The organism is Novosphingobium sp. (assembly GCF_030696665.1).
Lineage (GTDB): Bacteria > Pseudomonadota > Alphaproteobacteria > Sphingomonadales > Sphingomonadaceae > Novosphingobium.
In genome coordinates this window covers 1-56,411 of record NZ_JAUYRV010000030.1, presented here as the reverse complement: position 1 = coordinate 56,411, position 56,411 = coordinate 1, and the positions used below count along the sequence as shown (strand labels likewise).

Below are 56,411 nucleotides of genomic sequence, written 5' to 3'. Positions count from 1 at the left end.
TGGGCACCTCCATTTACCGGTCAGATTTGACAGCGCAGGCGTGATGACGGCGCACTGACCTCATCGCGAGTGCTGAACTGCCCAATTTTCTCGGCATTTGGGTGTGCCAGCCTGGGTATGAGGACCGGGTTCCGGCCTTCGAGGCGCAATTATCCCGCCGCCGCCCGCGTCTCGTGGAAGACCAGGCGGTGCATGTTGAATACCAGATTGGCGAGCGTAATTTTGGCCTCCGCGCGCTTGATGCCGATGGTGCGTATGAACAGGCCCATTTTGGCCTTCTGATGCGCAAAGACATGCTCGACCCGGGCGCGCACGCTGGATTTGGTCGCATTGCCGCGTCTGACATTGGCGGGCATCGGCTTGCCCTTGGGCTTCCTGCGGTGAATGCGGCTGACCCGCCCCTGGGATTTCAGCCAACGCTCGTTGCTCTGGCTGCGATAGGCGGTGTCCGCCCAGACGTCCGAGGCGGTGTTGTCGTTGGTGACGACATCGCGCAGCATGCGCCCATCGTAGCGCGCACCGTCCGTCGTCCTGCCCTTGCGGATGAAACCAAAAGCCCTGCAGATCGCGATACTGCTTTTGTAGCCGAAGCTCGGGATGGCGATATCAGCCTGCGGCCTGCCATCGGAGGTCGGGCGGGCCTTGGCGAACTTCAGCGTCCAGCGTGCATCGGTGTCCTTTTGCCGCGCCTTGGTCGGGTTGTCCGGCCAGATCTCGGCGGCGTTCTTGCCCTCCTTCACCGCCATTCGCTCGGCTTCGGTGTTCCTCTGCTTGGGCGCCGCCACCAAGGTGGCATCGACAATCTGCCCGCCCATGGGCAAATAGCCTCGCTCCTTCAACTGGCGGTCGAAATCGGCAAACAGTGTGTCGAGCGCCCCAGCATTGGTCAGCCGCTCACGGAACGTTCTGATCGTGTTGGCATCGGGCGTGGCCGCGCCAAGGTCGAAGCCCAGAAACCGCAACCAACTCAACCGGTCGCGGATCAGCCATTCCATGCGCGCGTCCGCAACGTTGTTCTGCGCGGCGAGCACCAGCACTTTGAGCATAACCACCGGGTCATACGGTGGCCGGCCGCCCTTGCCGCCGTCAGAATAGGAAAGGGTCGCAACCAATGTCGGACGGAACGCTTCAAAGTCGATGACGTGCGCCAGAACCTCCAGCGGATCACCGTCGGCAGATAGCCGCTTCATATGATCCGATAGTCCGAAAAGTCCCGATTGACGCATCTGCTGCCCCCACTGTCTGGAAGCAGTGAATCATCCCAAGCCACGTTTTGCCAGCGGTAAATGGAGGTGCCCAATTCTTCAACTACCATAGGGCCTCGGCCCCAGCAACTTGAGAGGATTTTCAATGCAAAAAGCTGAACTGAACGAGGGGGATCCTGCGTTGGGTGCGGTTTCCGAATTGAAGGCGGAACTGGCTGGTATGGCACGCCAGCTGGCGGATCTGACCGGCACCATGCACACGATCGTCGACCTGCTCGGTTCGATCCGGGCTGATGGCTGGCAGGTCCGAGCCGTTGCAGAATCTATGCAGATTTCTGCGGCCTTGGCAGCCGATGGACGTTATGCTGATCCCAAATCCTTGGCGCGCTTCAATCGTCGCATGTACAGCCAGCAGGGCGAAGATGGCGTCATTGCCGAGATATTCAGCCGGATTGGTGTTCGCGATCGCACCTTTCTGGAATTCGGGATCGGTGACGGGCGGGAAAACACCACAAGATTTCTGCTTGAACGTGGCTGGCGCGGCTTTTGGCTGGAAGGTTCACCCGGGCATGTCGATCATGCACGGGAATTCTTCCGTCCCTACATCGAATCCGGACAGCTTTCGATTCTGCAAGCCTTCATTACTGCTGAAAACATCAATGACTTGCTTGATGAAGTAGGGGTCCCTCAGGAACTCGACTACATGTCGATCGATATCGACTACAATACATCTCACGTCTGGAAGGCGGTAAATCGCACGTCACGCGTGGCTTGTGTGGAATACAACTGCACATTGCCGCCTAACGAAGCGGTCTGCGTGCCCTACAATCCCGACGCCATCTGGGATGGAACCGCATGGTATGGTGCCAGCCTGAAGGTATTTGAACAGATCGGCGCCGCAAAAGGCTTGGCTCTGGTTGGATGCGATCTGGTCGGCGTGAATGCCTATTTCGTGAAGCACGATGAAGCCCTCGGCAAATTCCGCGAACCCTTCACCGCTGAAACGCATTACGAACCTCCGCGGTTTTATTCGTTCGGTGCTCAGCATGCTGCGCCTGTAACCCCGAAGCATTGGGTGTCGGAGTAGCGGACGCAGTTATCCGCTGCCGGCAAGGCCATTCGTGGCGGTAGAATGGGGCGGTTAGGACTGGTGTTGGTCGCAAGTCACAAAGATGTCTCGGGTGATGACGTCTTGTGTTTGCGGCCCGCCAGCGACCTTCTGATCAGTCGCTCATAGCGCAGTATAAGTGTCGACTGCGAAGTCCACGTCATCATAGGCCACGGCCTGCCCCTGATCGATGATCACAGCGCGGTTGCACAACTCACGCACCGTGCCGGTATCGTGCGATGCCAGTATCATCGTCCGGTCAGCACGCTTCTCAAAAAGTTCGGCGCGGCACTTGCGGTGAAAGTTCTGGTCACCGACCAGAATGATCTCGTCAATCAGGTAACAGTCGAATTCGATTGCCAGCGAGAGTGCAAAGGCAAGGCGAGCGCGCATGCCGGAAGAGTAGGTCTTGACCGGCATCCGCAATTGCGCGCCCAGTTCGGTAAAGTCTTCAACGAAGGCGCGAATATCCGCATACTGGCGCTGGTAGATGCGGGCGATGAAACGGGCGTTGTCATACCCGGTCAGGCTACCTTGAAACCCCCCGGCAAATCCCAGCGGCCAGGAAATCGACATACTGTGCTCGATCCGTCCCGAAGTCGGCATCTCGACTCCACCGATCAGTTTGATCAGCGTGCTCTTGCCCGCACCGTTGCGGCCAAGCAGCGCGATCCGGTCGCCACGGTTCACGGTCAGGTTCACGCCTTGCAGAACCTGCTTGCGTTGGCCCGCGTGGCGGTACTCCTTGCTGACATTGCGGCAGATAATCATTCGACCGCCAGCAACCGGCGTACGCGGCGGCACAGGGGAAGGCCAACGGCGATCAACAAGGCAGAGCAAATCACCGGGTTCCAGACATCGTAATAGGCGGTCACCTTTTCACCCCAGATGCCCTTGCGCATCATTTCCATGCCATTGACGAAGGGCGAATACAGCAGGAACTCGCGCATCGAGGGTGTCAGCCATGACAGCATGTTGAAGGCGCCAGAGAAAGGAAGAACGATATAGGTGGTGACGGGTATGAACTTTTCCATCACCTCCGACACTTCGGACAATGGCGACAGCACCAAGCAGATCGAGAGGCAGAATAGCGCGTAAAGTGCCCAACCGGCAAGGAACAGCCGGATATCGGATGGAATCGGCATGTATCCGGTGGCGATCAGGATAACGCCGATGAACAGATACGCCATCATGCAGCCCAGCAGTTCGATGATGAACCGCGCAAAGATGAAATCAATGATCTTGATCTGGCGATGGTAAAGCAGGCTGCTGTTGATCGTGAATACAAGCACGCTGCGCTGCACGCCGTGGCGGAAAAGGGTCAGCGGAATATAGCCTGTAGCCGCAAAAGCCACGACGCTGATACCGTGTTCTTCCGGGCCCTTGATTACGCTCCAGAGCAGGCCGACCAAGCTGGCAAACAGCAGCGGTTCGACCATGATCCACAGGAACCCGATGTTCTGGCGGCCAAACCTGGTGGACAGTTCACGGATAATCAACGCGTGGATCACGCGAGTCTGAATCTCCCATGCATTATGCAACTTGCGCCAGCTTGCCGATGCCATGATCAATCGTCCGAAGCGTGCTCGAGAATGCCGACAACAAACATCCAGATAATGAAGTACAGGCACATTGCCGCAGCAAAAACTGTCAAGATATTCAGCAGACGGTTGGGCAGCAGAGGGCTGTCGGGCAGGTTCGGATCGACCACGCGTTCAAGGTAGAATTGCTGACGCTGCGATTCAGCCCGGGCTTGCACCAGCCCCGCATTGGCAGCGTTCAGGCTCTCGGTTGCAAATTCCTGTTCGACCAGCAGGTTCTCATACCCTCCCAGCTTGGAGGCGATACCGGTACTTGTGCCGACCACGCGGCGATCTTGTGCCGCGATCTGCACCGAGATGGCATTGATGCGGTTCTGCACGGCCGGGATCGAAGGGTTGGCAGGTGTCAGGCGCTGCATCTGATCAAGCTGCGCCATCAGGGCGGCCCGCTGCGCGATGAGCGTGTTCGAAATTTCCATCACGCTCGTGGCCTGTTTGGCCGGATCGATCACTTCTTGCTGGTTGCGGAACGATGCCAGCGCAAGGCGGGCTTCGCGCGCGCGCGCGGTCGCCAGTTCCACCTGCTTTTGGGCCTCGGCAATGCCGCGGTTCTGCGCACGCGCATTGAGCCGGTTGACCAGCGCTTCGCTCTGTTCAAGCAGCTTCTGGTTGATCGAGAAGGCATCGCGCGCCGTGTAGGCCTTGACCTTGATCACGGCCAGACCAGTCTCGCTGTCCAGCCGGGCTTCCACCATGCGATTGTAGTATTTGTACAGGTCTTCGAAGGAATTGCTTTGCAGCGGCTGCGGAAAACGAGAGAGGAAATCGATTTCGTGAGCCGAAAACCGGTTACGGATATCGGCATCGCGCTCGAGTCCCTTCAGCGCATCGCGTGATTTCACAAAGCCCAGAATTTCGTTGGTCTGCTCCTGTCCGCCAGATAGGCCGGTGGTCTGGATCAGATTGGCGAGCGATGACACCTGCGAACGCTTCTGGTCCGGGCTCTTGATGACAAAGCGGGATTCGGAAACGTAGACGTCCGAAGCAATAAAACCGAAATAGAGCGTCGCAAGCAGTGTTGGCAGGATAACCGCCAACAGGAACCAGCGCTGCTTCTTCAGCCGCTCAAGCAAAGTCGGGCCGTTTTGGCGGCCTACCGGTAAACCCGGTTCTGTCAGTTCCCGAACCGGCTCCGCATCGTCCAGCCCGGGAAATGTCTGTTCAGCATTCATAGTAAGCCTTCGCCGAGCCTTCTGTGCGCGCATGCGCCGTTGAGCAATGCAGTTGCGCTAGGCGAAGTGCCTGCAACGTGCAAGTTTGACGCCTTCGATATGGGCTGAACGGAAAGCGTCCTATCCCTTGACTGAAGTCTCGCCGCCGAAACGGGCAATAGCGTGGAAGACAACCGTGCTCAGCGCCTCTTCCGAGAAGAAACCGCCCGGAATCAGGTACTGTTCGATCAGGACACGGCGAAACGCTTCGAACGTCGCCTGATCCGGAGCGCGATGCTCTCGCCAGAAGGCATCCAGCCCGTCCTGAAAGGTGATGCCCGGAATGTCGTAGATCGCGGTGCCGAGCACGACCGCCGGAATGCCCATCGACAGTCCCAACGTGCCGCTGGTGCTGTTTATGGTGACCATGCCGAGCGAGCGTTTGGCTACCGGCACGATATCGCCGCTGGGCAGGTAGTCGATGCGGTCGGCCACGCCAAACCGCTTTGCCAGATCGCAGGCGATCTGTTCCCAGTCGCGCACGCCGTTATCGAGCGGGTGCTCCTTGATCACCAGTCGGGTGTCTGCTGGAGCATTGGCGGCAAATGAGCCGAGCACAACTTTCATCGCCTCTGCTATGCCGGCAAACGGTGAATGCAGGCGGATCTGGGCGTCGGAATCGAGCTGCAGCGGGAACAGGTAATAGGGCTGACGCGATTGCTCGAGCCGATCGAGCAATCTTTCAGCCTGCGCATCGCGCTCCTTGCGCCGTCGCAGCTTGCGCCACCAGCCCATGCCTTCGACCAATGGGTGCCAAGGGCGGTGGTTGTTCCAGTTGGTATAGTACCAGCGGGTCAGCACATCGGCCAGATTGTAGGCCAGCCCCTCGGTCGCGCGGCGGCGGAAGGATGAGGGCACTTGCGTGTGTTCAGGCGCAGGCGGCAGCTTCGCGGCCTCGGCCCGGTACCATTCGGGATCGCGCGGGAGCGAGGAATGCCCGTTCACTCCGCCTTGTTCGAACGTGACCCAATCGGGCCGGATATAGCCTTCCTCGAACACATGGACCGGGATACCGCGTTCCCGGCATACCTTCGTGGCAACCATGTGGTGATCGCGGCAATCGCCGAACAGAATCACGTCGGTGATCTGCTTGTCTGCGAGAATCTGCGCGAGCGCATCGGGCCAGTCTTCCAGCGTGCCGCGATAATCGATCCCGCCGGGCAGACGCCAGAAGAGGCGGTCTCCGCCGTTGAAGTTGATTTTGTACACGCTGTGGCCCGCTTTTAGCAGGCCTTGGCCGATGCGGCGGAAGAGGGGGCCCATGAGGCCCTGCAGCATGAGGACGCGGCGCTGGGGCCGGTTTTGGGCAGGCATGGGGCGGCTCTAGCGTCATGGGCGGGCCGGGTCGATGGGGCTTTGGAGAATTCCAACAGCAATTACATCCGGTCAGGTGTTTCAAGGAGCGGTGACATCGGCCGGTGCGGTTGATAAGGCCCGCGCATTGATGCCCATGAAGGGCCATGCGGGAAGCGGCTGACCCAAGTGTTTGCGATTTTTGCACTGATGGCCGGATCCCTGATTCTCGATGCGCTGGCCCGCCCGCGCGCGCAGGCTTTCCCGTCCACGCGCTCGCTGACGGGCGCGTGGTTGCTGTGGCTGCATGCCTTGCTGCCGTTGGGCGTTTTCCTGACCATCAGCGGAAACCTTGAGGTCTCGGCAGGGCTTTCGCTGGCCCTGATCGGCCTGTTCACGATGGTATCGAACGCCAAGCGCGCAATGCTGGGTGAGGCGCTGGTGTTTTCCGATCTTGCCTTGCTGGGCGCGGTCTTCCGGCATCCGCAGTTCTACTTTTCGGCGCTGACCCGCGTGCAGAAAGCCGTGCTGGCGCTGGCCGCGCCGATCGTGCCGGCGCTGTTGTGGTGGGTGTTCGTACCCGATGCCACGGCCCATCTGAAGGGCCTTGCGCTCTTTGTCATCAGCGCAGGGCTGTTGCGGCTGACCATGAAGTTGCCGCCGTGGAACGGCCTCGGGCAAGTTCCCGACAGCGAGGCCGACGTGCAGCGGCACGGGTTGATCCCGACCCTATTCGTGCATTGGCTGCGCTGGCGAGAGACGCGCGACCCGGCCCTGCTACCGCCCACCGCTGGCCGACTGCCAGAGTCCGATGAACTGGCCATCGTGATCCAGTGCGAATCATTTGCCGATCCGGCAAGGCTGTTTGGCGATCCTGCGCTTATACTGCCCGGCCTTGATGCGGCGCGCGATTCAGCGTGGGCCAGCGGGGTGTTGGAAGTGCACGGTTTTGGCGCGTACACCATGCGCACAGAATATGGCGTTCTGTTTGGACGGAGCGAGCAGGCGCTGGGCTTTCGCCGGTTCGACCCGTTCCTGACCGCAACGCGTGAGGCCAGTTACGCGCTGCCGCAGCGGCTCAAGCCATCAGGCTGGCGCAGCCTGTTTGTCCATCCGCACGACATGCGGTTCTACAATCGCGAAGCGATCATGACGGCGGGGGGCTTTGCCGAACTGGTCGGGCAAGAGCGTTTTGCCCCGCCCGCGCCCGAAGAGGGCCGCTATGTGACCGATGCCGCGATGGCGAACGAAATCCTGTCATTGGCGAGATCAGCGACGCAGCCGACGCTGATCTATGCGGTGACTATCGAAAATCATGGTCCGTGGACATCCGGCCCGCAGGATCACGACCTGCGCAGCGGGTATCTGCGGCTGCTGCGCAAGGGCGATGCGATGCTGGCGGCATTGGCCAAAGGATTGGCGGCATTGCAGCGGCCCGCCACACTGGTGTTCTTTGGTGACCATCGGCCAAGCATTCCCGGCCATACAAGCCCTGATGGTGCGCGCGACACGCCCTTTGTCGTGCTGCGCTTCGACCGGACGGGACAGGCGATACCTCGTGGGGCCGAGGAGCGGGAATCATCCGTGACACCTGCAGGGTTGCATCAGCTGATCCTCGACGTGTTGTTGCGAGGGGAGTGAACTGCCGTTCAGCGATCAGGCGGAGCCAGCGACCTGAGCAACCGGTCGCGAAAGAATCGCGGCAGTACCGCGACCAGCAGACGCACGATGGCAAATGGCCAAGGTACGATCAGATGCGGCTTGCCCCGCAGCGTTGCCGCCAGCACCGCCTGTGCGGCCCGATCTGGCGAGAGCATGAAGGGCTTTGGCCCCGGCACACGGTGTGCGGCGGCGGTATCGATGAAACCCGGTGAGACCAGCGTGACCGTGACACCGTGCGGACGCATGGCAATGCGCAAGGCATCGGAAAAACGCGCAAGACCGGCTTTGGACGCCGAGTAGGCAGCAGCAAATGGCAAGGAATGAAAGCTCGCTGCCGAACCGATGAAGGTGATCCGCCCCTGTTTGCGAACGGCCATGCGCTGCGCCAAGGCGGAGGCCAGTGCGGAAGGTGCAAGGAAATTGACCGAACCGAGCCGGGCGACAAGCTGGGCGTCTTCGAACAGATCCCCTTTTGCACGGGCATCACCGAGGCCTGAAGCGAACAGCGCGATGTCGACGGGCTTTGCATCGTCTTCCGCTTCGATGGCACGCAGGGCTGCATCCAGATCGCGCAAGTCGAGCGAGCGCGTGGAAACCGCGCAGGCCCCGGCGGCAAGGCATTGCGCGCCAATTTCCTCCAGCTTTGCCGAATCGCGCCCCCACAGTGCAAGGCTGGTGCCGGCGCGCGCGCAGGCCAGGGCAATAGCGCTGCCCAATTCGCCCGATGCGCCGACAATCAGAACATGGCTGAGATGATTCATAGTTCCGAAATGGAGCATGTTTAAACCTCGGTGCAACCCAGTCCGTTCATTGTGCGCTAAACTTGAATGCGGCAATGCGGAACGAAACCGGTTGTTGCTGCGTTGCGACATTGCGAGATGCCTTGTTGTAACGGTACCTCGGTAGTGTGCGACTGACCAGATTTGCGGGCAAGTTGGCCTATTCGGATTGTTTAGTTATTGACAGGCAACGTTCAGTAATGTCCAGAAAAGCAACGATGGCCGAACCTTCTTCGCACACGCAGCAAATCCAGCTTTTCAGCCACCCTTGGCTGGAGAAGTTCACGGTGATCACACCGGTGGGCTTTGCTTTGACGTGGGCTGTGCTGATGCCCTTGCTGGTGTGGTTGGCTTGGGGTTCGGCAAGCGTTCCAGTAGCTTTGGCACTGGGTGTGGGCGGCCTGATGTTCTGGGGCCTGTTCGAATACGGCATGCATCGGTATCCCTTCCACTGGGAGCCGAAAAGCAAGCTGTTGCAGAGCTTTGTCTACATCATGCATGGCAACCATCACGATGTGCCGAACGATCCCCTGCGCAACCTGATGCCCCCGATTGCCAGCATTCCGATCACCGGTGCGGTGTGGCTGCTGTTTCTGGCCGTGTTCGGTTTTGTGGGCACATGGGCCTTTGTCGGCTTTCTGATCGGCTATATCATTTACGACATGTTGCACTACGCCTGCCACCAGTGGCCGATGAAGAGCCGCATCTGGCTGCCTTTCAAACGGCATCACATGCGCCACCACTTCGGCGCGCATAAAGGCAACTATGCGATCACCGCACTGTTTCTGGACAGGGTGATGGGATCGCGAGTCGAAGCGCTGAAGCAGACGCGCTGAGCGCTGCGGCGCTTGCGACTTTAATGTCTGGACTACCACCCCGTTTTCCCTGAGCCTGTCGAGGGATGCTTGCGCCGATATTGTGCGACATGCTTCGACAGACGCAGCAGGAGCGGGTGCGGCGCGGACGAAGTTGCTTGGCGACTACGTCGGTAGGAAAGCGCTCTGATTTTTGACACCGTCATGCTGAACTTGTTTCAGCATCCATCTCGCCCATCAAACGGCAGCTGGCGGGGAGAAATGGACCCCGGCCTTCGCCGGGGTGACGATCTTACGGTGCTGAACGATTCAGATGTCGTCTTGCGCTACGATCTTTTCAGCAGATCCTGAAGTGCCGGTGCCACCACGGCAAAGTGATCGTCCCACGTAGGCGCTTGCCAGTGCGGCAGGCGCGCCTTTTGCGCCTGCCAGCGCTGGCCCTTGGCGGCATGATCGAGGATCAGGGATTTCCAGACCGGCCCGTCCAGCGGATCGACATAATCAGGCGCGGCTTTGCCCACTTCGTGATGGGCGGGGATGTCGCTGCAGATCACTGGCACGCCGACGGACAGCGCTTCGGCCACGGGCATTCCGAAGCCTTCGGCGAACGAAGGCATCAGCAGCGCAGTTGCGCCGCGCAACAAGGTGGCGAGTTGCCGGTCTGGGCAGCCGGAAATTTCCTGCACGTGGGGTTTCAGCGCAGGACAACGTTCCAGCATGTCGAGCACCTGTTCGTTCTCCCAGCCGCGACGGCCGATCACGACAAGGCGCGGAATGTCCGCTGGCGGCAGGGTTTGCGCAAGGTCGCGCCAGAGGTTGAGCAGGAGCAGATGATTCTTGCGCGGCTCAATCGTGCCAAGGCAGACGAAGTAGGGCCGATCGGCCTGGTCTGCATCTGCGGCAGGGAGAATCGTCTCGGTCCCGAGCAGTGCGACGTGCGTGGTGATGCTGCGGCCGCTTTGCACGATCCACGGCTGGAACGATCGACCGGTCGCGGCAGAGTTCACGATCACCATATCGGCGCAGGCGGCGACTGTGTCCATGCGCTGGCGATGCTGGGCAGCACCGTTGGGGCGGGCATATTCGGGATATTCGATCGGGATAAGATCGTGGACCATGCACGCAAAGCGAGCGTTTTCCGCGCCGAGAATGCGGCTGACCTTCTGATGGTCGGTCAGGTGGTGGGGCGAGACTTGCACATAGACCGGCCTTGAAGCTTCTGCGCCTTGGCGGGGCAGCTTGCGCGGCAGCAGGCGCAGCATCCACGGCAGGACTTGCGCGATAGAGCGTTGTCCGTGGCCGCCGGTTTCCTGCGTCCACCGGCGTTCGAGTTCGTCGAGGTAGGCCAGCGCAGCGGTACTATCGATCCTGCCGTAGCGCCCGGTGGGGTGGACGGCGGCGAAGGCCAGATCATCGCCGTAGAGCCGCAGCAGGCCACGGGCATAGGCCATTTCGACGCGGTCGACACCCGATGGGGTGGAATGGCGCACGCGCGAGATCAGGCGCGAGATGTCGAGGATTACCGGGCTCATCGCAGCCGTGCCATGAACTTGCCCTGCCAATGGCGCAAGGGGGCGACCCAGCCGAGCCGATTGGTGGCCTGGGCGCTGGACATGCGGGAGACCAGCACCTCGGGCGGGCAGGGCAGACCGGTGACCGGATCGAGATAGCGCGGGTAGAGGATCAACACGCCTGCGACGAGTTCATCGAGCGAAAGCTGTCGGCCGCGCCTTTCGGGAATCGGGGGAAGATCTTGCGTGAGGCCCCATCCGGCATAGAACGGCGTGCCGTGGCAGGTGACGGTGCGGCCACGCATCAGGGCTTCGAAGCCGGTAAGCGAAGTCAGCACGTGGACCGCATCAACCACATCGAGCAGCGCGGCCATGCCGCCACCGCGCACGATCCGGTCGGCATGGCGCAGCGCCTCGGCATCGGGGACCGCGCCCTTGCGGTGGCCGGCATCGACATCGGGGTGGGGGCGGAACCAGATTTCGGCGTCCGGTTCGATTGCGCGGACGCGGCGGAGCAGTTCGAGATTGGAAGTGAGGCCACCGCCGCCAGCGAGCACCGACATATCGTCTTCGACCTGGGCGGGCACGAGTACCAGCTTGCGGCCTGGTGCGCGCGGCGGGATCGGGGCAGCGGGACCGGCGGCGTATTTGCTGATTCCGGCGGCAACGATGGTTTTGCGCAGGGTGTGGGCGCGTTGGGTGAGCGCCGGGGCGAAGTGGGTGCTGCTCAGGATATGTTCGAGGTCGCTCGGACCCGAAGGATCGAAATGGATGCCGCGCGAATCGACGACGACCGATGAGGGTGGCACAAGATTGCTGCCCAGCCCGACCGAGCGGACGAAGCCATCCTCCACGCGCACGATACCGGTCTGCTGTGCAGCGGCGGCGGCGAGCAGTTGCGGCGATACGCGTGAGGGCCAGACGGCGACGTCGCCTTTCATACGGCGTGCGATCTTCAAGGCGCGGGCGGCGCTGCGCACGATGTGCAGGCGGCGGCCGGGCACCCAGAGGAAGCGGCGGATTTCGGTGCGCTTCCACCATGCCATGCCGCAGGCAGCGACGATGGCGCGATTGGCCGCAATCTCGCGCCGCCATTGTGCGAGCAGTTCGACCGTGGCGGCAAAGGTGGTGGTCTGGCCCGTGAAGGGATCGATGTAGTGGAGGGCGGCAAGGGATTCGATGGCGCGCGCGCGCAGGGCTTCGGGCGAATCGCCGGGGGCGCCGTAGGGGCCGGGGGACAGGACGGTGACCGGCACGCCGAGGATGGCGGCGATGGCCACTCGCTCATCATTGCCGTGGGCGGTGAGGTGGCCTGCGCTTTCGATGGTGGTCCACGGGTCGGATTCGTCCCAGAACGCACCGCCGACGCGCGCGGCTTGCAGTTGCTCGATTGCGGTGGCGGGCAGGTCCGCGGGCTGGCTGGCGGGAGCGGCGATGACGGCTTTGGCTTGCGGGAAGGGCGGCGCGCGCAGGAAGGGGGGCTGGCTCATGGGCGTTGATCCCAGACCGGCAGGGTCAGCGTTCCGTCGGCATCGCGCTGGATCACGCCGTAGCTGCCGGTGCGCAGTTTCAGGGTGCGCGGGGCGAGCGTGGGCAGGGCCATCAGCGCAAAGCGCGCTGCGCCATTGCTGGTGACGAGCAGGGTTGGCGGCTGATCGGGAGTCAGCGCTTCGATCAGGGCGTGCCATGCGGCAATGCGCTGGTCGGCATCGACGGTCCAGTCTGGCGGGGCAATGGCGTGTTCGTCCCACGCGGTGAGCGCGGGTTGGCCGATGCGGGCGAGGACTTGCGCTTCGGTACGGTTTTCGTCGGGGCCGTGGTCGATCTCGCGCAGGAAGGGTGCTGGTTCCGGCGTGGGGGGCGAGGGCTGGGCGGCGAGGATGGCCTGCGCGGTTTCGCGCGTGCGCAGCAGCGGGGAGACGAGCGCGCGGGCGAAGTGCCAGCCCTTGGCGGTGAGGTGCGCGCCGAGCGCTTCGGCTTGCGCGATGCCCGCGTCCGTCAGTGGCAGATCGGTGCGCGCACCGATGCGGCGGGGAGGCTCCCCGGCGGTGAAGGTGTTGCCGTGGCGGACGATGACCAGCATTGCGATTGAGGCTCAGACGGGGAAAGGATCGCCGTAGCGGGTAATGGCTTCCTCGGCCTTGGCAAGGTCTTGCGGGGTGTCGATCCCCGACAGAACGTGGGCGGGGACTTCAACTTCCACGGTATCCACGCGCAGGCCGCCTTCGAGGAAGCGCAATTGTTCGAGGCCTTCCAGCGCTTCGTAAATGCCGGGCGGGGCGGCGGCGAACCAGTCGAGCGCGGCGAGCGTGTAGCCATAGAGGCCCAGGTGCTGCCAGACCGGGGACAGCGGTGAAGCGGCGCGCAGGGCAGCCTCGTTGCGCAGGGCAGGGATCACCGATTTTGAGAACCACAGCGCGCGGCCATCGGCGGCGCGGGCGCAGGTCGTGCCGCTGAACGGTACAGTTTGCTTGTGCGCGCGCAGGCGATCAAGCCTCGGCCAGTCGAGCGCGTAGACGGGGGTGGCGACGTCAGCCGTTCCGGCACGCAGCGTATTGAGAAGGCCTGCAACGATGGCGGCCGGAATGAACGGGGCATCGCCCTGCAGGTTGATGACGCGGGCCGGAGGTGATGAAAGCTGGTGTGCAGCGGCGTGGGCACGCAGCGTGCCGGAATCGATATCGTGCGCGGTCATGGCGCAGGGCACGCCAAGTGCGGCGGCGTGGTCGGCAATGCGATGATCGTCCGTGGCGACCACGATCGAGCAGTTGCCAGCCTGCGCAGCGGCGACGCGGGCGATGGCGACCACGCGTTCGAGCAGGGAACGGCCAGCGATCGGCAGCAGTGGCTTTCCGGGAAGGCGCGTTGATCCGAAGCGTGCGGGGACGACGATTAAGTCAGGTACTTGGGAACTGCCGATGCGGTCAGACAATGCCGGTCCTTATGACGTCGTGCATGTGTACTACGCCCACGACCTTTCCTGCGTCTTCGACAAACAGGACCGAGACCGCGTTTTCATTCATGATGCGCAGGGCTTCTGTGCAAAGAGTGCCCGGGGGTACGGTCACCGGATTGGGCGACATGTGCAGTTCGATACGGTCCTGCAGATCATGAACGGCAATGCAGCGCCGCAAGTCCCCATCGGTGAATACGCCGAGAAGCCGGTCCCCGTCATCGACCACGGCGGTTGCACCATAGCGTTTGCGGCTCATTTCGATGGTGGCGAGGCTGAGCGTGGCGTTGCGACCGACCTTTGGCACAGCACCGTCAATGCCCATGATCTGGTCGACGATGCTCAGCTTTGCGCCCAACTTTCCACCGGGATGGAACACTTTGAAATCCGAAGGACTGAACCCGCGCGCCTCGATCAACGCGACTGCGAGAACATCGCCCAGCACGATCTGGAGCGTGGTGGAGGTGGTTGGCGCAAGGTCATTCGGGCAGGCTTCGCGCACAAGCGGGAGAGTCAGGCAGATGTCTGCAGCGTATCCGGCAGTGCTTTCTGCCGACGCAGTGGCAACGATCAGCGTCACACCGAAACGATTGCAGTATTCGTAGATATCCTTGAGTTCGCTGGTTTCACCCGACCAGGTGATGGCGAAGACAACGTCCTTTTCGGTGATGAGTCCAAGGTCGCCGTGGCTCGCCTCACCGGGATGCAGAAACAGCGCTGGTGTGCCGGTGGAACGCAGCGTTGCGGCAATTTTGCGACCGATATGGCCGCTTTTGCCCATGCCGCTGACGATCACGCGACCTTCGGTGCGCGCCATAGCTGTGATAGCCCGGTCAAGCGCGCCGCGAAAAATCGGCGTGTCCAGATAGGCCTTGAGTGCCTCAAGGCCCTGAATCTCGGTCTCCAAGGTCTTCAGCGCAGAATGCGTATAGCTTGGTGTAAGATTGCCGGCGGTCATCCGAATTTTCGTAGCTGCCATGTGACACCTTTTCCACTCACGATTTTTTGCCCGAGACGGCAATGAACCCATATCGCAATTCACGCTTGGCAATTGCCGACATCCCCATACAGGGGCTAAGGGCGCGTGTATGTGCAGTGCAGCACATTGATTGACCCACGGTGAATAGCGCTTGTTTGCGCCGCAGTAGGAAAGAGAATGCTCCTTTTTGGTAGAGAAATCGGTGGCGCATCGCCGTTGTTCATTATTGCTGGTCCCTGCGTCATCGAAAGCGAGCACCATTCCCTTGGTGTTGCGGAGCACCTTGCGAAAGTTGCAGCAAAGCTTGGTATTCTGCTCTTCTTCAAGAGTTCGTTCGACAAGGCGAACCGTTCATCAGACAAATCGTTCCGTGGGCCGGGCATGGACGAAGGTTTGCGCATTCTGGAAAAGGTCCGCGCCGAAACGGGCCTGCCGGTGCTGACCGATGTGCATGAGCGTGAGCAGGTTGCCGCCGTGGCGCAAGTGGCCGACGTGCTGCAGACCCCAGCGTTTCTTGCGCGGCAAACCGATTTCATTGCGGCGGTGGCCAGCTCTGGCAAACCTGTAAACATCAAGAAAGCCCAGTTCATGGCCCCTGCCGATATGACGCAGGTGGTGGCCAAGGCGCGCAATGCTGCGTCTGCTGCAGGGCATGATCCCGATTCCTTCATGCTCTGCGATCGCGGCACCTCGTTTGGTTACAACACGCTGGTTTCCGACATGCGGGGGCTGGCAATCATGGCGCAGACCGGCTGTCCGGTGGTGTTCGACGCGACGCATTCTGTGCAGCAACCGGGCGGGCTTGGCGAACGGTCAGGCGGCCAGCGCGAATTCGTGCCGTTGCTGGCGCGGGCGGCAGTGGCAGCGGGTGTTGCCGGGGTGTTCATGGAAACACATCCCGACCCGGACAAGGCTCTGTCGGACGGTCCGAATGCCTTGCCACTGGCAGACTTCGAACCGCTGGTGGCGCGGTTGCTGGCGATTGACGCTGTGGTCAAGCAGGGGTAACCGGCGACGAAGCCGGGGGGCGGAACGATCAAGAGTGTGCCTTTGCCATGAGCCGCTTCGGCAAAATACTGCTCGCCCCCGTTTGGACTCTCCAACTCCTTACCGGTGCCAAGAGTTTTCTCGACAATCCGTTGCTGGGTTCTGTCGCGCTCAATCAGCGCGGATTGCATCTGTGGCGCGTCAAGTTTGCTGCGGCGCTGTGCAACTGGCGCAGGCGGCGGCTGGCGCGGCACGTTAGGCCGGACTGGCGCGACGCGTTTGACCGGGACGGGTTCGTTGCCATTCCTGAAATCGTGCCGCCGGAAGACTTTCCCGCATTGCGCAAGGCGATCCTGTCATTTGCGGCACCGGTACGCGAAATGCGGCAGGGCGATGCAATCACCCGGCGCATGGCGATTGACGGGCCGATGCTGAGTGCCATTCCAGCCTTGCGGCAGGTGCTGGACCGGCCCGATATTGCGGCTTTGCTGCACTATGTGGCCAGCTTTCGCACCACGCCGCTCCACTATGTCCAGACCATCGTCAGCCATGTGGACGGCAACGAGCCGGATCCGCAGGAAGCGATTCACGCCGATACGTTTCATACCTCGCTCAAATCGTGGCTGTTCCTCAATCCGGTGTCGGTGGCAGATGGGCCGTTCACGTATGTGCGCGGATCGCATCGCTTTACGCCTGAGCGATTGGCGTGGGAGCGTGAGCGCAGTCTTGCCGACCCCACGGTGATCGACCGCCTTTCGGCAAGGGGATCGCCTCGCGTTTCGTCCGAAGCGCTTGCGGCCATGAAACTGCCAGAGCCTGAAGCCCTGGCGGTTCAAGGCAACACGCTGGTGGTGGCCGATACGGTGGGGTTCCATGCGCGAGGCGCGGCCTACCAGTCTGGCGAGCGGGTGGAAATCTGGTCCTATGCGCGGCGTAATCCCTTCCTGCCGTGGCTGGGCGGCGATCTGCTGAGCCTGCCCGGTGTTGCCGAGCGCCGTGTTGGCTGGCTCTGGGCGCTGCGGGACCGGTTGGAAGCGCGGATCGGGCAACCGTGGAAGCCTGTGGGCACGAGGACACCGACCGACACGCACTGAAAGTGCCGGGAATTCAGTCTTGCCCAAAAAGGGTGGGTTGTCTGCGTAATGTTATCTTGTCACATGATGGGCTGCTCGCTAAGAGGCGTCCAAGCCGCCGACGCAAGCGGCTGTGACCGTCTGACACTCCGCGAAGGACATGATTTCAAATGCGTTTGTTCGCCCTTTTCGCCGGTTCCGCAATTGGAACCTTGGCCATTGCGCCGCTCGCTCTGGCCAATGACGCGCCATCACCTGCGGCAACTGCGGACACATCGGTCGATGCGCAATCGGGCCGAGCGGGCGATGGGCACAGCTTTCCTTCGACCGAGATCGTGGTGTCCGCGCCTTATGCGCGCGACCGGCAGACGGTGGCGTCTGCCGTTACCGTGCTTCAGGGCGATGACCTGCAATTGCAGCAGCGTTCGACCATTGGCGAGACGCTGGCGCGGCAGCCGGGGGTTTCGTCGACGTTCTTTGGCCCCAATGCCTCGCGCCCGATCCTGCGCGGGCTTGATGCAGAGCGCGTGCGCGTGCTGACCGACGGGATCGGCAGCTTTGACGTTTCCAACACCTCGGTCGATCATGCCGTGGCGACGAATGCGCTGCTGGCGGACCGCATTGAGATCCTGCGCGGCCCTGCGGCGCTCCTCTATGGTTCGGGGGCCATCGGCGGGGTGGTGAATATGCGCGACCTGCGCATTCCGCGTGAGGTGCCCGAAGCGGGGCCGCATGTGGATGCCATGGCGGGCGTCGCTTCGGCGGCGGAAGAGCGCAACATCGCGGCCTCAGTCAACGCTCCGCTGGGTGGCGGGTTTGTGGCGCATGTGGACGGCAGCTTCTTCGAATCAGGCAATTACCGCACCGGCGGCTTCGTGTTCAGCAAGGATCTGCGCGATGAAGCGGCGGAAGAAGGCGGCGAGGTGGCCGACGAGGCGCAGGCGCGCGGGCGGCTTCCGAACACTGCCGCACGCACCTGGGACGTTGCCGGCGGGCTTGGCTGGATCGGGCAGGACGGTGCGAACTTCGGCTTTGCGGTGAGCCATCTGGAAAACCGCTATGGCATTCCGAACAACCTCGACCTGCCGCATGAAGACCATGACGAGGCGGCAGAGGCCGGGGAAGAAGAAGGCCACGGCCACGAATCGGACATCACACTGAACATGCGTCAGAACCGCGTCGATGTGCGCGGCGCGGTTCCGCTGGGCGGCGCGTTCAAGGAACTCAAGCTGCGCGGCGGCTGGGCCGATTATCGCCATGACGAGATCGAAGCGACCGGCGAGATTGGCACGAGCTTTTTCAACAAGAGCTGGGAAGCGCGGGCGGAACTGGTGCAGGCCGCACAGGGCGGCTGGCAGGGCGCGAGCGGGGTCCAGTATTTCAGCCGCAATTTCAGCGCGGTGGGCGAAGAGGCCTATATCCCCGCCAACGAAACGCGGCAGATCGGGCTGTTCACGCTGCAGGAGTTTGATCTGGGCGTGGCGCGGCTGGAAGGCGGTGCGCGTTATGAGCATGCCAATGTGAAGTCGGATGTGATCGGGCGCGAGCGCTCGTTCGATTCGGTTTCGGTATCGCTGGGTGGCTCGGTCGATCTGGGCGGCGGCTTCCGCTTTGCATTGAGCGGCGCGCGCAGCGAGCGTGCGCCTTCGGCCGAGGAAATGTTTGCCAATGGCGCGCACGCGGCCACCGGCGCGGTCGAGATCGGCAATCCCGATTTCCGCAAGGAGCGCCAGATCGGTGCCGAAGCGGTGCTGCGCGGGCGCGGTGACGGCTGGCGGGTGGAACTGGCGGGCTTTATCAACCGCTTCGACAACTACATCTTCCTCAACCCGACCGGAGAGGAACAAGAAGACCTGCCGGTGTTCCAGTACCAGCAATCCGATGCGCGCTTCTATGGCTTCGAAGTGGAAGGCGCGGTGACGCTGGCGCAGATGGGCGATACGCGCATCGAGGCTACGGGTCTGGTCGATTATACCCGCGCCGATGTGCTGAATGGCGGCGGGGCCGTGCCGCGCATTCCGCCGTTGCGCCTGATCGGCGGGTTGCAGGCGGGCGGTGGTGCTGTCGGTGGCCGGGTTGAGGTGGAACATGCTACTGCGCAGCGCCGCATCGCTTCGTTCGAAACGGAAACGCCGGGGTGGACGATGGTCAACGCCAGCATTTCGTGGAAGCCCTTCGGTGCGGACTCGCAGACCACGCTGATGCTGCAGGCCAACAATATCTTCGATGTGGAGGCGCGGCGGCACACCAGCTTCCTGAAGGATGTGGCCCCGCTGTTCGGGCGTGATTTCCGGCTGAGCGCGCGGTTCAGCTTCTGAGGCTGGCGGTTCACCCATCGTAAAGCTGGCCGCGCGCAGATTTTGCGCGTGGGGCACGGACGGCGAGGTGATCTTATGGCGAAAGCATGGTTGGCCGGGCTGCTGGGCGTGGCGGTCCTTTCCGTTGGTATCGCGCAGGCGCAGCCCAGTGAGCGGCTGCGCGAACGGATAGCCAAGCGCATGGAGCAGCGCGCGCAGGGCGAGGGCCAGCAGCGCCGTGCACCCGGGGCACAGACGCTGAGCTATGGCAGCGATCCGGCACAAGTGCTGGACTTGTGGGTGCCCAAGGGCGCGAAGGCCGCGCCGCTGGTGCTCTATGTCCACGGCGGCGGATGGAAGCGCGGGTCGAAGGACACCGCGATGGGCAATGCCCTGCCGGGGCATCTGGTGGGGCAGGGCTATGCCTTCGCCTCGATCAACTACCGGCTTGTGCCTGCGGCCACGGTGGAGCAGCAGGCCAGCGATGTGGCGCAGGCGCTGGCCTTCGTTCTGGGCAAGGCGGCGGGCATGGGCATCGACCGCAGCCGCGTGGTCATCACCGGCCACAGCGCGGGCGCGCATCTGGTGGCGCTGGTGGGCACGGACGAGCAGTATCTGCGCAAGGCGGGGCTATCGTTTGCCGATGTGGACGGCGTGATGCCCAACGATGGCGCGGCTTATGATGTGCCCAAACAGATGGCGCAGGCGGGCCGGTTCATGATGGACACCTACAAGCAGGCCTTCGGCACCGATCCGGCGCGGCAGAAGGCGCTTTCGCCTGTGTTTCACGCCGCCGCGCCGAACGCGCCGCGCTTCCTGCTGCTGCACGTGCAGCGCGAGGATGGCGTGGCGCAGGCGAACGAGCTGGCGGCGGCCCTGAAACGTGGCGGATCGAGTGTGGAAGTGGGCAGCTTTCCGGGCAAGGGCCTGCAGGGCCATGCCGAGATCAACCGCAAGCTGGGCGAGCCGGACTATGCGGCGACGCCGGTGATGGATGCCTGGTTGAAGGAGGTGTTTGGGGGGTAGATTGGTTGATCATTCTTCCAACAAACCTCCCGTCGCCCCGTGCTTGACTTCCCTTGCGACCTCACGTTTGACTGGACCTTTGCGACCAGTAGTATCCGGTGGTGGAAGTGCCGCAGGGCGACGTCGAAAGATAGCCAAGCCCCGTGTCAAGCACGGGGCGACGAGAATTCACTGATTAAAAACGTGTTTAACTCACGGTGTCGGCATTTGCACCGGCGGCGGCGGAGCAAACGGAGGCACGCCACGCTTACCCTTGCACCCAACAGACGGTGGTCGTCCGTCGGCATAGCGAACGCACTCCCGCATTTCATCCGGGAACCATTTGTTTTGCTCGAGAGCGAAAGTTAGCGCTGTATTGGCCAAAGCTTGGGCAAATAGTCGTTCGGCTACGTTTGACGGTAGATTTTTGCTATTTGGATCAAGCTTCCTAAAGGAGAGAGGATGATCCTTGCACGCTTGTTCAGAGCGGAATGTGGCCTCTGCGACGCCCTTGCCAGTTCCACTTGAAAACGCCGGATCAGCGTAGGCTGCTCCTTCGACACATTTTGCATAGTCGATGGCATTCGGCAATGTATCAGGGTTGAGCGGGTATTTGGCATCCCGGCCCAAGTACAACCAAGCCAACACAACGCGCTGCTTGAAATCATTTAGAGAAACAGCGTCAGGGCCGACTTTCTCCAACGGTATTCTGGCTTCTTCGAGACAACCAGTTAAGGCAGCTTGATCTTTGCTAGAAGCAGCGTCGATGCAGGTGAGAACCGGTGCCATCTTCGCCACTTCGGGCAGTAGCGACGGTCGTGGTTTGTCCTTAGCTTCAGCACAAGATGCCATCGCCAATGCAATCGAGCCAATCTGCAGAAATCGCGAAACTCGCATAAGTTTTTGCACCTTATCGGCAAACCCACTCTGAGTGTGGGTCCCACTCCCCGTTCGCCGCCAACACATGCGTACACCCCAGCCCCCCTGCGCGAGCCGCATCCGTCAACGCCGCAACCGTGCGCCAGCCAATCGAACGCAGCCGCGCCGCCTCGTCGCGGTTGTGGCCCAGCGGGAGGAACAAGCGGTCTTCGGCGGGTTCGCTGGCGGAGAGGAGGTCGATCAGGGCGTCGGGGTAGAGCGAGAAGCCGGTGGCGACTTCGCCCTCACCGGCACCGTCGATGCGGTAGGTGCCGCCGCGACCGACCGGGCCGCGCACGCCTGCGGCATAGAGCGTGAAGCCGAACCAGGTCTGGTATTCGAAGCCGTGGCGCTCGCTGGGGTCGAGCGTGAGGCGGGCGGTGCCGTTCAGGCTGGCGGCGATTTCGCGTAAGGCAGTGATGCGGCTGGCGAGCGCTCCGCCGGCATCGATGGCGAAGAGCTTTTCGATGGCGCTGTCGAATTCGCCGGTGGCGTAGAGCAGGGGCACGTAAGCCTCGCCGCCCACATCGCGCAGGCCGCCTGCGTCCTTGGTATCGAGTTCGCGGCGCACCGCCTCGATCTGGCCAGGTTCGAGCGGGAAGGCCTTGGTGGCCAGCGTATCGACCAGATCGGGCAGGGTGAAATCGACGCTGACGCCGGAAATGCCGGTGGCCTGCAGCGCTTCGACCGCGAGCGAGACGATCTCTGTGGCAGCGGCGACATTGTCTGCGCCGATCAGTTCGGCCCCGCACTGCAGCTTTTCGCGCGCGGGGTTCAGCCCGTCGCTCTTGATGGTGAGGACTTGCCCCGCATACATCAGGCGCAATGGGCGCGCGGCTTCGGCAAGGCGGGTTTGCGCGATGCGGCCGATCTGCGGGGTGTGGTCGGACCGCAGGCCCATCATCCGCAAGCTGGACGGATCGGTGAAGCGGAACATGCGGCGGGATTGAATGCCCGCCATGCGTGTGGCGAGGCTCTTTTCGAACTCGATCATCGGCGGCAGCACACGGTCATAGCCGTGGCCGTGCATCACGTCCTGAAGGCTGCGCATCACGCGCGTGGTGGTTGCTGCTTCGCGGGGCAGGCGGTCTTCGAGGCCTTCGGGCAGGAGGCTGGAATCGAGGTCGGTCATGGGTTGCGCGCTTAGCTTGAACTTGGCGGCGTGTCGATGAAGGGGTGTGGGAGTTCTACGATTCCGTCATCCTGAACTTGGTTCAGGATCCATCGTGCCGAACAGGCGGCCGCTTCCGATGAGAGATGGACCCTGAAACAAGTTCAGGGTGACAATTGTAGATAGAAAAAGGGGGCGGGCGCATTGCTGCACCCGCCCCCTTCTATGCTGTCAGTCCGGTAAACTCAGACGAACTTGAGCGCCTTGACCGTGCGCACGCCTTGCAGGTCGCAGGCTTGCTTGAGCACGTCCTGCGGGACCGGGTTGTCGAGCGAGAGCAGCAGCACGGCCTCGCCACCGGCTTCGCGGCGGCCGAGGTGGAAGGTGCCGATGTTGATGCTGTTTTCACCCAGCAGCGTGCCGATGCGGCCGATGAAGCCCGGAGCGTCGGAGTTGACGATGTAGAGCATGTCGCCATCGAGATCGGCTTCGATGCCGATGCCGAAGATTTCGACCAGACGCGGCTGACCGTTGCCGAACAGCGTCCCTGCAACCGAACGCTCGCCTTGCGACGTGCTGACGGTGACGCGCACCAGCGTGCGGTATTCGCCTTCGCGATCATGGCGCACTTCGCGCACGTCCAGCCCGCGCTCCTTGGCGAGGAACGGCGCGTTGACCATGTTCACGGTGTCCGAATACTGGCTCATCAGGCCAGCAAGCACGGCGGCGGTGATCGGCTTCTGGTTGAGTTGCGCTGCGGCACCTTCAACTTCAATGGCGATCTTGGTCAGGTTGTCGTGCGCCAGCTGGCCTACCAGCTTGCCCAGCTTTTCGGCCAGCGCCATGTAAGGCTTCAGCTTCGGCGCTTCTTCAGCCGAGAGCGAAGGCATGTTGAGCGCATTGGTGACGCCGCCCGAGACGAGGAAATCGGCCATCTGCTCTGCCACCTGCAGCGCGACGTTGACCTGCGCTTCGTTGGTCGAGGCACCGAGGTGCGGGGTGCAGATGAAGTTCGGCGTGCCGAACAGCGGCGAATCCTTGGCGGGTTCGGTTTCGAACACATCGAGCGCGGCGCCCGCGACCTGGCCCGAATCGAGCGCGGCCTTGAGCGCGGTTTCATCGATCAGCCCGCCGCGTGCGCAATTGACGATGCGGACACCCTTCTTGCACTTGGCGATGTTTTCAGCCGAGAGGATGTTGCGCGTCTGGTCGGTCAGCGGGGTGTGCAGGGTGATGAAGTCTGCCTTGCCCAGCAGCGTATCGAGATCGGCCTTTTCCACGCCCATTTCGATGGCGCGTTCGGGCGTCAGGAACGGATCGAACGCAACGACCTTCATCTTGAGGCCGAGCGCGCGGCTGGCGACGATGGAGCCGATGTTGCCCGCGCCGATCAGGCCGAGCGTCTTGCCGGTGACTTCAACGCCCATGAAGCCGTTCTTCGGCCACAGGCCCTGCTGCGTCTGCGCGTTGGCTTCGGGGATCTGGCGCGCGAGGGCGAAGATCATGGCGATGGCGTGTTCGGCGGTGGTTATCGAATTGCCGAACGGGGTGTTCATCACCACCACGCCCTGCGCTGATGCGGCCGGGATATCGACGTTGTCGACACCGATGCCGGCGCGGCCGATGACCTTGAGGTTGGTGGCGGCGGCAAGGATTTCCTTGGTCACCTTGGTCGAGGAGCGGATGGCGAGGCCATCGTATTCGCCGATGCGGGCGATCAGCTGTTCGGGGGTTTCGCCGGTGATTACGTCAACGTCACAGCCCATTTCGGTGAAGATGCGGGCGGCGTTGGGGTCCATCTTGTCGGAAATGAGGACTTTGGGCTTGGTCATGTTTCGATCCAATCCGTGCGTCCCCGCGAAGGCGGGGACCTTGGTGTTGTTACGCGAAGGTGGTTCTGTGCCGAGGGAGGCCCCCGCCTTCGCGGGGGCGCAGTCTCGGAAAATCAGGCCGTGGCCAGTTCGGCCTTGGTCGCTGCGTAGGCCCAGTCGAGCCACGGACCGAGGTCAGCAATGTCCTCGGCGTTGACAGTCGCGCCGCACCAGATGCGCAGGCCTGCTGGAGCATCGCGGTATCCGGCGATGTCGTAGGCGGCGTCCTGCTTTTCGAGCATGGCGGCAAACTTCTTGATGAAGTCTGCGTCCGCGCCTTCGACCGAGAGGCAGACCGAGGTCTTCGACCGGGTCGCTTCATCGGCGCAGAGGTGCGAGAGCCACGAGCGTTCCTGCACGATCTTGTCGAGCGCTGCCGCATTGGCATCGCTGCGCGCCTGCAGGCCCTTCAGACCGCCCAGATCCTTGGCCCATTCGAGCGCGAAGATCGCGTCTTCGACAGCGAGCATCGAGGGGGTGTTGATGGTTTCGCCCTTGAACACGCCTTCAGCCAGCTTGCCTTTGGATACCAGGCGGAACACTTTAGGCAGGGGCCATGCGGGCGTATAGGTTTCAAGCCGTTCGACCGCGCGGGGGCCGAGGATCAGCACGCCGTGGCCGCCTTCGCCGCCCAGAACCTTCTGCCAGGAGAAGGTGGCGACGTCGATCTTCGACCAGTCGATGTCGTAGGCGAAGACTGCCGAGGTGGCGTCTGCGAAGGACAGGCCTTCGCGGTCGGCAGGGATGAAATCTGCGTTCGGAACGCGGACGCCCGAGGTGGTGCCGTTCCATGTGAAGAGCACGTCGTTCGACCAGTCGATCGCGTTCAGATCGGGGATCTGGCCATAATCGGCGCGCAGGATCGTGGGATCGATCTTCAGCTGCTTGGCCGCATCGGTGACCCAACCTTCGCCGAACGATTCCCATGCCAGCGTGGTGACGGGGCGCGCGCCCAGCATCGTCCACATCGCCATTTCGAAAGCGCCGGTATCAGACCCCGGAACGATGCCGATGCGGTGTGTATCGGGAAGCTGCAGCACTTCGCGCATCAGATCGATGCTGTACTGAAGGCGAGTCTTGCCGATCTTGGCGCGGTGTGACCGGCCCAGCGATTCGGTGGCGAGCTTTTCGGGGGAATATCCGGGCGGCTTGGCGCAGGGACCGGACGAGAAGAATGGGCGCGCAGGCTTGCGAGCCGGAATCGTAACAGACATGTAGTCTCTCCTTACAGAGAGCACGCGCGGCGTTGGGACCGCGTGGCCCGTCGGCCGCTCTAGTGGCGCGGCGGGATATGTCAAACTTTTGTTGGGTGGCCTTTCGGGTGGGGTGCCTTTGCCCACCCCTGCCCCCTCCCGCCTGCGGGAGGGGAATGCGGGTGTCGCGCTGTTTGGCTCCCCTCCCCCCTTCGACAAGCTCAGGATGAGCGGGAGGGGCTGGGGGTGGGCTTTTTCCCTTACTTCCCCAAAGTCTCCGCGAGCATCGCCGTGGTGCGGGCGCTCGACCAATCGTGCGCGCCGATCATGCGCCACACTTCCTTGCCGTCTTTGTCGTAAAGCACAGTCGTGGGCAGCATTCCGGTTTCGTAGTGGAAGCCGAGGTTGTTTTCGGGATCGAGCCAAGGTTCAAGTTTCCCGAACTTCTTCTCGGCATAGAAAGGGGCGACCTTGGCCGCGCCGTCGATATCCTGCGAGACAGTAAGGACGCGCAGTTTGCCCGCCTTGTCTGCCGCCAGCTTGTCGAGCATCGGCATTTCCAGCACGCAGGGGCCGCACCATGTGGCCCAAAGGTTCACCAGAACCGGCGTGCCTTTGAGGTCGGTGAGCTTCAGTGTCTTGCCCGAAGGGTCGGTCACACTGAAGTCCGGCATGGCCTTTCCGCGATTGGAAATGTCCAGCGTGCCATTGAATTCGCCCTTCGCGGTGCTTTCCGAAGGTGTGGCTGTCGTCTGCGGTTGCGAGTCGGGCGCGGCTTGCCTATCGCACCCCGCGACGGCGAGCGCCGCCATGAGCAGCAGCAATTTGGGCGAACGGACGGATATGAGCGGCAATTCAGGCTCCAACCAGATGTGGGGCGGGCGCTTCGCAGGCGGTCCCTCGGCGATCATGCGCGAGATTAACGCCTCGATTCCCTTCGACAAGGCGCTGTGGCGGCAAGATATCGCCGCGTCAAAGGCCCATGTGGACATGCTGGGCGCGCAAGGCATCGTTTCGGCGCAGGATGCGGCGCTGATTGCGGGCGGGCTGGATCAGGTGGCCGCCGAGTACGAAGCCAACGGGGTTCCCGAAAACTGGGACCTTGAAGACATTCACATGACCACCGAAAGCCGCCTTGCCGAACTGATCGGTGCAACAGCAGGCCGCTTGCACACCGCGCGCAGCCGCAACGATCAGGTGGCGACCGATTTCCGCCTGTGGGTGCGCGATGCGATGGATCAGGCCGAACTCGGCCTGAAGCAGTTGCAACTGGCGCTGGTGGACCGCGCGGGCGAACATGCGGCGTCGATCATGCCCGGCTTCACCCATCTGCAGACCGCGCAGCCGGTGACGCTGGGGCATCACCTGATGGCCTATTACGAGATGATCGGGCGCGATCGTTCGCGCTTTGCCGATGCGCGGGTGCGGATGAACCGCAGTCCGTTGGGCGCAGCCGCGCTGGCAGGCACAGGCTTTCCCATCGATCGCTTCCGCACGGCAGAGGCGCTGGGCTTTGACGGGCCGACCGACAACAGCCTCGATTCGGTGTCCGACCGTGATTTTGCGCTCGATTACCTGATGGCCGCCGCGCAGTGCTCGCTGCACCTCTCACGGTTGGCCGAGGAGTTCATCATCTGGGCGAGCCAGCCGTTCGGCTTCGTGACGCTGCCCGACAGCCTGTCGACCGGCAGCAGCATCATGCCGCAGAAGAAGAACCCCGATGCGGCGGAACTGGTGCGCGGTCATTCGGGCCGGATCGTGGGGTGCCTTACCGCGCTGATGATCACCATGAAGGGCCTGCCGCTGGCCTATTCCAAGGACATGCAGGACGACAAGCCGCCGGTCTTCGAAGCGGCTTCGCTGCTGGCGCTGTCTATTGCGGCAATGACCGGCATGGTCGCCGAAGCCAAGTTCCGCACCGAACGGATGCGCGCGGCGGCAGAGCTTGGCTATGCCACGGCGACCGACCTTGCCGACTGGCTGGTGCGGCAGGCCAACATCCCGTTCCGCGAGGCGCACCACATCACCGGAAGCGCAGTGAAGCTGGCTGAAAGCCGGGGCGTTGCGCTCGATCAGCTATCGATCGAAGACCTGAAAGCCATCGACGCGCGGATCGACGAGCGCGTCTATGCCGCGCTTTCGGTTGAAGCGAGCGTGGCGGCGCGATGCAGTCATGGCGGAACCGCGCCGGACGAGGTAAGGAAGCGCGTGGCTGAAGCGCGCGTGGCGCTGGGGCTGGAGGAATCGGCTTGAGCGTTTTGCGCACATCCCTGGCTGTTACGCTGGCAGCGCTCGCCCTTGGGGCTTGCGGCAACCGGGCCGAGCTTAAGCTGGCGCCCGATCAGACTTCGCCGCCAATCCCCTATGGGCGCGAGGTGCAGCCGGGTGCGGACGATCTGCTCAAACCTCCCGCGCAGGCGGTCCCTGCGCGCAATGTCGAGCCGCGTCGCCGCTCGCAGGATCGCGAAGACGATCCTTTTGATCTGCCACCTGAGGCTTGAGAATTTCCGATGGACCATTTTGAATTGAACAACGGCGTGCTCCACGCCGAGAACGTGCCCTTGCCGGTGATCGCAGCCGAGGTTGGCACGCCCGTCTATGTCTATTCGCGCGCCACGCTGACGCGCCACGCGCGCGTGTTCCGCGATGCGCTGGGCATCCTGCGCAATGCGAAGATCGCCTTTGCGGTGAAGTCCAATCCGAACCTGTCGGTGCTGAAAGTGCTGGCAGCAGAGGGCTATGGCGCGGATGTGGTTTCGGGCGGCGAGATGGAGCGCGCGCTGGCAGCGGGCATGGACCCGGACGGCATCGTGTTTTCGGGCGTGGGCAAGACAGCCGCTGAAATGCGCCGTGGGATCGAGGCCGGGATCGGGCAGTTCAACCTCGAAAGCGAGGAAGAAGGCTTGGAGCTTGCCGAGATCGCCGCGTCGATGGGCAAGGTGGCCTCTGCCGCGCTGCGCGTGAACCCCGATGTTGACGCCGGAACGCATGGCAAGATTTCCACGGGCAAGGCCGAGAACAAGTTCGGCGTTCCGTTTGACCGGGCAGCGGCCATCTATGCGCGGCTGGCGGGCACACCGGGGCTGGATATGCGCGGGCTGACGCTGCACATCGGCAGCCAGCTTTCGAAGTTGGAACCGCTGGAAGCCGCGTTCACCAAGGTGGGCGGGCTGATGGAAGAGATCCGCGCAGCGGGCCATACCGTCACCCACATGGATCTCGGCGGCGGGATCGGCGTGCCCTACAAGGCGGGCGAAGTGTTCCCGCAGCCCGAGGAATACGCTGCGATGGTAGCGCGCGTGACCGGCAACTGGGGCGTGACGCTGATGTTCGAGCCGGGCCGTGTGATTACGGGGAACACCGGCGTGCTGGTGACGCAAGTGATTCGCGTGAAGGAAGGCGCAAGCAACCCGTGGGTCGTGGTCGATGCCGCGATGAACGATCTGGCGCGGCCTGCGCTCTATGACGCCTGGCACGATTTCGTGGCCGTGGAGCCGAAGGGCGAGACTGCGGTCGCCAACATCGTCGGCCCGATCTGCGAAAGCTCCGACACCTTCGCGATGGCGCGCACCATCGACAAAGTGGAGCGCGGCGACCTTGCCGTGTTCCGCACCGCCGGAGCCTATGGCGCGACGATGGCCAACACCTACAATTCGCGGCCATTGGTGCCCGAGGTCATGGTGGATGGCGACAAGTGGGCCGTGGTGGCGGACCGCATCGACCCCGCCACGATCCTGGCCGCAGAGCGCGTGCCGGACTTCCTCAAGTAAGCCATGCAGTCGCTCCCCCTCTTCCACCGCATCGCGGGCCAGCCGGTGATCCTGCTGGGCGAGGGGGACGCGGCGCAGGCCAAGCAGCGGCTGATCGAACGCGCAGGCGGGGTGATCTACCGCGACATCGCCGCCGGGATCGACGACGGCGCACGCCTCGCCTTCATCGCGCACGACAATCCCGACATGGCGCAGGGCGATGCGATCCGGCTGCGCTGTGCAGGGCTGCTGGTCAACGTGGTCGACCGGCCCGAACTGTGCGATTTTACCACGCCTTCGATTTTGGACCGCGACCCGGTGCTGATTGCGGTAGGTACGGGAGGGGCCTCGGCGGGCTTGGCGAAGATCTTGCGGTTGCGGCTGGAGCGGTTGCTGCCGCAAGGGCTTGGCGCTTTGGCGCGTGCTTTGGAAGAGGCGCGCGACGGGATGCGGGCGCGGTGGGCCTCGGTGGCGGATCGCAGACGTGCACTGGATGCGGCGCTGGACGAGGGCGGGGAACTCGATCTGTTCCGGGCGGGGAGTGAGACGAAGGTGGCGAACTGGCTGGCATCCGGCGCGGAAGGGCAGTCGGGGCGGTTCGAGATTGTGCTGACTTCGAACGACCCCGAAGATCTTACCCTGCGCGCGGCGCGGCTTCTGGGGCAGGCGGATGTGTTGGTGCATGACGCTGGCGTAGCGCCGGAAATCCTGTCGCGCGCGCGGGCAGATGCGGTTCGTATGCTGGCTGGAGATCAGGTTCGTGAAGACGGGGTTGTCTTGGTGTTAAGATCAAAGTGACTATTATCGTCACTGAGTGATGCCGTTTCATGGGAGAAGTTGTTTGTCGATCTCGCTGCTCCCGCTGACCATTCTTAGCCAAACGTCCGGTATTGCCGAACCTGCTAATCCTGCTTCAAACCGATGTGTCGTATCGGGATATGCAGAATCGAGCTTCGAAGACCTGCGACCTTTTCCAAATGTCGCCTGCAATTACGACGTTGCCGAATTTCACAAGAGGCTGCTCTCGCTTTTTCGATGGCCAAAGCAGGGTCTTGGTATTGAGACGGTCGAGCGAGCATTTTCACTTCCGCACCTGAAGACCGCCTTTGATCATCCGCGCTCAGCAAGCTTTACCGCTTTTGTCTCAGGCGCTCCCGGCGAGAAAAGCTGGCGCGCCAGCATCAGCTATCACGAGAGCTTTTTCCCGACAGATGCGTGGCGTCGACCGCGATTTCGCGGCGCTGAACGACCTGTGCTCATAAACCCCTCCATTCGTGGGGAAAGGCGGGTAAATATCGTGTTGCACCCGGCTAAAGATAACAGCAGTGATTCAGCAGACTGCTTGGACATTGCCGCCGTCCGAGGCACGGCGATCCATCAAGGATGGTCCGAATCGAAATTTCGAATTCCAAACATGCCTTTACATGGCGGGCCAATAACATTGCCTCCTGTTCAGTTTTACCGAGGCAGGTGGTCGATAGACGTACAATTGGACCGCACAGACAAGTGCGTGACCGAGATCGGCTATCGATCAGAGGCTGATAAGGGCGCGAACTGACAGTCTACCCCTTCATCGCCGCCTGCAACTGGCTGATGATCACATGCGCCTGTTCCGGGCCTGAGCGGGGAACGAAATCCTCTGCGCGATCGCTGATCTTGTCCCAGTTTGCGGCGAAGCCATCGACGGTCTGCTCAGCCGGTGCAAGCAGCACGCCCTTGTTCATCGTCACCCACGTCGAGTGATAGCCGCCAGCGCCTGCGCCGACAATGGCGTTGGTGGGGGCGTCTTCCGAGACGAGGAACAGGGCGGCGGGGACGACGCTTTCGGGATTGAACAGCTTGAACGCTTCTTCGGGGAAGATGTCCTCGGTCATGCGGGTGGCGGCGACGGGGGCCAGCGTGTTGACCTTGATGTTGTTCTTCGCGCCTTCGAGGTAGAGCGTTTTGGCTAGGCCTGCGACGCCCAGTTTGGCCGCACCGTAGTTGGCCTGGCCGAAGTTGCCGAACAGGCCGGAGGACGACGCGGTCATCAAGATGCGGCCGTAGTTCTGTTCGCGCATCAAATCCCAGCAGGCCTTGGTGGCGAAGGCCGAGCCGATCAGGTGGACCTTGACCACCATCTCGAAGTCAGCCGGGTCCATCTTGGTGAAGCTCTTGTCGCGCAGGATGCCGGCGTTGTTGATCAGGACATGGACACCGCCCCAGCGATCTTTGGCCTTGGCGACCATTTCGACCATCTGTTCGTATTCGCTGACCGAGCCGCCGTTCGACATCGCCTCGCCGCCAACGGCCTCGATTTCCTCGACCACCTTCAGCGCCGCGTCGGAATGGCCACTGCCATCGCGCGATCCGCCAAGATCGTTGACCACGACTTTCGCGCCGCGCTTTGCCAGTTCAAGCGCATAGGCACGGCCAAGCCCGCCGCCTGCGCCGGTGACGATGGCCACGCGGCCTTCGAAGGAAATGCTCATGCCAGACACTCCACAGACACCCTAACCGGGCGTTTAACACGGGCGCAGCGATGCCATGCGTCGCAGCGCATGGCAACCGGTCAGGCGATGCGCTTTACCCAACCATGCGTGTCGGCAATCTCACCGCGCTGGATGCCCACGAGCTTGGCGCGCAGCTTTTGCGTAAGCTGGCCGGGGCCGCCGGATCCAATGGCGAATTCGCCGGTGTGGCTGGCAACCTTGCCGACCGACGTAACTACCGCAGCCGTGCCACATGCGAAGGTTTCGAGCAGCTTGCCCGAAGCGGCATCGGCCTGCCACTGGTCAAGGCTGTAGCGGCCTTCGCGCACGGTCAAGCCCTCTTCGGTGGCCAGCTTCAGCAGGCTGGAACGGGTGATGCCGGGCAGGATCGTGCCGGTGAGTTCGGGGGTGAGGATCGATCCATCGTCGAACACGAAGAACAGGTTCATGCCGCCCAGTTCCTCGACCCATTTGCGTTCTGCAGCATCGAGGAACAGCACCTGATCGTGCCCGCGCGAGAAAGCCTCAGCCGTTGGGACAAGGCTGGCGGCGTAGTTGCCGCCGCACTTGGCAGCGCCTGTGCCGCCGGGGGCCGCGCGCGTATAGTCTGAAACCCAGATCGAAACCGCAGGCGCGCCCGATTTGAAGTAGTTCCCCGCCGGGCTGGCGATGACCATGAACTTGTACTGCTTTGCCGGGCGCACGCCGAGGAAAGCCTCGCTGGCGAACATGAAGGGGCGCAAGTACATCGAGCCGCCTTCGACCGTGGGGAACCAGTCCTTGTCGGCCAGAACCTGCTGGCGCACGGCCTCGATGAACAGCTCTTCCGGCAATTCGGGCATGGCAAGGCGGCGGGCCGAGGCGTTGAAGCGTTCGGCGTTGGCTTCGGGCCGGAACAGCGAAATGCCGCCATCAGCTAGGCGATAGGCCTTCAGGCCTTCAAAGATTTCCTGTGCGTAGTGCAGGACCGCAGCAGCCGGATCGAGCGCGATCGGGCCGTAAGGAATGACGCGGGCATCGTGCCAGCCTTGCCCTTCGGTATAGTCGATTTCGACCATATGATCGGTGAAGGCGGTGCCGAAGCCGGGGTTTGCCAGCACAGCCGCGCGCACGTCCGCAGCAACCGGTGCCGGGTGCGGGTGGTGGGCAAAAGTGAGGCTGGTTTCGGCGGGCATCGCCATCGGGGCAGTCCTTGCGCTAGAATCGAAGATGCAGCGCCGTGAACTATTGTTGCGCGAAAGGCAAGTAGAATGTAATAAATGTGAAGGGCCGCGTCGGTCAGTCCGAAGCGGCCCTTCGCATGGTCAGCGGCCGGAAGTGCCGCCCACGAAGCCTCTATCGCTTAATCGAAACTCAGCGATAATGCCTCGCGCGGGACTGTACCGACCTCTGTGCTGAACCATGAGACATCGGATCACCTCCTTTCGCGCTGTTGAGCCTAAGCCGCAGCCTTGCAGGGCTGCTGAGCCGGGCAAATCATCTCTGCACCGACCTTGGTTTGAATGTGATTCATTCCCGCGCAAACAACAAGTCTTGCATGAAATTTTTTTGCCGTCACAATCCCGCCTTCGCAATTGCACAATAGGCGCGCCAGAAACGATTTTCAGGCCAACTATTTTCGCGGCACTATTTGCGGCAATCCTCCGTCACCCGTGCAACCTCCGGCCAAGCTGGAAGGTACAGCGTCGGCAGGCCGTTGATTTCGACGGTAAAGCGGCCTCGGCTGAAGGCCATCGCATCGAGCAGCCGGTCATTCGCGGGCAATGTCACCACCAGTTGCGGCGATCCTTGCGGTGCAGGCTCTGCTGAAAGCGGGCGGGTTTCGCTGGTGGTGGCCACTGTCATCGGCAACGAACGTTGCGCCGTGCCGGTGCGGATCAGGCTGACGGTGCGGGCCGCGCGGTTGCAGGTCATCGCAAAAAGGGTGGAGCCTGCCGAACCGAAGCGAGCGGTCCCGTTTTCATAACGCCAGTCCCCCGGCGTCTGCGGCGCATCGCGCCAATCCTTGAAAGCAGGCTGCGCCGATGGCGGCGGCGGCGGCGGCGGCGCGGGCCGTGATGTGGGCTGCGGCGCGGGCGGGGGCACCACCTGCGGCGCACTGCAAGCGCCCACCATCAGGGCGAGGGCACAGGAAAAAGCCGGGGCGAATTGCGCAGCGCGATTGATCTTCATAAGCCAGTTATGGAAGGAACGCGCCGTGACCTCAACCCGCCCCCCCAAACAGAAGATGCGCGTGGACCAACTGCTGGTCGAGCGCGGCCTTGTCGAAAGCCGTGCACGCGCGCAGGCGCTGATCCTTGCCGGCCTTGTTTTCACAGGCGAAACCAAGATCGCCAAGGCGGGTCAACCGCTTGCCATCGACGCTCCATTGGACGTGCGCGGGCGCGACCACCCGTGGGTTTCGCGCGGTGGGATTAAACTGGCGCACGCGATCGAACACTTCGCGCTTGATCCCGCAGGCGTTACCGCAATGGACATCGGCAGTTCGACCGGGGGGTTCACCGATGTGCTGCTGCAGGGCGGGGCCGATCACGTTTTTGCTGTCGATTCCGGCACAAACCAGCTGGCCTGGAAGCTGCGGCAAGACCCGCGTGTGACCGTGTTGGAGCAGACCAGCGCGCGTATCCTTACCCCCGGCCACATAGATCGTCCTGCAACGTGGGTGGTGTGCGATGCCAGCTTCATTGCGCTGCGCAAGGTGCTGGACGTTCCGCTGGCACTGGCGGCGCGGCCTACGCGTCTGGTCGCGTTGATCAAGCCGCAGTTCGAGGTCGGCAAGGCGGAAGTCGGCAAAGGCGGGGTGGTGCGTGATCCCTCGCTCCACCAGCGGGTATGCGACGAGGTGCGCGAATGGCTCGAAGGAGAAGGCTGGGCAGTGCAGGGCATCGTGCAAAGCCCGATCACCGGGCCGGAAGGGAACGTGGAATTCCTTATTTCTGCGGAACGATCCTGAGTTTTCCCCCGTTATTGTATCCATGCGGGATGACACGGGGATTGAGTTCGCATTGCGCAGGACGCTGCACCCCGCCAATATCCCGGACGAATCGCGCTTTTCACTTTGCGCCTAACCAACGGGTGACATGAACTACCTCGCTTCTTCCGGCCAGCTTCGCGCCAGCCTTCTGCGCTGGTCCCTGTTTACGGTGCCGCTGATCGTCGCACTCGGCTTTCTGGCCGGGCAGGCTGCGGGAAGCGGGCCGGGCAATCCGTGGTTCGATGCACTGGTAAAGCCAGCAATCTATCCCCCACCTGCCGCGTTCGGCATCGTGTGGTCGGTGCTTTACGTGATGATGGGCGTGTCCTTTGCGATGATTTTGTCGGCGCGCGGTGCGCGGGGGCGGGGTTTGGCGGCTGCGGCATTTGTGGTGCAGCTGATCCTCAACCTTGCATGGTCACCCACGTTTTTCGCCCTGCACCAGATTACCGGAGCGTTCTGGATCACCGTGGCGATGGCTGTGGCAATAGCGGTCACCGTCGTGCTGTTCTGGCGCATTCGCCCTGTGGCGGGGATGCTGCTTGTGCCCTATCTGGCGTGGGTCTGCTTCGCTTCGGTGCTCACATATGAATTCCTGCGCCTCAATCCCGATGCCGATGGCGCGTTTGGATCTTCCAGCACTGTGCGCGTGGAAATCTGATCACATCTTGCGGGGGGCGGCTTGCCTGCCCACATATCAGGTATAACCGCCAAGCAGGATCTTGCCCGATGCAGACTGAAAACCCGATGTTCGCCGATTTCGTCAAGCTGCTGAACAGCGCTGCAGGGACGATTGCCGGAATGGGCCGCGAAGCTGGTGACAGCGCGCGCGAAAAGGCACGCGAAGTGTTTGGCGGGCTGGACTTTGTCAGCCGCGAGGAATTTGACGCGGTGAAAGAGCTTGCCGCTTCCGCGCGTGAAGAAGTGGAAATACTGAAAGCGCGGATTGCCGCGCTGGAAGTGGCCGCCAAGAGCGAGTGAACATTCGCCAGCGGGAACCGCTCCGGCCATTCACGGATTGAACCTGCCGAAAGGTGCCCTTTCGGCGCGCTCGGGGAACGATCCGTGTTTACGCAACTCAATCCCACAATTCCCTTGCATGTGCTGGGCAAGGGCGATGGCTATGCAATCGGCATGATCGACTACGGTCAGGAGCACAATCTGATCTGGGTCACCGCGCTTGATGAATCGGGCGAAATCTGGTGCGCGCCCAACCACAAGGTTCGCCTTGGCAAGAATTGGACGATGGGGCGTGCAGAAAATCGCCTGATCACCGATGACAAGCGCGCGGCACACGAAGACAGCGACAAAGGCGAACGGGCAGAGGCGGCCTAACTCGGCGGCCTAACTCGCCAGCTTGCGCGCAGTTTCGATCGAGCAGGCCAGCATCCAATGCACCCCTGCCGGGGCGTAATCCAGTGTTACGTCAGCCTGAAGGCTGCGCGCGGGAATATGGCGGATCAGCGTCGTTCCAAAGCCATGTCGTTCAGGTTCACGGGGCGTCGGTCCACCGATCTCGCGCCATTCCATGCAGAAGTGGTCATCCCGTTCTTGCCATGACAGGAACACCGTTCCCGCAGGCGTGCTGAGCGCACCATACTTCATGGCATTGGTTGCCAGTTCGTGCAGCGCCATGCCAATGATTTCCGCGGCTCGTGGGCTAAGTGTCATCAAGCCGCCCGCAATCTGCACTTGTGCGCGGCTTTCGGGGGCCAAAATCGCCATCTGCGCATCAGCCAGTTCGCGCATCTGGATTGTCGACCAGCCGCGCCGCACCAGCAGATCCTGATTGGCGGCAAGGCTGGACAGGCGGCTTTCGAAGCGTTGCAGGAATTCGGGATCATTGCCGCCTGACCTGCGCGCGAGGGCCTGCACTACCGCCAGCAGGTTTTTTGAGCGATGGTTTACCTCCATCAGCAGGACGCGGATCTGCTCTTCTTTTTCGAGCATCTCGGTAACGTCGGTATTCGTGCCGAACCAGTAGAGGATCTGGCCTTGCTCGTCGCGGATCGGCAATGCGCGCGAAAGGAACCAGCGATAGCTGCCATCGTGCGCGCGCAGGGGGAAGGTGTCTTCCCATTCGCTCCCGGCGGCCATGCTGCGGGCGAAGTGATCCCTGACCCGTTCAACATGATCGGGATGGTGGACCTTGTCCCAGCCCCAGCCATCGGTGGAACCTTCAGGCACACCCGTGTAATCGTACCAGCGCTTGTTATACCAGCCGATCGACCCTGATGCTTCGGCCACCCACGCAAGGTGCGTGATGTTGTCGGCCAGCATGCGGAAGCGCGTTTCGCTTTCCAGCCGGGCACGCTGACCTTCGACACGCGCAGTGATGTCGCGTGCGATCTTGCTGGCGCCGACAATTTTGCCAGCCTTGTCGAACACCGGCGAGACGGTGAGCGAGACGGCAATCTGGGTGCCGTCCTTGCCACAGCGGAGGGTGTCGAAACTTTTGACCCTCTCGCCGCGCACAACCCGCGCGATGATATCGTCCTCTTCCGACTGGCGGTCAGCCGGGATCAGCTTGCGGATTGACTGACCGACCATTTCAGCCTCGGTGAAGCCGAAAATCCGCGTGGCAGCCGGGTTCCAGCTGAGGACTGTACCGTTCAGATCCTTGCTGATGATCGCATCGTCAGAGGACTGGATAATGGCAGACAGGTGCGCTTCGGCCAGCAAATCGGAATGCTCCGTTGCGACCCCACCCCCGCGTGGCACCTTAGGCAATCGCGGTTGCGATGCAACCGGCGACGCAGCAGATCAAAGCCCCGCCTTGCGCAGTGCCTGATCCAGGTCCTCGATGAGGTCATCCGGGTCTTCGAGACCTACGTTGAGCCGCAGCATCCCTTCGCCCACGCCCATGTCGGCGCGCGTTTCGGGGCCGACGCCATAGTGTGTGGTCGAGGCCGGGTGGCACATCAGCGAGCGCGAATCGCCAATGTTGTTAGAAATATCGATCAGTTCCAGCGCGTCGAGCAGGGCGTGGGCCTGCGTCAGACCGCCGTCGAGATGGAACGAGAAGATCGTGCCGCCCGCCTTCATCTGCTTCTTCGCCAGCTCATATTGCGGATGGCTGGGCAGGTGCGGATAGAGCAGGCGCGGCACACGGCCTTCGACAAAGCTGGCGACCTTCATCGCATTTTCGCTCTGGCGGTGGATGCGCAGGTCCAGCGTTTCCAGCCCCTTGAGCACGACCCACGCATTGAACGCGGCGATGTTCGGGCCGGTGTTGCGCTGGAAAGGGAGCAGCACATTGTTGATGAATTCTGCCGAACCGCAGACTGCGCCAGCCATGACGCGGCCTTGCCCGTCCATCATCTTGGTGGCGGAATAGGCGACAACATCCGCGCCGAAATCCATCGGGCGCTGCAAGGCGGCGGTGGCAAAGGCGTTGTCCACCACGGTGGTGATGCCACGGCTTTTTGCCAGCCCGCAGACGAATTCCAGATCAACCACGTCCATCGTCGGGTTGGCGGGGCTTTCGAAGAAGAACACCTTGGTGTTGGGCTGGATCGCGGCTTCCCACGCGGCATTGTCCGAAGCGTCGATGGTCGTTCCGGTGATCCCGAAGCGCGGCAGCAGGTTGTCTATCAGCCAGCGGCATGATCCGAACGCAGCCTTGGCGGCAACCACGTGGTCGCCTGCGGAAAGTTGGCAGAGCAGCGCGGTGGTCATCGCGGCCATGCCGGTGGCCTGCGTGCGGCACGCCTCTGCGCCCTCCATCAGGGCGATGCGTTCTTCCAGCATCTGCACCGTAGGGTTCTGCAGGCGGGAATAGGTCATACCCTCGGCCTCGCCCGCGAAGCGCGCGGCGACGGTGGCGGCATTGTCGTAGGCAAAGCCCGAGGTGAGGAACAAGGCCTCCGACGTCTCGCCCATTTCCGAACGCCACGTGCCTCCGCGAATCGCCTGGGTTGCGGGGCGCCACTTGGTGGTGATCGAACGGTCCTGGCCAGTCGTGCGTTTCATAGCGCTTGCCTTAGTTTTCCGGGAGCGCCCACGCAAGCGGCGGGATTGCGAACTTGCGGGCATCGGCCTAATCCACGCCGCAGATGACGACTTCTGTTTCCGAACGTCCGCGCGAGAAAGACCCCGCCCTGTGGTGTGCGGTGGTCGCTGCCGCTTTCTTCCTCGTTATACTTCACCGTATCGGCATTCCGTCGACGATGATGTTTGACGAGATCCATTACCTCCCCGCCGCGCGCCGATTGATCGATCTGTCCGCGCGACTCAATCCCGAACACCCGCTGCTGGCCAAGCAGCTGATCGCATGGTCGATGCAGCTGGTGGGTGATACCGCGTTTGGCTGGCGTCTGCCATCGGCAGTGCTGGGCGCAGTGGGCCTGTGGGCGATGATGCGCGGGCTGTGGTGGGCAAGCCTTTCGCGCACGGCCACGCTGCTCTTCGGCTTGCTGATCGCCACCAATTTCATCTGGTTCATGATGGCACGCATTGCGTTGCTGGATATGGCGATGGGCGGGTTCATGGCGCTGGCGGTGTGGCAATGGGCATGTGCGTGGCGCAATCCGTCAGGCAAGGCGAGCCGCGCGCGATTGCATCTGATGCTCACCGGCCTGTTCCTCGGCCTCTCGCTCGGCGCAAAGTGGAACGGCGCGCTGCTGGTGCCGCTGCCCGGGCTGGTCTTTGCGCTGAACCGCTGGGAAGCGCTGAAAGGCCGTCGCCTTGGCCTGATGTGGGCCTCACGGCAAACTGGTCCCGTCCCCGGCGTTTCGCTGATTGAGGCGGCTCTATGGCTCGGCGCGCTGCCTCTGCTGGTCTATTTCGCCACCTTCCTGCCTGCATTTTTCTACGAGAAAGACCCGCTCACCGTCGGTCGCCTGATCGAATGGCAGCAATATATGCTGCAATTGCAGGACAGCGTGAAGAAGCCGCACACCTACATGAGCGTGTGGTGGCAGTGGATGGCGAACATCCGGCCCATCTGGTTCCTCTATGAAAACATCGACGGCGCGCAGCGCGGCGTGCTGATGCTCGGCAATCCCTTCACGATGCTGGCAGGCCTGCCCGCCCTGCTGTTCTGTGCGTGGGACGGCTTTAAAGGCAACCGCCTGCGCCTGCTGGTTTTTGCCGCCTATGCCCTGCTGGTCGGTTTCTGGGCGATCAATGGCAAACCGGTGCAGTTCTACTACCACTACATGCTGGCCAGTTGCTTCCTTATGGCCGCCTTGGCGCTGGTTCTGGCCGAGTGGTGGGACTTGGGCCTGCGCTGGCCCGCCAAAGTCACACTGGTCCTCGCCTTCGGCATGTTTATCGGTTTCTATCCGATCCTCTCGGCGGCCGAGCTACCCCGCAAGGACTCGTTCCGCGATTACACGTGGCTGGATAGCTGGAAGTAGGCGGACCTTCGATGTTCGCCCCATGCGGGCCTGCGAAGCGCGATGTCCTGCGCGCCGGTGCTCCCGTACCGAAAGTACGCTCCGCTCCGGTGCTCGGAAATCACACTTCTCGGCTCCACCTGAAGCAAATGTCGAAGGCCCGGCAGGTCGTGCCAGATTGTAGAACAGGGGTCAGTACTTGCCCCACACAAAGCGTGAGGACAGCGCGAAGTTCCAGACCGAACCCAGCACGATACCCACGATCACCGCAACAACCGCCGGGAAGCCGATGGTCTTGAGCACCGCAGCCGAGCCGATGTTGGTCAGCAATCCGAGCGAGCAGGTGAGGGCGAACTGGGACCAACCGCGCAGCAGCGGGCCAAAGCCGCGCAACCGCTTGTCGGAATAGGTCAGTTCGTTGTTCAGCACGAAGTTGAACGTCATCGCGATGATCGCGGCCAGCGTATTGGCGGTGTTGAACGTCGCGCTTTCCGACCAGTTGCCATAGACGAAGCGTTCGCCGGCCACGATCTTGAGCAGCACCCACAGCGCGCCAAGCTGCACTGCAACGCCCATCGCGCCCACAGTGCCGAACAGCGCAAAGCGCGTCGGGATGATGCGGCCGAGCCACTTGTCATAAAGTCCGACGAGGAATTCAAAGATCACGGTCTGGTCCAGCTTGCTCTCACCCTCGGTCCGGGCGACAAAATTGAGGGGGAATTCCTTGACCTTCAGCGGCTTGTCCACCGTGGCCAGAATGTCGAGCAGGATCTTGAAGCCCACGCCGGACAGGCGGTGGGCATCGGCCCGCAGCGTTTCGGCCCGCAGCATGAAGTAACCGCTCATCGGGTCGGAAAGTTCCACCCCGGTCACCTTGTTGGCGATACGGTTGGCAAGGCCTGATGCTTTCACCCGGTCCGGGCGGCCCCATTCCGCCGTGCTTGCCCCTTCGGCAAAGCGCGAGGCATAGGCGATGTCGTATTCGCCGCCTTCGACTGCTGTCAGCATCTGTGGCAGCAAGGCCGGATCGTGCTGCTGATCGGCGTCCATCACGGCAACGATGGGCGCGGCGGTGGCGCACATACCCTCGATCGCTGCCGAAGCCAGCCCACGCCGCCCGATGCGTTCGATCACGCGCACGCGCGGATCGGACAGGCTGATGCGGCGGGCTTCCTCGGCGGTGCCATCGGGGCTGTTGTCATCGACAAAGATCGCTTCCCACGCCACGCCCTGAAGCGCAGCGTCGAGACGCGCGACCATAGGCGCGATGTTGGCGCGCTCGCGATAGGTCGGCAGGATTACGGCAAGTTGAAGCATAAGCGCGGGCCTTTAGAGCCTTGCAAGCACCGCGTCACCAACTTCTGTCGTTCCTGCTGTTCCGCCAAGGTCGCGGCCCAGCACGCCATCGGCCAAAGTCTTGGCAACGGCGGCTTCCACACGGTCCGCTTCAGCGGCAAGGCCGAACGAATGACGCAACAGCATCGCGGCGGAAAGGATCGTCGCCATCGGGTTGGCCAGACCTTGCCCTGCGATGTCCGGCGCGGAACCGTGAATCGGCTCATACAGTCCGAACGTGCCAAATTCGGTCTCGCGCTCACCCAGCGAGGCTGACGCCAGCAATCCGATGGAGCCGACGCACATCGAGGCCTGATCCGAAAGAATGTCGCCGAACAGGTTGCCGGTCAGCACCACGTCGAACTTGCCCGGCGCGCGGACGAGCTGCATCGCGGCATTGTCGACATACATGTGTTCCAACGCGACTTCGGGGTATTCCTTCGCCACCTCGATCACCACATCGCGCCACAGCTGGCTGGTTTCCAGCACGTTGGCCTTGTCGACCGAGCACAGCCGCTTGGCGCGGCCCATCGCGGTGCGGAAACCGATGTGGGCGATGCGGCGCACTTCGCTCTCGTTGTATGACATCACGTCATAGCCTTCGCGGTCGCCATTGGCGGCGGTGCGGAAGCCCTTTTCGCCGAAATAGACGTCGCCGTTCAGCTCGCGCACGATCACCATATCGATAGCACCTGCCACTTCGGGCCGCAGCGCGGAGTGGCCTTCAAGGCCGCTGAAGACCTTGGCTGGGCGCAGGTTGGCAAACAGTGTCAGCTCCTTGCGCAGCCCAAGGATCGCCTGCTCGGGCCGCAGATGCCGCTCCAGCGCGTCGCAATCTGGATCGCCTACCGCGCCAAACAGGATGCCATCCGATGCGCGCGCAATCTCCAGCGTTTCAGGGGGGAGCGGGTGGCCAGTGGCCTTGTAGGCTGCGCCGCCGACCACGGCTTGCGTCATTTCGATCCCGGAAATGCCGAGGGCTTCGATCACGCGCACGGCTTCGCGCGTCACTTCAGGACCGATGCCATCGCCCGGCAGAACCGCAATTTTCATCAAAAACCCCTTATGTCCGTTCCCGTCACCCGCTGCCGATGCGGCGCAGGCGCTCGATCAGAATCGCGCGCGCTCCCATAACATCGCCCGCCCGATCGGCAAGCAAGCGGTTGGCAATAGCCTTGCCCTGCCGCTCCAGCCGGGCGAGCAGGCTGCCCCACTCCTCCTCAGGTGGCGGGGCAGGGGCTGCGCCATAGCCGACCTCGCGCAGCAGCAGCACTTCATACCCCGCCAGCACCCGCGCCCAGCCTCTGGCCGATGGCGCGTGGCAGATCGCATCCAGCAGCGCGGCCAGCGAATCGTGCAGCAAGGGATAGGCGTGGCCTTCGGACAGTACCGATGCGGTCAGCGCGCAGGCCCATGTGATCCCTGCGCTCGGCAACGGCTCCGAAAGCCAAGGGCCGCGGCTGGCCACCAGCTCGACTCGGGCCGATGGCAACTGTGACGAGGCACGTGCACGCACTTCAATGGCGATGAGGTTGCCGGGAATCAGCACTGGCCGCAGTTCGCGCCCGCGCGCGCCTGCCACATAGGCGGCGGCAAGGCCGTGGTCGGCGGTCATCACGCGCACAATCGCGCCATGTTCGCCGTGCGGGCGCACTGAACAGACGATGGCAGGTGCGCGGATCAGCATGCCGCTTGCTCTGCGCTGCATTGTCTTTTCGGGCAAGCGGCGGAAAGATGCACAAGCGGATTGGAACATCGGACGTTCTGCGATAGTTTATGCAGCATGAAGCAGCTTTTCCAGCACGCCGCGATGACCGAAGGGGTCACGGTGCGAGTCGCCGTAAACTTTCTGCCCGAGCAATCCCGGGTGGAAGCCGGGAAATGGTTCTGGGTCTATCATATCCGTATTGAAAATGACGCGAATCAGCCAGTTCATTTGCTCTCGCGGCACTGGAGGATCACCGACGGCCGCGGCATGGTCAATTTCGTCGATGGTGATGGCGTGGTCGGTGAACAACCTGTGCTGCAACCCGGGCAAAGCCATGACTACGTGTCGGGCTGCCCGCTCGGTACGCATCATGGCAGTATGGAAGGGCATTACACCATGCAGCGCGCCGATGGATCGCTGTTCGATGTGGCCATTCCGTTCTTTCCGCTGGCGGCACCGGCTCCTGCAAACTAACGACGTTTCAACATGAAACGGACTCACCTCCCGCTGAACGGTCTGCGCGTTCTTGATGCTGCGGCAAGACACTTGTCGTTCACGCGCGCGGCAGATGAACTGGCGGTCACCCCGGCGGCGGTCGGCCAGCAGATTCGTGCACTGGAAGACTTGCTGGGCGTGGTCCTGTTCCGCCGCACGTCAAAGGGGCTGGAACTGACGGACGAGGCGATTGCCGGTCTTGATGCGATTCGCGAAGGGTTCCTGCGCTTTGAAGAAGGCGTGCAGGCGATGCAGGCGGGGCAGTCCAGCCATGTCTATACCATTGCCTGCCCACGGGATTTCTTTGCCGCGTGGCTTTCTCCGCGCCTTGCAGAATTCCGCGCGGGCAATCCGCAGATGCGCTTCTCGCTGGTCGGCGGCGATGCCGATATCGATTTTACCGAGGCCAATCTCGATCTCGCCGTGCGGTGGGCCGAAGGGCCGGGCGAACTGGAAGGAATGGCGCTTGGACAGCCGCTGATGGTTACCATCGCCGCGCCTGATGCTGCGCCTGATTGCCCGTGGATCGGCTGGCCCGGCGATCCGGCTCCGGGTGGTGGCGATGTCGGCTTTTCGGTGGGCGACGCCGGGACGGCGATCAGCGCGGCGCGCGCTGGCCTTGGCCGCGCGCATGTGCCGATGCAACTCGCGCAAGGAGCCATCGCCTCGGGCCGTGTCGTGACACATGGAGAACCGCAAGTTTCGCGGCGGAGTTACTGGCTGGTGGCACCTTTGCCGCAGTGGCGGCAGAAGAAAGTGCGGGCACTGGTCGAATCACTTTCGGCCTGATCGGAAACGTCAAGCGCAGTCTGTTCCCATTCGGTCCAGTTCCCGTGCCAGCCCTTACGGCCTGTTAACTGTCCGTCCTTAATCTACGCACCGATGAGCCATTGGTCGCGACATTTTGCCTTCATTTCCGCGCTGCGCGGCGGATGGGCACGGCGCGCGCGTGCGAACGGCGGTCGCTGGGGCCAGCACGAAGGTGACAGCTTCACGCTGGCCTATACCACCAGCCTCTCGCACCGCTTGCCGCTGCTTTACATGGTCGTGGCATTCAATGCCCTGCTGGTGGCCTTGCTGTTTCGCAGCGAAGTGCCTTTGTGGCTGAGCCTGTTTGGCCCGATGGTGCTGGGCAGCTTCGCTGTCTGGCGGGCGTATTACTGGCGGCCAAGCGGGGTGGCGGCGCGATCCTTGGCCGTGCTGCGGCGCGACTTGCGCATGATGAGCTGGCTTGGTGCCATTGCCGGGTTCATGTTCGCGCTATGGGGAATGGCGCTGTATCCCTTTGGAGATGCGGCCCAGCAGTCGTTCATCCACTATATCATCGCGGTGACGCTGTTTTCCGGCATCCTCGGACTTGGTCATTCGCCGCTTACTGCGCTGCGTATTGCCATTGCCATCACCATTCCCACCACCGGGCAGATCCTGTTCAGTGGCCATCCCAATGCGGTTCCGGTCATGCTGGTTCAGGTGGTGGTGACGACAATCCTGCTGCTGATCGCCAACGGCCATCACCGTGATTTCGTGCGTCTGGAACTCTCCCGCCAGCAGCTTGTCCGGCGTGAGCGTGAGGCCGCGCAGCTGGCCGAGGAGAACCTGCTGCAAGCCACGATCGACCCGCTCACCGGAGCGCTCAGTCGAAGGGCAATTCTGGCGCGGCTTGAGCACGAACTGTCACGGACCTGCGCCGTCACCGTCGACACCACAGCCAAGGCATGGCTGGCGCTGATCGATCTTGATGGCTTCAAGCACGTCAACGATACTTATGGCCATGCGGCGGGCGATACGGTGCTGGCCGCAGTTGCCCACCGCCTCGCCACGTTTGCACGCATCCGAAGTTTCGGAAGGCTTGGCGGTGACGAGTTTGCAGCCATCATCGATCCCGAACTGGACGAAGATGGCGTCCGCGCTCTGGCCATCGAAATGTCCGAATCGCTTCGCGCGCCGGTGCTTCATGCCGGCGCGGTTCTGCGTCTCTCCGGGTCGATCGGAGTGCACCGCATGGATGGGCGCAGTGTCAGCGATTGCCTCGAACGCGCTGATGCCGCGCTCTACAAGGCCAAGGAGCAGTCCGATGGCGCGGTGATCGTGTTCAGCCCCGAAGACGAGGCCGAACTGCTGAATCGCGCCGCCATCACCCGGCTGTTCAACGACAGCGATCTGGCCGATCGGCTGCGCCTGCTTTACCAGCCGATCATCGATGGCGAGACGGGCGGCGTGACCGGCTTCGAAGCTTTCGTGCGCTGGAGTCCCGATGGCGAACGCTGGCTGGCCCCCGGCCAGTTCATGGCGCTGGCCGAAGCAACCGGCCGCACCGGAGAGCTGACCCGCATGGTCATGGCCCGCGCCTTGCGGGAATGTCGTGCGTGGGAATATGGACGCACCCTTTCGATCAATCTGGCCCCGCGCGATGTGATGCGCGCGGGCACCGCCGATGCACTCGCCCGGCTGGCCGAAGAAGCCGGCGCGCCGCCCAGTTCGATCATCCTTGAAGTGACCGAACGCGCGCTGATTGCCGATCCCCGACGCGCCGAAGCCCAGCTCCAGACCTTCCGCTCAAAAGGCTTCCGCATCGCGCTCGATGATTTCGGCGCAGGCTGGTCCAGCCTCAGCCAGGTCCACCGCCTGCCGCTCGACATGATCAAGATTGATCAGGAACTGTCCCGCGCATTGGTGAGCGATCCCGGCGCGCGCACGCTGGTCGGAACGATCATCTCGCTGTCATGGCAGCTTGGCATCGATTGTACCATTGAAGGCGTTGAGGATGAGGCGCAGGCGCAAACCGCCCGTGCGCTTGGTATCCGGCTGATGCAGGGCTATCACTTCGGGCGGCCTGAACCAGCCGACACTGCGCTTGCTGTCATGACTGCTGCCCCCGGCAACCAGCCGGTTACCCTGCGGGCCTGAAGCCCTGCTGCCTCAATGCTCCAGCACAATCGGGCGCGGTGTGCCCGGCGGATGGATGCGGCGGAACAGCTTGCCCTTCTCGCTGTAGAGCACGAGCAAAAGGCTGAGCACCCCACAAACCAGCAATGCCACCGCCAGCGGCCGCGCCGAATCGTTGTAGGCTTGGCCCACCACGATGCCGATGGTCGATCCGATTACCATGCGCAGGAAAGCGTGCATCGAATTGGCCGACCCTGCCGTGCTGGCAAAAGGCTGCAAGGCGATCGAATTGAAGTTTGCGCCGATGAAGCCAATCAGGATCATGTTCAGGATCATCAGCGGCATGAACTGCCACAGCGTCTGCACCGGCAGGTTGGCAAACCACAACTGTGCCGCGCTGACGACGATGAACACCAGCACTGCCATGTGCGATACGCGCCTTGCGCCAAACCGCTCGACGATGCGTGAATTGGAAAAGTTCGCCGCCGCCATCATCAATGCAGAAAGGCCGAACAGCAACGGGAACGTCTCGCCCGCGCCGAAGTGTTCGGCCACCAGTTGCTGCGAACAGTTGATATATCCGATCAACGCGCCAAACGTGACCGCGCCACCCAGAACATAGCCGATGGCCGAACGGTTGGTTGCCGCGCCTGCCATGTTCACCGCAATCGACATCGGGCGAATCGGCTGACGATATTCGGGGTTCAGCGTCTCGGGCAGGCGCATGAACACCCATGCCGCCATCACCAGGGCCATCACGGCAAGAAACACGAAGATCCAGCGCCACCCGGCAAACAGCAGCACCACTTGCCCGATGCTGGGCGCGAGCATGGGCACCACCAGAAACACCACCGAGATTATCGACATCTGCTTGGCCATCTGGTCGCCCGAAAAGCGGTCCCGGATGATTGCGCCGGGCAGCACAGCCAGCCCGCCGCAGCCCATAGCCTGCAACACGCGCATCACCAGCAGCGCGTCGAACGATGTCACCAGCGCGCACCCGATCGAAAACACCACGTAGATTCCGATGCACCACAGCAGCACCGGCCGCCGTCCGTATCGGTCCGCCAGCGATCCGGGAAACAGCGAGGCAAAGCCCGACGCGAGCATGAATGCGCCGATCACCAACTGCCGCCGGTTGGGGTCGGTAACGCCAAGATCTTCGGCCATGAATCCCAGCGCGGGCAGCATCGCGTCCACGGCCAGCGCCTGCAGCGCCATCACCAAGGCCATCATCGCGATTGTCTCACGCTCGCCCATCGTGCGCGGGCGGGTCGGATCATTGTTTGCAGGCATAACGATCTAGTGGCCCAGATCGGCCACGATTCCTACCCTTTATGTTGCGCTGCAAAAGGGGCTAGCGTGACGGCATGGAGTCGCCAGCCAAAGATCTTGAACCTGACCGCACAGCGACCGGCATCCGCAAAATTATTCACGTCGATATGGATGCTTTCTTCGCCAGCGTGGAGCAGCGCGATGAACCCTCCCTGCGCGGACTTCCGGTCGCGGTTGGCGGCTCCTCTGGCCGAGGCGTGGTTGCCGCGGCCAGTTATGAAGCGCGCAAGTTCGGCGTGCGCTCGGCCATGCCGTCGGCCCGCGCGGCGCAGTTGTGCCCCGATCTGATCTTCCGCAGGCCGCGCTTCGATGTGTACAAGGCCGTGTCGCAGCAGATCCGCGCTGTTTTTCTGCACTTCACCCCGCACGTCGAACCGCTCTCGCTGGATGAGGCCTATCTTGATGTGACCGACGACGTGCGCGGCATCGGGTCGGCCACGCGCATTGCCGAACTGATCCGCCAGCGCATCCGTGCCGAGACCGGTCTCACCGCCAGCGCGGGTGTTTCGTACAACAAGTTCCTCGCCAAGATCGCGAGCGATCAGAACAAGCCCGATGGCCTGTGCGTGATCCGTCCGGGTGAGGGCACCGCCTTCGTCGCCGCGCTGCCTGTCCGCCGCTTCCACGGGATCGGCCCGCGCGGCGCGGAAAAGATGGCCAAGCTGGGCATAGAGACCGGCGCAGACATCAGGGAAAAAGACCTCGCCTTCCTGCGCGCAAACTTCGGCAGTCTTGCCGACTATCTCTATCGGGCAGTGCGCGGCATCGATCTGCGGCAGGTGAAGGCTGATCGCCCGCGCAAATCCGTCGGTGGTGAACGCACGTTTGAGCGTGACATCTCTTCAGGCAGCGCGCTGCGCGAAACGCTGGAGCATATCATCGACATCGTGTGGGAGCGGATCGAGCGCAGCAGCGCAAAGGGCCGCACTGTTACGCTCAAGATGAAATACAACGATTTCAGCCCCTGCACCCGTGCGAAATCATTGCCCCGCACGATTGCCGACCGCGCCGAATTCGCCGCGCTCTCCCGCGAACTGCTCGATGCGCAATTGCCGTTGCCCAAGCCGATCCGCCTGATGGGGCTGACCCTCTCTGCGCTTGAGGGCGAGGATCCGGACGAAGCCGAAGAGGCCGCAATCGTCCCGGTGCTTCAGGCCGAATTGCCGTTCTGACGCCCCTTCGCAATCATCTCACGCACCGGGCCGCTGGTATTCTCAGGCAAAGCATCGGGCGCGAAGAATCGTGCCTCCTCAATCTCGCGCCCGTCCGGGGCAGGCGTGCCGTCGGCCTGTCCGCTCACCAGTTCGATCAGGTTGGTCCAGCCGTTGCGATTGATCGTTACTGTGCCAACGTGCACTGCCCCCCGCAAAACGCAGCCCGTCTCTTCGCGCAATTCGCGCGCCGCTGTGCCCAGCGGGCTTTCATCGCGGCCAAGCCCGCCGCCGGGCAACATCCATGTATCGCGCGCATGATAACTGTGCCGCACCAGCAGCACGTGCCCCTCGGCATTGGCGGCAATCACGTTGCATCCACGCACCTTGCGCTTCGTCAGCCGCCACCAGTGCAGACGCAATCGGTGCGCGGTGCGTAGCGCCATGCGATGAACCGGGCCGGGCAGAAAGGACAGCATCTGGTTGACTCTGACCCATCGCGTGCTGCTTGTCATCCGCTTCGGCGGCGGCTGGTCGGGATTGCCATTCCTTTGTCACACCACCGTAGCATTTGACTGCTTGGGCTTCACGAAGGATCGATTGGCGGCAGGCGTTTGTGAATCGAGGCCATGCAGCTATGCCTGCGCTTTCGGAAGGGAAAACGCGTTTGAGATTCGGGGGAATCACGCTGGGAACGCCATTGGCACGGCCGGGAAACATTTCCGGCTTGCCGTCACTGCACGCCGTGCTGTGGTGGGCGCTGGCCGTGGTTATCGCACTTCTCGGCGCGGCCTTGGTCTGGGCGCTGGTCACGCCAGTCTCGCCGCTTGGCAACTGGAAGCCGCAGGGCGTGCGCATGATGGCTCCTTCTGCCCGCGCCGCCCTTTTCGCCAGTGTCGATCCGTTCAACCGTGGCGCACCTATCGCACAGGCCGAATCCGCAGGCGCGGTCACTTCGCTTGCGCTTACCCTGTTTGCCACGCGTGCCACGCCAGGCGGCGGCGGCACTGCAATCATTGCAGGCGGTGACGGGTTGCAGCAGGTCTATCGCGTCGGGGCCGAAGTGCAGCCCGGCGTCACCCTCGCCGCCGTTGCCTTCGATCATGTGGAACTTGCGCGCAACGGCGCAAAGGAACTGCTGTATATCGACCAGTCCAGTGCCGCACCCGATGCGGCCAAGGTGGTTGCCGCCAATCCCGTCGCCCCGCCGCCGGCAACCGGCACAGCGGGTGGTGCAATCAGTGTCGATGCCCTGCGCTCTGGCGTAAACTTCGGTCCCCGTGCCGAAGGTGGGCGCGTCATCGGCCTCGAAGTCCTGTCCTCGGGCGATGGCAGCACGTTCCGCGCCGCCGGATTCCAGCCCGGAGACGTGATTCAGGCCATCGATGGCAAGCCCGTTACTGGCGCGCCAGATGCCGCCACGCTCTCTGCCGCACTGCGTCCCGGCGCTTCGATCTCGGTCACCGTCAAGCGCGGTGATCGCCAGCTTCCTCTTGCGATAACCCTCGCTCCATGAATGCTTTCACCATGAACCTGCGTAAGCTTCTCGCTCCGAAGATGCTCCTCGGAGCCGCCGCCCTCGCGCTCGCCGTACCGCAAGCCGCATTGGCGCAGTACACGCTCAACGTGCGCGAGGCGGACATCCGCGCTTTCGTGGCTGATGCTGCCGAAGTCACCGGCCGCACCTTCATCGTGGACAGCCGCGTGCAGGCCAAGATCAGCGTCGTGTCTGATCGTGCGCTCAGCCGCTCGGAATACTTCGAAGTGTTCCTTTCCACCCTGCGCGCCAACGGCCTTGTCGCCGTGCCCACCGGCAACGGTGCATTCCGCATTCAGCCCGCCGATGGCGCGGCCAGCAATCCTACCCGCATCGGCAGCCGTGGCGCGATGCAAAGCCAGATGGTCACCGAAGTGATCCGCCTGCGCGCGGTGGACGCGGCGCAAGCGGTGGAAACGCTGCGCCCGCTGATCAGCAAGGAAGGCGCAATCACCGCCAACAAGTCCGGCAATTCGCTGGTGGTGGTGGACTATGCTGACAACATGCGCCGCATCCGCGCGCTGCTGGCCGATATAGACCGTGATAACGCCGCCACGCAGACCGTGATGCTCGATCACGCCGGTGCGCGCGAAATTGCCACGGCGCTGACGCAACTGGTCCCTGCAGGCGGTGAAGGCGGGCGCTCGCTCGCCACCGTCGTCGCGGTGGACAGCGCCAATGCCGTGCTGATGCGCGGTGAACCGGCCACGCTGGCCAAGATGGCCGCAATGGCGCGCCAGCTTGATGCCCGCGCGGCAGCGGGCGGCGAAATCAAGGTCATCTGGCTCGACCATGCAGATTCGGCTGTGCTCGTTCCCGTGCTGGAACGCTTACTCGGCGGGCAGGGCGGCGGTGAAGTTACCTCGGCCAGCGCTGCGCCCATCTCGCTTGGCGGCGTGGGCGGCAGCGGCACGTCATCTGCCGGAACGCAAGGCTCCACCGGGCAGGCAGCGGCCGCCGGCGGCAATGCCACCAGCCCCATCGGTGCAACGGCTGGCGGGCTCGGCAATGGCCCGATCAAGCTGGCCAACGGGCGCGGCACCGCCACGATCACTCGCTATCCGGGTGCAAACGCCATCATCATTGCCGCCCCGGCTGACGATCAGCGCCGCATTACCGATCTGATCCGCCAGTTGGACATGCCGCAGCAGCAGGTTCTGGTTGAAGCGATCATCGTCGAAGTATCGAACAACGTGGCGCGCGAACTGGGCGTTCAGCTGCTGTTCGGCGGCAAGGACAAGCCGTTCACCGTCACCAACTTCTCCAACTCCTCGCCCAACATCATCGATCTGGCGGGCGGGTTTCTGGCAGATACGCTGAACCAGACGACGACCGTGATCAACGGCGATACGGTAACGACATCGACCAACAGCACCGCCGGTGATCTGCTGCTGGAAAACGCCGCCAGCAAGGCGCTTTCGGCCAGCGGAGGCTATACCGGCTTCCTGACCGAGTTGGCCAAGGACACCTACCTTGGCGCGCTGATCAATGCGGTGCAGACGGACAAGGATTCGAACATCCTGTCCACCCCGCACATCACAACCAACAACAACGTCCCCGCCTCGATCCTGTTCGGGCAGGAAGTGCCGATCACCACCGGAGAGGCGCTGTCGGGCGGCAATTTCAGCGATACCTTCCGCACGATCCAGCGCCAGAACGTGGGCATCGAGCTGGACGTAACCCCGCAGATCAACGCCGGAAACCTCGTGCGGCTGGACCTGCGGCAGGAAGTCAGCTCGATTGCGGGCACCGTCTCACGCACGTCGAACGAACTGATCATCAACAAGCGTGAGATCAAGACGACCGTGACCGTGGGTGACCGCGAGATCGTGGCGCTGGGCGGGTTGCTGGATGATAACGAGCAGCGCACCCTGCAGAAAGTGCCGTTCCTCGGCGATCTTCCGATCATTGGCGAGGTCTTCAAATCCCGCGCGCGCAGCCGGGTGAAGACCAACCTGATGGTGTTCATCCGCCCGACGATCCTGCGCAATGCGGCTGACCGGCAGGCACTGGCCGCGCGCCGCTATGGCACCGTGCGCGATGCGCAGACGACGTTTGATCCCAAGCGGGAACCGAGCATCGACGAGTTGATCGTGGATTACATGGGTGCGAGCCTGCCCGCTGCACCCTCTGCACAAGTGGCGGTGGTGGCTCCCGGCGATACGCTGATCCGCCCGCGTGCAACGCCCGGTCCGCTCGAACAGTCCGAACTTCCGCCGAGCAGCGCGCGGGACTGATCCGGTGGACAGCGCGCAGGACATCGAGGGGCTGACCGTGCAGGTGGAAAATGCCGTGCCGCATGTGCCCTATGCCTTCGCGCGGGACCGGGGCGTGCTGGTGGAAAGCGTGACCGACACCGAGATGGTGGTGGCCCTGCGTGAGGGTGGCGATCCGCTCGCATTGCTGGAAATCAGGCGTGTTTCCGAACGACACCTAACTGCACATAAAGTGCACCAAGGTGACTTTGAGCGTCTGTTGTCAGAGGTTTATGCGGTCGACGGCGCCGCTGCCGCAGTGGCCGGTGACATGGGCATTGCAGGCGACGGACTGGACCCGCTCGCCCTCGGCCTCCCGTCTGCCGAAGACCTGCTGGACAGCGCCGACGATGCGCCCGCCATCCGCCTCATCAACGGCCTGATCGCCGAAAGCTTGCGTCAGGGCGTGTCGGACATCCACATCGAGCCGTATGAAACCGCGCTGGTGGTGCGGATGCGCGTCGATGGCGTGTTGACCGAGAAATTGCGCATGCCGCCGCATGTCGCGCCCGTGCTGGTCAGTCGTATCAAGGTGATGGCGCGGCTGGATATTGCGGAACGGCGCGTGCCGCAGGACGGGCGCATCTCGTTGAGTTTGGGCGGAAAACTGGTCGACGTCCGAGTCTCCACCCTGCCCAACCGCGCGGGTGAGCGGGTGGTGATGCGCCTGCTCGACAAGGAAAACGCCGGGATCGATCTGGTCCAGCTTGGCCTCGACCCGAAGGCCGAGGACACGTTGCGCCGCGCGGTGGCGGAACCCAACGGCATCGTGCTGGTCACCGGGCCTACCGGTTCGGGGAAAACGACCACGCTCTACGCCGCATTGCGCGGGTTGAACGATGGCGCGCGTAATATCCTGACTGTGGAAGACCCTGTGGAATACGCTGTGGATGGCGTGGGGCAGACGCAGGTCAATTCCAAGGTGGGGCTGACCTTTGCCGCCGGTCTGCGGGCGATTTTGCGGCAGGATCCCGATGTGGTGATGGTCGGCGAAATCCGTGATCGGGAGACGGCTGACATTGCGGTGCAGGCATCGCTGACCGGGCATCTGGTGCTGTCCACCGTCCACACCAACGATGCGGCGGGCGCGATCACGCGGATGCGCGATATGGGGGTGGAGCCGTTCCTGCTCGCCTCCACTCTGCGCGCGGTGATTGCGCAGCGGCTGGTGCGGCGGTTGTGCCCCCACTGCCGGGAAGAGCGTGAGATCGATCCCGGCATGGCCGAAGTGCTGGGCATCAAGAAGGTACGGATGGTCTGGACCGCCAAGGGTTGCGAACACTGTGCGCAGACTGGCTATCAGGGCCGTGTTGGCGTGTTCGAGGCGCTGCGGGTGGATGATGTGATCCGCCAGATGATCCACGACAATGCCGATGAAGCGGCGATTGCGCGCCACGCCTTTGCGGATTCGCCCACGCTGGCCAAGGCGGTGCGGCGCATGGTGCTCGATGGCGTGACCAGCCCGGAAGAGGCCGCGCGTATCATGCGGCGGGACGGCTGATGGCCCGCTTTGCCTATCACGCGATTGACCCCAAGGGGGCCGAACGGCGCGGCGCGATCGAGGCGGCGAGCGAAGCTGTGGCGCGTGACAAGCTGACCGCGCGCGAATGGTTTGTGGTGACGATCAGCGCCGATGCGGTCACTTCGGCCCGGCGCGCGGCGACCAGCACCAGCGGCATTGCGTGGTTCGCCACCAAGCTTTCGGCCAAGCAACTGGCGCTGTTCACGCGGCAATTGTCGTCGCTGATGGTGGTCAGCCCGCTGGAAGAAACCCTGCGCACGATTGCGCGGCAGACCGAAAAGCCCAAGGCGCAGGGGATTTTGAGCAACGTCCACGCCGGGATCACCGAGGGTTTGCCCTTGGCCGAGGCGATGCGGCGCGAAGAGCCGAGCTTTCCGCCGATCTACCGCGCGATGATTGCGGCGGGCGAGAATTCCGGCAGTCTGCCCCAGATTGCCGACCGTCTGGCCGATATGCTGGAAAAACAGGCGATGGTGCGCGGCAAGATCATTGCGGCGCTGGCCTATCCCATAGTGCTTTCGCTGGTGGCGATTGCCGTGGTGACCGGGTTGATGATCTCGGTCGTGCCGCGCGTGGTGGAGCAGTTTGACAATGCGGCGCGGCAATTGCCGATGCTGACACGCGTGGTGATCGGGATTTCGCAGTTTGTGAGCGCGTGGTGGTGGGCGTTGTTGCTGCTGATGGCGCTGGGTGTGCTGGGCTTTGTCCGCGCACTGCGGCAACCGGCGTTCAAGCTGCGCTTTGACGGCGGGCTGCTGCGCATACCGTTCATCGGCAAGTTGATCCGCGATGTTCATGCCGCGTCTCTGGCGCGTACCTTGGCTACGATGATCGAGGCGCGGTTGCCGCTGGTCGATGGGCTGCGGCTGGCGACGCGCACCGTTTCCAATGCGGTGCAGGCGCAATCGCTGGCGGGGATTTCCGAGAAGGTGCGCGCGGGCGGGTCGCTTTCCACCGCGCTGCGTGAGGCTGGGACATTTCCGCCGCTGCTGGTCTATCTGGCGGCCAGTGGCGAGGCGGCGGGGCAACTGGGCACCATGCTGGAGCGTGCCGCCGATTATCTTGAGCGCGAGTTCGAGGCTTTCACCGCGGCGATGATGGCGCTGCTGGAACCTGCGATTATCGTGCTGATGGGCACGGCTGTGGCGCTCATCATTCTGGCCATCCTGCTGCCGATTTTGCAGCTTCAGAACCTTACCGGACTTTGACCATGACCGACCAAACCGCACCTGAAACTCCCGAAACCGAGGACAAGCGCCGCCGCAACGGCTTCAGCCTTGTCGAACTGATGGTGGTGATCTTCATTATCGGCCTGCTGGCCACGGTAGTGCTGATCAACGTGCTGCCGAGTCAGGACAAGGCGATGGTGGTGAAGGCGCGCAGCGACATTTCCACGCTGGAACAGGGCATGGAAATGTACCGGCTCGACATGGCGAGTTATCCGGGGTTGGGCGAAGGGCTGAACGCGCTGAAGACGCCGCCCGCCAACCTTTCCATGCCGCAGAACTATCGTTCGGGCGGTTACGTAAAAGACATTCCTACCGACCCGTGGGGCCATGCTTATCAGTATCAGGCACCGGGGCGTGACGGGAAGCCGTTCGAGATCTTCTCGCTTGGGGCCGATGGGCAACCGGGCGGGACCGATCTGAACGCTGACATCTACGCTGGTCAGAACTGACGACAGATGGCTGTTGCCACGCCTTATGATGATGGGCTGATTGTCCTGCTGCCTGCACAGGCCGATGCGCCGTGGTGTTGGTGGCGTGTGGGTGAGAGCGGGCTTGGCCGTGAAATGGCCTTTGACGCGCAAGCCGAAAGCGCGCCGTGGGGCGCGGCTGGTGCGGTGACGGTGCTGGTTCCGGCGGCGGATGCTCCGGTAATCGACAAGCCGCTGCCCGATATGCCGGTGGCGCAGGCCCTTGCGGCGGAGCGGCTGGGGCTGGTGCAGGGCGGGCTTGAGGCGGCACAGCATGTCGCGGTTGGCGCGCACGACGGGCGCTTGCTGGCGAGCCGGGTTGCTCCGGCGGCAATGGATCGCTGGCTGGCCATGCTGGCAGGGCACGGGATTGATCCGCAAGCTTT

At 62.8% G+C, this 56,411-nt stretch carries 52 protein-coding genes and 1 pseudogene; 27 read left to right on the top strand and 26 right to left on the bottom strand.

What is annotated here, in order from left to right; translation table 11 throughout:
• Positions 1-149: 149 nt before the first annotated feature.
• Positions 150-1,226: an IS5 family transposase gene (locus Q8R81_RS08170; protein WP_305616932.1), complete on the bottom strand. Its 1,077-nt coding sequence runs from the start codon at positions 1,224-1,226 to the stop codon at positions 150-152.
• A gap of 124 nt (positions 1,227-1,350) precedes the next feature.
• Between Q8R81_RS08170 and Q8R81_RS08165 the strand changes: the two genes are divergently transcribed.
• Positions 1,351-2,292 carry a hypothetical protein gene (locus Q8R81_RS08165; RefSeq protein ID WP_305616931.1) on the top strand — a complete coding sequence of 314 codons (942 nt, stop codon included), beginning with the start codon at positions 1,351-1,353 and terminating at the stop codon, positions 2,290-2,292.
• Between the two features lie 144 nt (positions 2,293-2,436).
• Here the strand turns inward: Q8R81_RS08165 and Q8R81_RS08160 are convergent, their stop codons facing one another.
• From Q8R81_RS08160 to Q8R81_RS08145, 4 genes are all read right to left on the bottom strand, one after another.
• Entirely contained in the window at positions 2,437-3,084 is a 648-nt protein-coding gene (locus tag Q8R81_RS08160; RefSeq protein ID WP_305616930.1) for an ABC transporter ATP-binding protein, read from the bottom strand.
• A complete protein-coding gene (locus Q8R81_RS08155) occupies positions 3,081-3,824 on the bottom strand; it encodes an ABC transporter permease (protein ID WP_371135335.1) in 744 nt (247 codons plus the stop codon). Before Q8R81_RS08155 ends, Q8R81_RS08160 begins: the two co-directional genes overlap by 4 nt.
• A 56-nt stretch (positions 3,825-3,880) precedes the next feature.
• Positions 3,881-5,086, bottom strand: coding sequence for a capsule biosynthesis protein (locus tag Q8R81_RS08150; RefSeq protein WP_305616928.1), 1,206 nt, complete (start codon positions 5,084-5,086; stop codon positions 3,881-3,883).
• 120 nt (positions 5,087-5,206) lie between these two features.
• Positions 5,207-6,388 (bottom strand): capsule biosynthesis protein, encoded by a 1,182-nt coding sequence (locus Q8R81_RS08145; protein ID WP_371135334.1) that lies wholly within the window; start codon positions 6,386-6,388, stop codon positions 5,207-5,209.
• Positions 6,389-6,628: 240 nt separating this feature from the next.
• On the opposite strand from Q8R81_RS08145, the gene Q8R81_RS08140 reads away from it, so the two are divergent.
• A complete protein-coding gene (locus Q8R81_RS08140) occupies positions 6,629-8,059 on the top strand; it encodes an LTA synthase family protein (RefSeq protein WP_305616926.1) in 1,431 nt (476 codons plus the stop codon).
• An 8-nt stretch (positions 8,060-8,067) separates the two neighbouring features.
• Here Q8R81_RS08140 and Q8R81_RS08135 read toward each other — a convergent pair whose 3' ends face one another.
• On the bottom strand, positions 8,068-8,841 hold the full coding sequence (locus Q8R81_RS08135) for an SDR family oxidoreductase (protein ID WP_305616925.1): 774 nt from the start codon (positions 8,839-8,841) through the stop codon (positions 8,068-8,070).
• A 236-nt stretch (positions 8,842-9,077) separates the two neighbouring features.
• Between Q8R81_RS08135 and Q8R81_RS08130 the strand changes: the two genes are divergently transcribed.
• Positions 9,078-9,695 (top strand): sterol desaturase family protein, encoded by a 618-nt coding sequence (locus tag Q8R81_RS08130; protein WP_305616924.1) that lies wholly within the window; start codon positions 9,078-9,080, stop codon positions 9,693-9,695.
• Between the two features lie 305 nt (positions 9,696-10,000).
• Here Q8R81_RS08130 and Q8R81_RS08125 read toward each other — a convergent pair whose 3' ends face one another.
• The 5 genes from Q8R81_RS08125 to Q8R81_RS08105 are packed head-to-tail and all read right to left on the bottom strand — an operon-like array spanning position 10,001 to position 15,096.
• Positions 10,001-11,206, bottom strand: coding sequence for a glycosyltransferase family 1 protein (locus Q8R81_RS08125; protein ID WP_305616923.1), 1,206 nt, complete (start codon positions 11,204-11,206; stop codon positions 10,001-10,003).
• Positions 11,203-12,675, bottom strand: coding sequence for a beta-3-deoxy-D-manno-oct-2-ulosonic acid transferase (locus tag Q8R81_RS08120; protein WP_305616922.1), 1,473 nt, complete (start codon positions 12,673-12,675; stop codon positions 11,203-11,205). Before Q8R81_RS08120 ends, Q8R81_RS08125 begins: the two co-directional genes overlap by 4 nt.
• Positions 12,672-13,268 (bottom strand): histidine phosphatase family protein, encoded by a 597-nt coding sequence (locus tag Q8R81_RS08115; protein ID WP_305616921.1) that lies wholly within the window; start codon positions 13,266-13,268, stop codon positions 12,672-12,674. The genes Q8R81_RS08120 and Q8R81_RS08115 overlap by 4 nt, the downstream gene beginning before the upstream one ends.
• Positions 13,269-13,280: 12 nt before the next feature.
• Positions 13,281-14,117, bottom strand: coding sequence for a 3-deoxy-manno-octulosonate cytidylyltransferase (locus Q8R81_RS08110; protein ID WP_305616920.1), 837 nt, complete (start codon positions 14,115-14,117; stop codon positions 13,281-13,283).
• Entirely contained in the window at positions 14,110-15,096 is a 987-nt protein-coding gene (locus Q8R81_RS08105) for an SIS domain-containing protein (protein ID WP_305616919.1), read from the bottom strand. Before Q8R81_RS08105 ends, Q8R81_RS08110 begins: the two co-directional genes overlap by 8 nt.
• Positions 15,097-15,294: 198 nt before the next feature.
• Here Q8R81_RS08105 and kdsA point away from each other — a divergent pair, with 198 nt between their 5' ends.
• The 4 genes from kdsA (at position 15,295) to Q8R81_RS08085 (ending at position 20,500) form a co-directional block, all read left to right on the top strand.
• Positions 15,295-16,125, top strand: a complete 831-nt coding sequence (gene kdsA, locus Q8R81_RS08100; RefSeq protein ID WP_305616918.1) for a 3-deoxy-8-phosphooctulonate synthase — start codon at positions 15,295-15,297, stop codon at positions 16,123-16,125.
• 47 nt (positions 16,126-16,172) lie between these two features.
• Positions 16,173-17,198, top strand: a complete 1,026-nt coding sequence (locus tag Q8R81_RS08095; protein WP_305616917.1) for a phytanoyl-CoA dioxygenase family protein — start codon at positions 16,173-16,175, stop codon at positions 17,196-17,198.
• Between the two features lie 149 nt (positions 17,199-17,347).
• On the top strand, positions 17,348-19,495 hold the full coding sequence (locus Q8R81_RS08090) for a TonB-dependent receptor (RefSeq protein ID WP_305616916.1): 2,148 nt from the start codon (positions 17,348-17,350) through the stop codon (positions 19,493-19,495).
• A 75-nt stretch (positions 19,496-19,570) separates the two neighbouring features.
• The gene (locus tag Q8R81_RS08085; RefSeq protein ID WP_371135333.1) at positions 19,571-20,500 is read left to right on the top strand and encodes an alpha/beta hydrolase; all 930 of its coding nucleotides are present in this window, start codon (positions 19,571-19,573) and stop codon (positions 20,498-20,500) included.
• A gap of 192 nt (positions 20,501-20,692) precedes the next feature.
• Here Q8R81_RS08085 and Q8R81_RS08080 read toward each other — a convergent pair whose 3' ends face one another.
• From Q8R81_RS08080 to Q8R81_RS08060, 5 genes are all read right to left on the bottom strand, one after another.
• Positions 20,693-21,388 carry a hypothetical protein gene (locus tag Q8R81_RS08080; protein ID WP_305616915.1) on the bottom strand — a complete coding sequence of 232 codons (696 nt, stop codon included), beginning with the start codon at positions 21,386-21,388 and terminating at the stop codon, positions 20,693-20,695.
• A gap of 1 nt (position 21,389) precedes the next feature.
• Positions 21,390-22,529 (bottom strand): ATP phosphoribosyltransferase regulatory subunit, encoded by a 1,140-nt coding sequence (locus tag Q8R81_RS08075; protein WP_305616914.1) that lies wholly within the window; start codon positions 22,527-22,529, stop codon positions 21,390-21,392.
• A gap of 224 nt (positions 22,530-22,753) precedes the next feature.
• Positions 22,754-24,340: a phosphoglycerate dehydrogenase gene (gene serA, locus Q8R81_RS08070; RefSeq protein WP_305616913.1), complete on the bottom strand. Its 1,587-nt coding sequence runs from the start codon at positions 24,338-24,340 to the stop codon at positions 22,754-22,756.
• A 113-nt stretch (positions 24,341-24,453) separates the two neighbouring features.
• Positions 24,454-25,593: a phosphoserine transaminase gene (locus tag Q8R81_RS08065; RefSeq protein ID WP_305616912.1), complete on the bottom strand. Its 1,140-nt coding sequence runs from the start codon at positions 25,591-25,593 to the stop codon at positions 24,454-24,456.
• Between the two features lie 239 nt (positions 25,594-25,832).
• A complete protein-coding gene (locus tag Q8R81_RS08060; protein WP_305616911.1) occupies positions 25,833-26,384 on the bottom strand; it encodes a TlpA disulfide reductase family protein in 552 nt (183 codons plus the stop codon).
• 58 nt (positions 26,385-26,442) lie between these two features.
• Here Q8R81_RS08060 and argH point away from each other — a divergent pair, with 58 nt between their 5' ends.
• Genes argH through Q8R81_RS08035 form a run of 5 tightly spaced genes read left to right on the top strand, consistent with a single transcriptional unit; the run spans position 26,443 to position 30,879 of the window.
• Positions 26,443-27,825 (top strand): argininosuccinate lyase, encoded by a 1,383-nt coding sequence (gene argH, locus Q8R81_RS08055; protein WP_305616937.1) that lies wholly within the window; start codon positions 26,443-26,445, stop codon positions 27,823-27,825.
• The gene (locus Q8R81_RS08050; protein WP_371135332.1) at positions 27,822-28,073 is read left to right on the top strand and encodes a hypothetical protein; all 252 of its coding nucleotides are present in this window, start codon (positions 27,822-27,824) and stop codon (positions 28,071-28,073) included. The genes argH and Q8R81_RS08050 overlap by 4 nt, the downstream gene beginning before the upstream one ends.
• Positions 28,074-28,082: 9 nt before the next feature.
• On the top strand, positions 28,083-29,342 hold the full coding sequence (gene lysA / locus Q8R81_RS08045; RefSeq protein ID WP_305616910.1) for a diaminopimelate decarboxylase: 1,260 nt from the start codon (positions 28,083-28,085) through the stop codon (positions 29,340-29,342).
• 3 nt (positions 29,343-29,345) lie between these two features.
• Entirely contained in the window at positions 29,346-30,119 is a 774-nt protein-coding gene (locus tag Q8R81_RS08040) for a bifunctional precorrin-2 dehydrogenase/sirohydrochlorin ferrochelatase (protein ID WP_305616909.1), read from the top strand.
• A 43-nt stretch (positions 30,120-30,162) separates the two neighbouring features.
• On the top strand, positions 30,163-30,879 hold the full coding sequence (locus Q8R81_RS08035; protein WP_305616908.1) for a hypothetical protein: 717 nt from the start codon (positions 30,163-30,165) through the stop codon (positions 30,877-30,879).
• A gap of 4 nt (positions 30,880-30,883) precedes the next feature.
• On the opposite strand, the gene Q8R81_RS08030 is transcribed toward Q8R81_RS08035, so the two are convergent.
• The 3 genes from Q8R81_RS08030 to Q8R81_RS08020 all read right to left on the bottom strand — a co-directional run bounded on the left by Q8R81_RS08030 (position 30,884) and on the right by Q8R81_RS08020 (position 33,964).
• Positions 30,884-31,792 carry an SDR family NAD(P)-dependent oxidoreductase gene (locus Q8R81_RS08030; RefSeq protein WP_305616907.1) on the bottom strand — a complete coding sequence of 303 codons (909 nt, stop codon included), beginning with the start codon at positions 31,790-31,792 and terminating at the stop codon, positions 30,884-30,886.
• Between the two features lie 80 nt (positions 31,793-31,872).
• Entirely contained in the window at positions 31,873-32,973 is a 1,101-nt protein-coding gene (locus Q8R81_RS08025) for a branched-chain amino acid aminotransferase (RefSeq protein ID WP_305616906.1), read from the bottom strand.
• A 445-nt stretch (positions 32,974-33,418) separates the two neighbouring features.
• Positions 33,419-33,964, bottom strand: a complete 546-nt coding sequence (locus tag Q8R81_RS08020) for a hypothetical protein (protein WP_305616905.1) — start codon at positions 33,962-33,964, stop codon at positions 33,419-33,421.
• A 55-nt stretch (positions 33,965-34,019) separates the two neighbouring features.
• On the opposite strand from Q8R81_RS08020, the gene Q8R81_RS08015 reads away from it, so the two are divergent.
• The 4 genes from Q8R81_RS08015 (at position 34,020) to Q8R81_RS08000 (ending at position 36,101) form a co-directional block, all read left to right on the top strand.
• Positions 34,020-34,745 (top strand): TlyA family RNA methyltransferase, encoded by a 726-nt coding sequence (locus Q8R81_RS08015; RefSeq protein WP_305616935.1) that lies wholly within the window; start codon positions 34,020-34,022, stop codon positions 34,743-34,745.
• Positions 34,746-34,872: 127 nt separating this feature from the next.
• Positions 34,873-35,427 carry a TspO/MBR family protein gene (locus tag Q8R81_RS08010; RefSeq protein WP_305616904.1) on the top strand — a complete coding sequence of 185 codons (555 nt, stop codon included), beginning with the start codon at positions 34,873-34,875 and terminating at the stop codon, positions 35,425-35,427.
• Positions 35,428-35,495: 68 nt separating this feature from the next.
• Positions 35,496-35,747: an accessory factor UbiK family protein gene (locus tag Q8R81_RS08005; protein ID WP_305616903.1), complete on the top strand. Its 252-nt coding sequence runs from the start codon at positions 35,496-35,498 to the stop codon at positions 35,745-35,747.
• Positions 35,748-35,831: 84 nt separating this feature from the next.
• Positions 35,832-36,101, top strand: a complete 270-nt coding sequence (locus tag Q8R81_RS08000) for a hypothetical protein (protein WP_305616902.1) — start codon at positions 35,832-35,834, stop codon at positions 36,099-36,101.
• Positions 36,102-36,110: 9 nt separating this feature from the next.
• Here Q8R81_RS08000 and Q8R81_RS07995 read toward each other — a convergent pair whose 3' ends face one another.
• Both Q8R81_RS07995 and Q8R81_RS07990 read right to left on the bottom strand, forming a co-directional pair.
• Positions 36,111-37,448, bottom strand: coding sequence for a PAS domain S-box protein (locus tag Q8R81_RS07995; protein ID WP_305616901.1), 1,338 nt, complete (start codon positions 37,446-37,448; stop codon positions 36,111-36,113).
• 81 nt (positions 37,449-37,529) lie between these two features.
• A complete protein-coding gene (locus Q8R81_RS07990) occupies positions 37,530-38,738 on the bottom strand; it encodes a PLP-dependent aspartate aminotransferase family protein (RefSeq protein WP_305616900.1) in 1,209 nt (402 codons plus the stop codon).
• Between the two features lie 83 nt (positions 38,739-38,821).
• Here Q8R81_RS07990 and Q8R81_RS07985 point away from each other — a divergent pair, with 83 nt between their 5' ends.
• Entirely contained in the window at positions 38,822-40,126 is a 1,305-nt protein-coding gene (locus Q8R81_RS07985) for a phospholipid carrier-dependent glycosyltransferase (protein WP_305616899.1), read from the top strand.
• A gap of 171 nt (positions 40,127-40,297) precedes the next feature.
• On the opposite strand, the gene Q8R81_RS07980 is transcribed toward Q8R81_RS07985, so the two are convergent.
• From Q8R81_RS07980 to Q8R81_RS07970, 3 genes are read right to left on the bottom strand one after another with little or no spacing between them, the layout of a single operon-like run.
• Positions 40,298-41,422: a glycosyltransferase family 2 protein gene (locus tag Q8R81_RS07980; protein WP_305616898.1), complete on the bottom strand. Its 1,125-nt coding sequence runs from the start codon at positions 41,420-41,422 to the stop codon at positions 40,298-40,300.
• Positions 41,423-41,434: 12 nt separating this feature from the next.
• Positions 41,435-42,493, bottom strand: a complete 1,059-nt coding sequence (gene leuB, locus Q8R81_RS07975) for a 3-isopropylmalate dehydrogenase (RefSeq protein WP_305616897.1) — start codon at positions 42,491-42,493, stop codon at positions 41,435-41,437.
• Positions 42,494-42,518: 25 nt separating this feature from the next.
• Positions 42,519-43,127, bottom strand: coding sequence for a DNA repair protein RecO (locus tag Q8R81_RS07970; RefSeq protein ID WP_305616934.1), 609 nt, complete (start codon positions 43,125-43,127; stop codon positions 42,519-42,521).
• 96 nt (positions 43,128-43,223) lie between these two features.
• On the opposite strand from Q8R81_RS07970, the gene apaG reads away from it, so the two are divergent.
• From apaG to Q8R81_RS07955, 3 genes are all read left to right on the top strand, one after another.
• A complete protein-coding gene (gene apaG / locus Q8R81_RS07965) occupies positions 43,224-43,622 on the top strand; it encodes a Co2+/Mg2+ efflux protein ApaG (RefSeq protein WP_305616896.1) in 399 nt (132 codons plus the stop codon).
• 12 nt (positions 43,623-43,634) lie between these two features.
• Positions 43,635-44,432, top strand: a complete 798-nt coding sequence (locus Q8R81_RS07960) for a LysR family transcriptional regulator (RefSeq protein WP_305616895.1) — start codon at positions 43,635-43,637, stop codon at positions 44,430-44,432.
• A 93-nt stretch (positions 44,433-44,525) separates the two neighbouring features.
• The gene (locus Q8R81_RS07955) at positions 44,526-46,550 is read left to right on the top strand and encodes a bifunctional diguanylate cyclase/phosphodiesterase (protein WP_305616894.1); all 2,025 of its coding nucleotides are present in this window, start codon (positions 44,526-44,528) and stop codon (positions 46,548-46,550) included.
• A gap of 12 nt (positions 46,551-46,562) precedes the next feature.
• Here the strand turns inward: Q8R81_RS07955 and Q8R81_RS07950 are convergent, their stop codons facing one another.
• A complete protein-coding gene (locus tag Q8R81_RS07950; RefSeq protein WP_305616893.1) occupies positions 46,563-47,825 on the bottom strand; it encodes a multidrug effflux MFS transporter in 1,263 nt (420 codons plus the stop codon).
• A 74-nt stretch (positions 47,826-47,899) separates the two neighbouring features.
• Between Q8R81_RS07950 and dinB the strand changes: the two genes are divergently transcribed.
• On the top strand, positions 47,900-49,036 hold the full coding sequence (gene dinB / locus Q8R81_RS07945) for a DNA polymerase IV (RefSeq protein WP_305616892.1): 1,137 nt from the start codon (positions 47,900-47,902) through the stop codon (positions 49,034-49,036).
• On the opposite strand, the gene Q8R81_RS07940 is transcribed toward dinB, so the two are convergent.
• On the bottom strand, positions 49,015-49,494 hold the full coding sequence (locus Q8R81_RS07940) for an NUDIX domain-containing protein (RefSeq protein ID WP_305616891.1): 480 nt from the start codon (positions 49,492-49,494) through the stop codon (positions 49,015-49,017). The two genes, dinB and Q8R81_RS07940, sit on opposite strands and share 22 nt — an antisense overlap.
• A gap of 248 nt (positions 49,495-49,742) precedes the next feature.
• Here Q8R81_RS07940 and Q8R81_RS07935 point away from each other — a divergent pair, with 248 nt between their 5' ends.
• The 6 genes and pseudogenes from Q8R81_RS07935 to Q8R81_RS07910 form a co-directional block, all read left to right on the top strand.
• Positions 49,743-50,531, top strand: coding sequence for a type II secretion system protein N (locus Q8R81_RS07935; protein WP_305616890.1), 789 nt, complete (start codon positions 49,743-49,745; stop codon positions 50,529-50,531).
• A gap of 11 nt (positions 50,532-50,542) precedes the next feature.
• Positions 50,543-52,789 carry a type II secretion system secretin GspD gene (gene gspD, locus Q8R81_RS07930; RefSeq protein WP_305616889.1) on the top strand — a complete coding sequence of 749 codons (2,247 nt, stop codon included), beginning with the start codon at positions 50,543-50,545 and terminating at the stop codon, positions 52,787-52,789.
• Positions 52,790-52,826: 37 nt separating this feature from the next.
• A complete protein-coding gene (gene gspE, locus Q8R81_RS07925) occupies positions 52,827-54,308 on the top strand; it encodes a type II secretion system ATPase GspE (RefSeq protein ID WP_371135336.1) in 1,482 nt (493 codons plus the stop codon).
• Positions 54,308-55,537, top strand: a complete 1,230-nt coding sequence (gene gspF, locus Q8R81_RS07920) for a type II secretion system inner membrane protein GspF (protein ID WP_305616888.1) — start codon at positions 54,308-54,310, stop codon at positions 55,535-55,537. The genes gspE and gspF overlap by 1 nt, the downstream gene beginning before the upstream one ends.
• A 2-nt stretch (positions 55,538-55,539) precedes the next feature.
• Positions 55,540-56,007, top strand: a complete 468-nt coding sequence (gene gspG / locus Q8R81_RS07915; RefSeq protein ID WP_305616887.1) for a type II secretion system major pseudopilin GspG — start codon at positions 55,540-55,542, stop codon at positions 56,005-56,007.
• Positions 56,008-56,013: 6 nt separating this feature from the next.
• Positions 56,014-56,411 (top strand): annotated as a pseudogene (locus Q8R81_RS07910) (hypothetical protein); the annotation flags it as partial.

Excerpts from the sequence above, each read along its gene's own strand:
- Q8R81_RS08010 (WP_305616904.1), top strand. The coding sequence starts at position 34,873 with ATGAACTACCTCGCTTCTTCCGGCCAGCTTCGCGCCAGCCTTCTGCGC.
- Q8R81_RS08150 (WP_305616928.1), bottom strand. The coding sequence starts at position 5,086 with ATGAATGCTGAACAGACATTTCCCGGGCTGGACGATGCGGAGCCGGTT.
- Q8R81_RS08130 (WP_305616924.1), top strand. The coding sequence starts at position 9,078 with ATGGCCGAACCTTCTTCGCACACGCAGCAAATCCAGCTTTTCAGCCAC.
- lysA (WP_305616910.1), top strand. The coding sequence starts at position 28,083 with ATGGACCATTTTGAATTGAACAACGGCGTGCTCCACGCCGAGAACGTG.
- Q8R81_RS07985 (WP_305616899.1), top strand. The coding sequence starts at position 38,822 with ATGACGACTTCTGTTTCCGAACGTCCGCGCGAGAAAGACCCCGCCCTG.
- gspG (WP_305616887.1), top strand. The coding sequence starts at position 55,540 with ATGACCGACCAAACCGCACCTGAAACTCCCGAAACCGAGGACAAGCGC.
- Q8R81_RS08015 (WP_305616935.1), top strand. The coding sequence starts at position 34,020 with ATGCGCGTGGACCAACTGCTGGTCGAGCGCGGCCTTGTCGAAAGCCGT.
- Q8R81_RS08120 (WP_305616922.1), bottom strand. The coding sequence starts at position 12,675 with ATGAGCCAGCCCCCCTTCCTGCGCGCGCCGCCCTTCCCGCAAGCCAAA.
- Q8R81_RS07980 (WP_305616898.1), bottom strand. The coding sequence starts at position 41,422 with ATGCTTCAACTTGCCGTAATCCTGCCGACCTATCGCGAGCGCGCCAAC.
- Q8R81_RS07950 (WP_305616893.1), bottom strand. The coding sequence starts at position 47,825 with ATGCCTGCAAACAATGATCCGACCCGCCCGCGCACGATGGGCGAGCGT.
- Q8R81_RS08165 (WP_305616931.1), top strand. The coding sequence starts at position 1,351 with ATGCAAAAAGCTGAACTGAACGAGGGGGATCCTGCGTTGGGTGCGGTT.
- Q8R81_RS08075 (WP_305616914.1), bottom strand. The coding sequence starts at position 22,529 with ATGACCGACCTCGATTCCAGCCTCCTGCCCGAAGGCCTCGAAGACCGC.
- kdsA (WP_305616918.1), top strand. The coding sequence starts at position 15,295 with ATGCTCCTTTTTGGTAGAGAAATCGGTGGCGCATCGCCGTTGTTCATT.
- Q8R81_RS08160 (WP_305616930.1), bottom strand. The coding sequence starts at position 3,084 with ATGATTATCTGCCGCAATGTCAGCAAGGAGTACCGCCACGCGGGCCAA.
- Q8R81_RS08090 (WP_305616916.1), top strand. The coding sequence starts at position 17,348 with ATGCGTTTGTTCGCCCTTTTCGCCGGTTCCGCAATTGGAACCTTGGCC.
- Q8R81_RS08030 (WP_305616907.1), bottom strand. The coding sequence starts at position 31,792 with ATGAGCATTTCCTTCGAAGGCCGCGTGGCCATCGTCACCGGCGCAGGC.
- Q8R81_RS07970 (WP_305616934.1), bottom strand. The coding sequence starts at position 43,127 with ATGCTGATCCGCGCACCTGCCATCGTCTGTTCAGTGCGCCCGCACGGC.
- Q8R81_RS08060 (WP_305616911.1), bottom strand. The coding sequence starts at position 26,384 with ATGGCGGCGCTCGCCGTCGCGGGGTGCGATAGGCAAGCCGCGCCCGAC.
- gspF (WP_305616888.1), top strand. The coding sequence starts at position 54,308 with ATGGCCCGCTTTGCCTATCACGCGATTGACCCCAAGGGGGCCGAACGG.
- leuB (WP_305616897.1), bottom strand. The coding sequence starts at position 42,493 with ATGAAAATTGCGGTTCTGCCGGGCGATGGCATCGGTCCTGAAGTGACG.
- Q8R81_RS08140 (WP_305616926.1), top strand. The coding sequence starts at position 6,629 with ATGGCCGGATCCCTGATTCTCGATGCGCTGGCCCGCCCGCGCGCGCAG.
- Q8R81_RS08040 (WP_305616909.1), top strand. The coding sequence starts at position 29,346 with ATGCAGTCGCTCCCCCTCTTCCACCGCATCGCGGGCCAGCCGGTGATC.
- Q8R81_RS08115 (WP_305616921.1), bottom strand. The coding sequence starts at position 13,268 with ATGCTGGTCATCGTCCGCCACGGCAACACCTTCACCGCCGGGGAGCCT.
- Q8R81_RS08170 (WP_305616932.1), bottom strand. The coding sequence starts at position 1,226 with ATGCGTCAATCGGGACTTTTCGGACTATCGGATCATATGAAGCGGCTA.
- Q8R81_RS07960 (WP_305616895.1), top strand. The coding sequence starts at position 43,635 with ATGAAACGGACTCACCTCCCGCTGAACGGTCTGCGCGTTCTTGATGCT.
- Q8R81_RS08020 (WP_305616905.1), bottom strand. The coding sequence starts at position 33,964 with ATGAAGATCAATCGCGCTGCGCAATTCGCCCCGGCTTTTTCCTGTGCC.
- dinB (WP_305616892.1), top strand. The coding sequence starts at position 47,900 with ATGGAGTCGCCAGCCAAAGATCTTGAACCTGACCGCACAGCGACCGGC.
- Q8R81_RS08135 (WP_305616925.1), bottom strand. The coding sequence starts at position 8,841 with ATGAATCATCTCAGCCATGTTCTGATTGTCGGCGCATCGGGCGAATTG.
- Q8R81_RS07955 (WP_305616894.1), top strand. The coding sequence starts at position 44,526 with ATGAGCCATTGGTCGCGACATTTTGCCTTCATTTCCGCGCTGCGCGGC.
- Q8R81_RS08095 (WP_305616917.1), top strand. The coding sequence starts at position 16,173 with ATGAGCCGCTTCGGCAAAATACTGCTCGCCCCCGTTTGGACTCTCCAA.
- Q8R81_RS08085 (WP_371135333.1), top strand. The coding sequence starts at position 19,571 with ATGGCGAAAGCATGGTTGGCCGGGCTGCTGGGCGTGGCGGTCCTTTCC.
- apaG (WP_305616896.1), top strand. The coding sequence starts at position 43,224 with ATGAAGCAGCTTTTCCAGCACGCCGCGATGACCGAAGGGGTCACGGTG.
- Q8R81_RS08005 (WP_305616903.1), top strand. The coding sequence starts at position 35,496 with ATGCAGACTGAAAACCCGATGTTCGCCGATTTCGTCAAGCTGCTGAAC.
- Q8R81_RS08145 (WP_371135334.1), bottom strand. The coding sequence starts at position 6,388 with ATGGGCCCCCTCTTCCGCCGCATCGGCCAAGGCCTGCTAAAAGCGGGC.
- Q8R81_RS08025 (WP_305616906.1), bottom strand. The coding sequence starts at position 32,973 with ATGGCGATGCCCGCCGAAACCAGCCTCACTTTTGCCCACCACCCGCAC.
- serA (WP_305616913.1), bottom strand. The coding sequence starts at position 24,340 with ATGACCAAGCCCAAAGTCCTCATTTCCGACAAGATGGACCCCAACGCC.
- argH (WP_305616937.1), top strand. The coding sequence starts at position 26,443 with ATGTGGGGCGGGCGCTTCGCAGGCGGTCCCTCGGCGATCATGCGCGAG.
- Q8R81_RS07940 (WP_305616891.1), bottom strand. The coding sequence starts at position 49,494 with ATGCTGTCCTTTCTGCCCGGCCCGGTTCATCGCATGGCGCTACGCACC.
- gspD (WP_305616889.1), top strand. The coding sequence starts at position 50,543 with ATGAACCTGCGTAAGCTTCTCGCTCCGAAGATGCTCCTCGGAGCCGCC.
- Q8R81_RS08065 (WP_305616912.1), bottom strand. The coding sequence starts at position 25,593 with ATGTCTGTTACGATTCCGGCTCGCAAGCCTGCGCGCCCATTCTTCTCG.
- Q8R81_RS08105 (WP_305616919.1), bottom strand. The coding sequence starts at position 15,096 with ATGACCGCCGGCAATCTTACACCAAGCTATACGCATTCTGCGCTGAAG.
- Q8R81_RS07990 (WP_305616900.1), bottom strand. The coding sequence starts at position 38,738 with ATGAAACGCACGACTGGCCAGGACCGTTCGATCACCACCAAGTGGCGC.
- Q8R81_RS08125 (WP_305616923.1), bottom strand. The coding sequence starts at position 11,206 with ATGAGCCCGGTAATCCTCGACATCTCGCGCCTGATCTCGCGCGTGCGC.